We start from the raw sequence: 55,342 nt of genomic DNA on the forward strand, positions 1-55,342 counted from the left end.
GGCTGAGGCACGACGGGCATTCGCGGCATTCGGGCGTATAGAGCGGGATGACGTGATCGCCTTTCTTCACCGAGGTCACCCCCGGTCCGACATCGACGACGATACCCGCACCCTCATGGCCGAGGATGGCCGGGAACAGGCCTTCCGGATCGGCCCCCGACAGGGTGAAATCGTCGGTATGGCAGATGCCGGTCGCCTTGATCTCGATCAGCACTTCGCCGGCTCTCGGCCCCTCAAGCTGAACCGTCATCACCTCAAGCGGCTTGCCGGCCTGCACCGCTACGGCTGCTCTTACGTCCATGGTTTCATCCCTTCCTGCTATGATTTGGTTCGCGCGACATTGCCATGGGCGCGCGTTGCGGCTCAAGCCAAAATCAGACACTTAGCGTCGCAATCGTCGGGTTTCACCCGAACAGGCGCTGCGCACTTTTCCGGAAAAGTTCGGCCGCCCGTATTTTAATCAGGCAAATTCCATGATCACGGCATCGACGGCGAGGCTTTCACCGGGTTTCGCATTGATCTTGCCAACGATAAGATCGCGTTCGGCGCGCAGGACATTCTCCATCTTCATCGCCTCGACGATGGCCAGCGTCTCGCCTGCCTTGACCTCCTGGCCCTCGGCGACGGCGATCGACACGACGAGGCCGGGCATGGGGCAGAGCAGCAGCTTCGACGTGTCGGGCGGCAATTTGATCGGCATGAGCTTGTCGAGCTCCGCCTGGCGTGGCGTGAACACCTTGGCCCTGACGGAGAGCCCTTGCCAATCGATGCGCAGGCCGTTCAACACCGTGCGGATCTGGGCCGTCAGCTTGCGGCCGCCCACGGCGCCGACCCAGACGGCATCGCCGGGACGCCAGTCGGTTGCGACAGTCACGGTCTTGCCGCCCATCTGCATGTCCATCTCGAAAGGAATGGTCACCACGCCCTCGAGCAGCGTCACGGGCAGGTAATCCGTGCCGAGCTTGACGATCCAGTTTTCCCGTAGCGGCCCGGCTGCGGGACGCAATCGGTCACCATAGCGCTCGCGGCGATTGGCTTCGGCCAGGCTGCAAGAAAGGGCGACTGCGGCGAGCAGGGCAGTCTGTTCCTCATCCGGCGTGACGGGCGCAAAGCCTTCCGGATATTCCTCGGCGATGAAGCCGGTGGAGAGACGGCCTTCGCGCCAACGCGGATGCTTCATGAGCGCGGAGAGGAACGGCATGTTGTGCTCGATGCCGTCGACGACAAAGCCATCCAAGGCTTCCCCCATCGCTTCGATCGCCGCTAGCCGGTTCGGTGCCCAGGTGCAGAGTTTGGCGATCATAGGATCGTAATACATCGAGATCTCGGCGCCTTCGAAGACGCCGGTGTCATTGCGGACGACCGATTTTTCCGTCTTGCCTTCGCGCGGCGGACGATAGCGCGTCAGACGGCCGATCGAGGGCAGGAAGTTGCGGTAGGGGTCTTCCGCATAGAGACGGCTTTCGATTGCCCAGCCATTGAGCTTGATATCCGCCTGCTTGAACGGCAGCTTTTCGCCGGCGGCGATGCGGATCATCTGCTCGACGAGATCGATGCCGGTGACGAGCTCCGTCACCGGATGCTCGACCTGCAGGCGGGTGTTCATTTCAAGGAAATAGAAATTCCTATCGCGATCGACGATGAATTCGACCGTGCCGGCGCTTTGGTAATCCACGGCTTTCGCCAGCGCCACCGACTGCTCGCCCATGGCCTTGCGCGTTGCTTCATCGAGGAAGGGCGAGGGCGCCTCTTCCACGACCTTCTGGTTCCGCCGCTGAATGGAGCATTCGCGCTCGCCGAGATAGACGACGTTGCCATGCGCATCGGCCAGCACCTGGATTTCGATATGCCTGGGATCGACGACGAATTTCTCGATGAAGACGCGGTCGTCACCGAAGGAGCTTTTCGCTTCCGAGCGGGCACGCTCGAATCCGTCGCGCACCTCGTCCTTGCTCCAGGCGATACGCATACCCTTGCCGCCGCCGCCCGCAGACGCCTTGATCATGACGGGATAACCGATCTCGCCCGCGATCCTTTCGGCGTGATCGGCGTCATCGATGATGCCGAGGTAGCCGGGAACGGTGGAAACCTTGGCGGCATTGGCGAACTTCTTCGATTCGATCTTGTCGCCCATGGCTTCGATCGCCTTCGGCTTCGGGCCGATGAAGACGATACCTTCCTTCTCCAGCGCGGCGCAGAAGGAGGCGCGCTCGGAGAGGAAGCCATAGCCCGGATGAACCGCTTCCGCGCCCGTCTGCTTGCAGGCGGCGATGATCTTGTCGGCGACGAGATAGCTCTCAGCAGCAGGAGCCGGGCCGATATGCACGGCCTCGTCGGCCATTTCGACGTGCAATGCATCCCGATCGGCATCGGAATAGACGGCGACCGTCAGGATACCCATCCGGCGCGCGGTCTTGATCACGCGGCAGGCGATCTCGCCGCGATTGGCGATCAGGATTTTCTTGAACATGCAATCTCCGCCCAAATACCCTATTCAGTCAGTGTTTTAGCCACAAATTGCGCTGTCGGTCCATGCGCAAGATGTCTGCGCTTACGCCGTTTTCTGCAATCTTGACTGAACGCGCTCCCGCCAGATGATGAAGAGGCCGGAGCTGACGATGATGGCGATGCCGATCCATTTGGAAAGATTGGGAAAATCGCCGAAGATCGCATAGCCGAGAACGGTGGCGGAAATGATCTCGAAATATTGGAACGGGGCAAGCAGCGAGAGCGGCGCCAGGCGGAAGGCTCTGACGACAAGCATATGCGCGTAGCCCGATATCGAGCCCAGAATCAGCAAAAGGACGAGCCCGAGCATAGAGGCGGGCAGGGAAGGCTCGAAATCCGCGATGCCTGCGGATGCTCCCGCCAAAAGGGTAATCGACATGAACAGTGTGCCGCCTACGCCGGCCATCACCTGCATTGTCATCGGCGAATCCGCCTCGCCGACGGCGCGGTTCATGAACAGATAGAGTGCAAAGAGGAAGGCGCAGGCAACGGGCAGCAGCGCCTTTAGCCCGAAAATCTCGAAACTCGGCTGGATGACGATCATTGCGCCGACGAAGCCGATGACGATCGCCAGCCAGCGCCTCCAGCCGACCTTGTCGCCGAGAAACAGAGCTGAAAGTGCCGTCAGCATGAATGGTTCGACGAAATAGATCGCGAAGACATCGGCGAGGGGCATGTATTTGACCGCTGCGAAGAAGAGCAGACTGGCAGCGCCATGCAGCGCGCCGCGCAGCAGGTTCATCCAGGGACGCTTTGCGGAAAATGCCGCACGACCCGTGACGGTCGCCAGCAGCGGCAGCATGCAGACGAGCTGAAAGAAGAAGCGGTAGAACGTAACCTGGCCGGGCGACATGCCTTCGAAGCTCGCCATGTATTTGGCGATGGCATCCATCGTCGGCAGCAGGATCATGGCGCTTGCCATGATCGTCATGCCTCTGAGCGGATTCTGCTGTGTGGAAACGGCGGAAGATACGGACATGAAGAGACATCAAACACAGGAGCAGCATGCAATCAAGAAGCGATCGGATGCGGCACCAAAAGCCGCGGGCTGACGGTGCAAGATGTCGCACTTTTCCATTTGGGACAGATCGTGGTGGCGAGATGACGCCCCTAGACCTATCTCTACTTTCGGAAACGGCTAAAACATACATGCGCCGCATAAATTGCCGGCGCAGCCAAGAAAAGGATCGCACCGATGTTCAAGCTCGAACAAGAGACGACCGTTTTTTCGGACGAGGGCGGCGATACCCTGGGCGGACGTCTGTCGATGGCTCGCGACGCCGCCGGCATCAGCTTGGAAACGCTGGCGAGCGAGCTGGGCGTCAGCGAGGAAACGATGCTCGCGTGGGAATCGGACCGCTCCGAGCCCAAGCCATCCGCTCTGGTGACGATGTCGGCTCTCTTCGGCGTATCTCCTGTTTGGCTGATGACCGGGGCGGGCGATGGTCCGGACGAGGATAGCGACCAGCGCGCGCTGGATGCCGTCAGGAACGAGTTCCTACGACTGCAGACGGCGCATCAGGAGATCGGCCGGCTGATCGAAGCAACGACTCGCCAGATCGAACGGCTCGACCATCAGATTCGGCTGCGCAATGTCAGCAAGGACATCGCTCATTGAGCGCGGCACCCTTCGATGTTCATAGCGAACAGGGGTTTTAATCGATCCGTTCCGTAGGGCACGTCTAGCTTAGGCGGGCAATCGTGTCGTCCAGATTGTCGATCGCGAGTTGTTCGCGGGCGATCATGCCGTCAAGATCGATAGCCTCGCTAACCCCTTTTGCGCTTGCGCCCTGTATTTTCATCGCCAGCAGTTCGTTGCGATGGGCGATCTTTTCGCCTCTAATTTTGATAAGCTTCAAGCGAAAATCATCATTCATCTCAAATCCCTCCGTTTGGAGTGAATTATCCGCCGTTTCCGGACCGCCACTCGTTTTTCAGGCTCACCTCAGTCGATCTCACTCGTGCCCACGTCCTCGATAGGTGGTTGGAACGCCGGCCTCCTCATGGCATTGCGCGAGAGTTTCCAGCCACGTCGCCAATCCAGCCGGTACTTCGGCATTTCCAGCTTCCAACGCCTCCACCCATGACAGGTCGCATTGCAGGGCGCTCGCCAGATTGATCGGAGTCCAGCGTATATGCAAAAGGCATTCTGAAAAGCGTTCTGGCGTCATGCATCCTCCCACTTCCGAAGAAACTTCACGGTGCCAGAGGGGCGCGCGAAGTCAAGTGATCATGGAGATCCAATGGCTCTTGATGATCAAGGCGAAGTGGCAATATGAGCGCCGTATATGATGTAGAGGTGAGTGAGGCTGGGGACCGCCGGCTTGAACCTAGCCGCTATAGGGCATTAAAACGCTGCTCCGCTGTCATCCTCCGCGAGGAATCAGCTTGGTGGTCTCTATCGGGTGAATTAACCGATGTCCGGGGGAGCTGAAGGTGTCGGGGGTAGCCGGTATCGATAGAAGCTGATTTCAGCAGATCAAGCGATCAACCGCCGGTGAGATATCCATAGTGTCCCACGCTATTCTTCATCGTGAAATCCAGTAGCACCTAATGCCCTGTTCTAAAAACAAAAAACCCGGCCTAGGCCGGGTTCTTGGTGCGGTCGAGAAGACTCGAACTTCCACGGGTTGCCCCACAGCGACCTCAACGCTGCGCGTCTACCAATTCCGCCACGACCGCATCGTGGTAGGCGCCGAATTGCTCCGGCGCGGCTGCATGTAGCAAAAGCATTCGGGGGGCACAAGAGCGATGTGTCAGTTTTTTTAAATTCCTTCACAGCTCCTCCGATCGCGCCCGTCCGATTGCCGGGGAAGTGCCGTAGATGTTTGAATTTCCGCCGGAATAGCGCCATATGTGGATAACCCGTCGGCGCGCAGGATTTCCACAAATGCGGCCTGCGGCGCGCAAAGGACTGCCAAATGCTTCGCACAGAACTTTCTCATCAAATGTTTCCCGCTCATGGCACGCCGCCTGTTCGCTGGCGGATCAGCGATGGTCTTGTGCCTTATGAAGAGGCCGTTGCCACGATGGAGGCGGAGGCTGCGGCGATCGCCGAAGGCCGGGCGCCGGAGCTGGTCTGGCTGGTCGAGCATCCGCCGCTCTATACGGCAGGCACCAGCGCCGATGCAGCCGATCTCATCGAGCCGGAGCGATTTCCGGTATTCGCGACCGGACGCGGCGGCGAATATACCTATCACGGACCTGGCCAGCGCGTGGCCTATGTTATGCTGGACCTCAAGTGTCGTCGGCAGGATATCCGCGCCTTTGTCGGCGCGCTTGAAGAAGTCATCATCCACACGCTCGATTCGATGAATGTGCGCGGCGAACGGCGCGAGGACCGGGTGGGCGTCTGGGTGAGGCGTCCCGAAAAGCCGGTACTGCCGGACGGAACCGTCGCCGAAGACAAAATTGCGGCCCTCGGTATCCGCGTGCGCAAATGGGTGACGTTTCACGGTCTGTCGCTGAACGTCGATCCCGATCTCGGCCATTTCACCGGCATCGTTCCCTGCGGAATCTCGGCCTATGGTGTCACCAGCCTCGTGGATCTCGGCCTGCCGGTCATGATGGCGGATGTCGATATCCGCCTCCGCGACGCTTTCGAGCAGGTCTTCGGACAAACCGTCAACGACGGTTAGAGTATTTCCGTTTTCAACGGAGTCACGGAAATGCTCCATCTCTTTGTTTTCACACAATTCCGGACGCAAAACCGCTTCGCACTTTTGCTGGAATTGCTCTGATACTTCGGCTTGCATGGCAACGACCGAACGGTCGCGAATGCTATCTCGCAACCGCGATCGATTGCCACGACACACCGTGCGTTCACAGGAGCGATTCGTCTGCGTTTTCTTCGGGAAGCAAACCGGTCTCGGCCGGCTTGTCGCGCTTCCTTCTCAGCAAGCGCTCGAACTCGTCTTCCGACTTGAGAAGATCGTGCAGCTTCTGGTCGCTGAGAATATTGTCTCGATTGTCGTGCGAAGTCATGCAGGTAGCTCCTTGACCTCTGCAGGCGAGAGTGCGTTGCCTCTCTCAGCCGTTGGCGCCTACGGGTTCGGGTAGCCGACGATAGCCTCTGCCTACGCCCATCGAGGGGCTGTGGCGAATCATTTCGGACAGCCGGCAGTCGATGGCAAGGAATCGCACGCTGTGATTGCTTTTCCTCCAAGAAAAATGCCCTGGAAGGGAGAGCATCCAGGGCATAGAGAGGGGAACTGCCTCAAAAAGAATAGGGCGGTGCCCCTACACTTCAAGGGCCGGTTCTCACGATAGGTTGCATTGCGCTTACAATTGCTCCTTTGTCTCGCGAAACGGTGATCTGCGGGCAGCAAGATGAAGGCGGCCATTGTGCCGTATCGGCACGACAATCCTCTTCATTTTCGGCTGAATCAGTGGCTGTAATGAACTGCCATCAGTGATTGATATCAAGGTTGAACTACGCTTTCTGATAGTTGTTTTCGTACAGTCTACGTTCATATTCGTCCGCATATGGTGTCATCCGTCGCCCCGAAATCGCGTCTCGATTGACAAGGACTAGGGACGACACGATTAATAGTTTCGACATTCGTCATAGAGCGGAGGAAATGCCAATGACTAGTCGTGCCATTCTGTTGATGTCCCTTGCGTCTCTCACAGTTGTAGGCTCGATGGGCCTCGCTTCTTCGGCTTCTGCGCTAACCATGAAAGAGTGCAGCGCCAAATATCAGGCAGCGAAAACCGCTGGCACTCTGAACGGCCAGAAGTGGAATGACTTCCGCGCCACGCAGTGCGCTGCCGATGCAGGCGCTGCGACAACTGCACCAGCAGCAGCTGCCCCTGCAGCGACTGCACCGGCAGCGACCGCACCGGCTGCCACAACGCCTTCCAAAACGGCGAAGACAACTGCAGCTGCCAAGGTTGATGCCAGCGAGCCCGACGCCACCAAGCCGCCGGCAGCCGAACCGGCAAAGCCGACGACGGTCGCTCCGGCCGGCGTGACCTTCCCGGCTAAGGTCGATGCCAAGTATGCCAGCGAGACCCCGGGCAAGAGCCGCTTCCACACCTGCGTCGATGCCTACAATGCCAACAAGGCCAAGAATTCGCTCGGCGGGCTGAAGTGGATCCAGAAGGGCGGCGGCTACTACAGCCTCTGCAACTCTAAGCTCAAGGGCTGATTTCAGTCTGATTGGATGAACGAACGGGCGCCTTCATGGCGCCCGTTTCGTTTTGAAAGGATCAGCGCCGGATCTTTTCCCATTTCTTCGTCAGGCGATCGCGCTTGAGCTTCGAAATGCGCTGTAGCCAGAATATGCCGTCGAGCTGGTCGATCTCATGCTGAATGCAGATCGCGAGAAAGTCTTCGGCTTGTTCCTCGTGCATTGCGCCATGAATATCCTGATAGGAAAAGCGAATGGCTTTCGGCCTGACGATCTCTTCGGTGATGCCTGGCATGGAAACGCTGCCTTCCATATGCCGCATGGTTTCTCCAGACGACCACAGGATCTGCGGATTAATGTAGGTGCGTACGTCGTCTTCCCGGCTGAGCTCGATCACGACGACGCGCTTGAGCACGCCGATGTGCGGACCAGTGATGCCGACACCGGGCGCCGCGCGCATCGTATCCAGCAGATCAGCCACTAATCCATGCAAGTCGTCGTCGAAGCTGGTGACTTGGGTGCAGGCCGTTTGCAGCAATGGATTGGGGAAGCGGATAATGGGGCGGACCGGCACGGGATTCTCCGTTGATAAAGCGGTATGAGTTGAAGGCGCGAGAATAGGGCCGGACGGATTGTGACGCCATCGCCCGATGAAAAGATAGGAAATATGAGGAATTCCGCCTATCTATTTGTTAATAAATATTTTTCAATTGATGTTGAAGAGAGCTGTATCCGCTTCGAAGCATTGCTTGAAATGGACCATATCGCGTTTCGAGGTTTCGCGACGCGATGATCTGCGCGCGGCAAGAGCGATCGCGTACCGTGCAGAAATTGACTATTACGTAAAAGTCAATATTATAGTCCGCGACAGATAGGGGCGGATTCTTGGTAGACGGATACTATAGCATAACGGAGCTCACGCGGGAATTCGGCGTTTCGACCCGGACCTTGAGGTTCTATGAGGACGAGGGCCTCATTCAACCCGAGCGCAGGGGGCGTACGCGCCTGTTCCGGCCGGCCGACCGGCGCCTCATTTCAGAAATCCTCCGCGGCCGCCGCATTGGCTTCACTATAGCCGAAATCCGCGAGATCATTCAGGTCTACAAGGAGCCCCCGGGCGAAATTGGTCAGCTGAAACTGCTAATGAAGCGCGTCGACGAAAAGCGAGACGAACTGCGCCAGAAGCGCAAGGACATCGACGACACATTGAGCGAACTCGACAATGTCGAGGAAGCCTGCCTCGGACGCCTCGCCGATATCGGCGTCGGGACCTGATCGCTCCCGTTGCGGTTTGAGCAGACAATTTTGCTGCCATAGTTCCGGCAAGAACGCTTTCTAAAAGCAAAGCGTTCTTGGGGAGTTGGTGGCGTGGTATCAAAAATCTCGTTCGCCCTTGCTATGCTCGCCGCCGTTATTGTCGAGAACTCGGACCGCAGCCATGCGGCCGAAGTCGCACGGTCGGATATTCCGGTCGCTTATGGCCTTTTGCTTGACGGCAAGGATGCGGTCTATGGCCAGCTTGTTTGCCACATTCATGCTCCTTGTCAGCTTATCGACAATCAGGATACTCACGTTCAGCTGAGCGTGACGATCGAGTCCACGCAACGTCTATCGGGCGAAGTCAGCACTCAGTGCGGCGAACTCGATTGCTCCTTCTCAAGTGGGAGCGCATCTGCCAAGCTGGAGGGAGCAGCAGGCGGAGAAAGATCTCGTCAATTCAAGCTCTATGCTGGCAAAGATGCTGCAATCACGAAGGATCTGGTCTATCGCACGAGGATGGGGATCGGTCAGATTCTTTTTCTCTTCGGAAACCAGTAGGAAATGACTGCATCATTTCGTTGACCGATCTTTCACGCTCCTTCGGTCTCAAATCCAGCGGCGCGTGTGTTTGCAGTAGAATTCGAATTCACAGCCGAAGCGCGAGAGGAGATGCATCTCCTCGCAGCGGATGACCAGCGGCGTGGTCAGCGCGGCTGCCAAGGCTGCCATCGCCACGAACCAGAGATTGCCGATCAGCAGGCCGAGCCCGGCCGTTAGCAGCGTATAGCCGAGATAGGTGGGGTTGCGGGTGAAACGAAAGGGGCCCGTGGTCACCAGATAGGCGGTGCAGCGCTGTGTCAGCACCGTCGTTCGGCTCTCTATCAATGTCTTGACGGCCCAGACGTTCAGTGTCACCGCAAATGCGGTCAGAACGGACCCGACGGCCCATGCGACGATCGACCAGAGAAGCGGTAGTGGCAATGGATAGTACCGCTGTAGAGAGAGCGCGATAACGACGGCGATGCTATAGAGTAGCGGCGGCCACGGAAAACTCAGCGACTTCGAACGATAGGCATTCATGGAATAACCCTGTCATTGCGCTTCATCCGTGCATTGTATCGCGATTCGGCTCACACGTTCATCGCTATCTGCTTTGATCGCGCCTGATTCCAGGGCTTTAAAGAGATTTTGTGCCTGCAACTTGTCGAGAGTGCACTGGCAGAAGCTGCGACACATGGCTTCGCTGCCCGAGCGCGTGCAGGACGCTACGCATTGCTTGATGTAGCCGACCGCCGGATCCTGTTGTGGCGCCGGAGCGACCAGCGACAGAAGATAGACAAGACTGAACAGCACCGGCTGATGAACGAGGTAGAAGGCGAGGCTGTGACGGCCGGCACGAGCGATCAGATTGCGGCCCGGACCGAATTTCGCCAGCCGCTCCAGCCAGCCGAAGGACATTGCCAGTCGCGCCGTGCCGAGGCCGAACAGAAAAGGTGTCAGCCAGGGAAAGAGCGGCACATAGTCGTTCGATTGCTGCGGCGTCTCCGACAGGCCGACCCACCAAAGCCACGGCGTGTCGAAAGCGGCAGAATGCAGGGAGAAGGGCGCAATAACGTTGTCGACGACAATGCCGGCCGCCAGCAAGGCAGCAATGAGCAAGGTGGCGAAAGCCGGCAATCGCAGGAAAAGCAGGCCTATGATGCTGGAGGCCGCGATTGCATGGAGGATTCCGAAATAGATCCATCCAGGGCCGATAAACAATTTCGTCACGATGGAGATCGCCAGCGCGGCGACCACGATCATCCCGAGACGGCGCCCATAGGAGCGCCAGCGAATCTCCGGCGTGTTGGCGAGTACGAGGCTGAAGCCGGCCAGAAACAGGAAGGTGCTGGCGATGAGGCGGGCATAGACTTTCAACCAGCCCGTTTCCGCCGTACCCGCATCGAGATAACCGAAAAACTCGAAATCCCAGGTGCAGTGGTAGCTTGCCATCGCCAGAAGCGCGACGCCGCGCGCCGTATCAAGAAAGCCGATGCGGGGCGTCTTTCGCGGTGCATCGGCGCTCTCGGCGATAGCGACCATTAAGGGGTCCTTCCAGGCATGGACTCAAACATGTGCGCTCGGTTCGAGCGAACGCGAGCCTCTCATGGCACATCGCTATCCATAATGGCCAGACGGGCATCGGAAAAAAACTGTCGGCGGATCAGCACGATGATGATGAACATCGTCGTGCCCATGAAGACATAGGGGCTGAGGAACCAGCCGAGATAGCCGATGGACAGGAAGATGGCGCGGAGGCCAGCGTTGAAATTGCGGGCGGCGATGATGTTCATGCGAATAACCCGCTCGGCGGCGCGTTCGGCGCGCACCGGATCGCGGATGGCATCTTCGAGCATCGGCAAGGAACCGAAGAGAATGGTGCAATAGTTGAACAGGCGGTAGGCCCAGCCGAATTTGAAGAAGGCATAGCCGAACAGGCAAGCCAGCCCCGCCACCTTGATCTCGAAAGCGGCACGGCCGCCATTGAGTATGAACGGCAGATCGGAGAAAAACGCATTGACCTTGTCGGTGGCGCCGAGCAGCGCAAAGCAGCTGCCGATGGCGAAAATCGAGGTGGAGGCAAAAAAGCCCGTGCCGTTCTGCAGGCCGGAGAGGATTTGCGTATCGATCATCTTCAGATCGCGGCGCAGCGAGTTATAGATCCATTCGCGCCGGCGCTCGTTCATCGCCAGCGTCAGGCTGGTGCGATTGAAGAAGCGGGCGCTGCTGGTGATCCAGTTCAGCGCAACCCAGAGAAAGATGAACAGGGCGAGGGCGACATAGTCGGCAGTCGTCATAAAAGCAGATTCCCCAGGAATATTCCGATGTGGACTGTAGCTCAGCTCCGGCCGGGCGCAATGCCCTTCTGTTTGCCTCGTCGAATGCCTACATGTAATGTCGCTGCCATGAAATCCGATGTCGGTCGATCGCCGTGCAAGCTTGCCCCGATAGCGTAGCCTTGCCCACAGTCGATTTGCCGAGGAGGCAATAAAGGTCCATGTTTCTTTCAGTTTTCGATGTTTTCAAGATCGGTGTGGGACCGTCCAGCTCGCACACCATGGGGCCAATGTCCGCTGCGAATCGCTTCCTGGACTTGTTGCTTTCAAACGAATGGCCACGCCCGTCTTCGAACGTGCATGTAGCCTCGATCAAGGTCAGCCTGCATGGCTCTCTCGCCCATACCGGCATCGGCCATGGCACGGGCAGGGCCGTCATTCTCGGCCTGATGGGCGAGCGGCCTGATACGGTCGATCCGGACCGGATGGACGCCATCATCGACGAGGTCGAGCGCAGCGGGCGCGTCACGCCCCCCGGCCATCCGGGCTATCAGTTCCAGCCCAAGACCGATCTCATCTTCGACAAGAAGGTTCCGCTGCCGGGCCATGCCAATGGCATGAGCTTCTCCGCCTTCGACAAGGATGATCGCCTGCTGGTGAAGCGCATCTATTATTCGGTCGGTGGCGGCTTCGTCGTTACCGATACTGAGCTGGAACAAATGCGGGCCGACAAGAAGAAGCCGGCTGCGGCTGGCGAACGTGTTCCGTTCCCCTTTGCCAGCGCCAAGCAGATGCTCGAAATGTCCGAGCGCTCCGGTCTCACGATCGCGCAGATGAAGCGCGCCAATGAAGAGACGCGGATGAGCGCCGAAGAGCTGGATGCCGGCCTCGACCGCATCTGGGCTGCCATGAGCAGCTGTATCGATCGCGGCCTCAAGGTCGACGGCATCATGCCCGGCGGGCTGAAGGTGCGCCGGCGTGCCCGCGCCATTCACGACAAACTGCAGGAGGAATGGCGCAGCAACCGTATCAATCCGCTGCTCGCCAATGATTGGCTCAGCGTCTACGCCATGGCCGTCAATGAAGAGAATGCGGCCGGCGGACGTGTGGTGACCGCACCGACCAATGGCGCAGCCGGCGTCATTCCGGCGACAATCCGTTACTACCAGCACTTCCACGAGGATTGGGATCGGGAAGGTATTCACAATTACCTGCTGACCGCGGCCGCAGTCGGCGGCATCATCAAGCATAACGCTTCGATTTCCGGCGCCGAAGTCGGCTGTCAGGGCGAGGTGGGTTCGGCAGCCGCGATGGCAGCTGCAGGACTTGCCGCCGTCATGGGTGCGACGCCGGAGCAGATCGAGAATGCCGCGGAAATCGCGCTGGAACATCATCTCGGCATGACCTGCGATCCGATCGCCGGCCTCGTTCAGGTGCCGTGCATCGAGCGAAACGCCCTCGGTGCCGTCAAGGCGGTCACCGCCGCCTCGCTCGCCATCAAGGGCGATGGCCAGCATTTCGTGCCGCTCGACGCCTGCATCGAAACCATGCGCCAGACGGGCTACGACATGAGCGAGAAGTACAAGGAAACCTCGACAGGTGGCCTTGCTGTGAATGTGGTCGAATGCTGAGTGTGGATGCCTGATCTAAAAGCTTGACGCCTTTCGCCAAAAGGACTTCAACGGCATCTATGGCTTTGCATCTCATCAAATTGTGCGTGGGCGCGGATTCGCTCGATGATCTGCGTGAGTGGGTTTCTGAGCGGGCGATGAATGCCATCGCAGCCGAGCTGGAGCCGCATACGACCCATACGACACGGATGGTGCCGAAACGGATCGAGGAGCTGCTGGATGGCGGCTCGCTTTACTGGGTGATTAAGGGGCAGGTGCAGGCAAGGCAGAAGCTGCTTGGCATCGAGACCTTCACCGATGCGGAAGGTATTCAGCGTTGCCGGCTTATCCTCGACCCGAGCGTCGTTGAAACGACCGGGCAGCCGCGGCGGCCGTTTCAAGGCTGGCGCTATCTGCCGCAGGACGATGTGCCACGCGATCTCGACAGTCTCGGCGATGCGGCCGAATTGCCCGCCGATCTACGGCGGGAACTTTCCGAACTCGGACTGCTTTAGAGCAGCCTTCGAGAGCAGTTCAGATCTTCACGGAATCTCCGAGCCGCTCCATTTCATGGTTTTAGCGCAACCGCATCATGACCGGCGCTCGGCCGCTCGGGGCTGTGATATGCAGGTGGATATGCGCGTCCGGCTGCGAATAGCGCCAGGCGCGGGCGCCATGGCAAAGCAGAACGCCGATCAGATCTTTCGTCTTGCTGCGCGAGCGCGAACGGCTGAGACCCAGATCCGCGAGCCGCATCGCTGCCTCATGTAGCGGATGAAGAGCAAAGCTCTTCTGTTTCACCTTGCCCCCGCCATCGAGCGAGAATCCGGGAAAGTTCTCGTTCATTGCCATTTCAAATCCCCGTACACGTTACCAACTCAGGGCCGGTCCGACAGACATCCGGAACCGGAGGGCTAGGCATCAACAAGAGAAGCCCGACCGTTCTTCAAACTAAGCGGCACGAAAGACATTGTGCCGCCATTCTATTCCATGCTCGCCCAGCACTTCACGCCGGCACGCTTGAGAGCCTTGCAGGCATTGAGTGCTTCGCCTTGATCTTCGAAGCCGCCGAAACGGGCGCGATAGCCGCCGTCGAAGGCGACGGTATAAGACTTGGCCGAGCGCAATGCCTTGCCGCCCTTGCTCCTAGCCGCGTCGAGGAGGTCGCTAGCGCCGTCCTTGCTGGAGGACACTCCGATTTGAACGACCCAGCCGGCAGGATCACGTTCGGTCTTGCTTGCCTTTGCGACCTTCTCCGTCTTTTCAGCCTTTTCAGCCCGCTGCAGCTTAACGATCTTCGTATCGGCTTTGGAGGTCGAGGCCGTGGTGACGGTATCGATCTCGTCTTCGTCACGGTCATCGGAAGGATCAGTAGCCGCGACATCTTCCGAAACAGAGCGCTGCTGAGCGGGCTTGACCGCAAGCAAAGGATTGGCGGATTTCGGCGCTACGGCCGCAAAAGCTGCAGCGCTGGACGGTTGCCGGACCTCGGCCGCTTCCGCCGTCTCATCGTTCTTGATCTTTCCGTGGCTGACGTCGGCAAAGCGGGCGCTGGCTGCCTGAACGTCCGGCGTTGCGGCCGGCGCGTGGGCGATGACATCGGAAGCAATATGGCGTGTCGACGCCTGCGGCAGATAGGCCGCGATCAGCTTGCGCATCTGATTGTCGCGGGCAGGGGTCGAAGCGCCCCCGAGAACGACGCCGACGATGGAGCGTCCTTCGACCTTCACCGATGTCGCAAGGTTATATCCCGCAGCGCGTGTATAGCCGGTCTTGATGCCGTCCACACCGCGCACGGAGCCAATGAGACGGTTGTGACCGAAGATGACCCTGCTGCCGAGCCGGAAGCTCGTCTCAGAAAAGAAGCCGTAATATTGCGGGAAATGCTCGCGAAGGGCGATGCCGAGGCGCGCCTGATCGCGCGCCGTCGTCATCTGTGCCGTATTCGGCAGGCCGTTCGGATTGCGATAGGTCGTCCGTGTCATGCCGAGCGCGCGCGCCTTGTCGTTCATCATGCGCGCAAAGCCTTCCTCGGAGCCGCCGAGCGTTTCGCCAAGCGCCATGGCGGCATCGTTGGCCGACTTGGTGACAATACCAAGGATCGCCTCGCGAACCGTGACGGAGTGGCCGGTACCGATGCCAAGCTTCGTCGGCGCCTGCATGGCGGCATTCCTGGAGAAGACGACTGGCGTGTCGAGAGTGATGCGTCCGGCCTCAAGCGCTTCGAAGGTCAGGTAAACCGTCATCATCTTGGTCAGCGAGGCGGGATAGTGAAGCGTGTCGGCGTTTTCGCTATAGAGAACGTTGCCCGTATTGGCATCGATGACGATGCCGGCATATTTCGGGCCGGCGGCAGAAGCATCCACGGCAACCACCGTGATCGAAGCCGTCGCGACCGAGAAACCAAAAAACATTTTCGCCAGAATCTTACCGGATTGAGACGACGATACGGGAAGGGTTGATCTGGACACTAAATCACTCTCTGCTTGCATTTACATTCTCGATGATCCGGTCGCCGCCTTCCACGAACGCCCGTTGCGCTCGAGACTAAAGGCTTAGCGTTACCAATCGGTTTATGATGAACGGTTGGTTTCAGGTTTCCGTGCCATTTTAGCGACCTCCGGCTATCGGTGTTGCAGCGCCTGAGACATTCACGAGGTGCGCGCCGATAAAACCTTGGACGGCGGCATCCATGGTTTGCCAGTCCCTAAGCTGATTGCTGGAAAAGCGGTAGAGGACGCTCAAATCCTTGCCGACTTTGACATCCCTCTGACAGTCGCCGCTGGTGGCCGAAGCCGATGAGGCAGGCAGGATGCAGCGCACAACGTAGTCAGGCTCACCCGAGCGCGGCGCGGTCAGAAGAATCTCATTGTTGTAGCCGGCATCGGCGCGCAAGCGATGTGCCGTCAGACCATAGGGGCCGGCATAGGGAGCACCATCCATGATATGAGAATAGATGGGCTCCAGCCTGCCCGACATGTCGCGCGACATCGTGCTTTGGCTGAGCTGCAGGAAAATCAGCGAGGAAGACTGCGAGACATCGTCAAAGCGCAGGCGATCGGCTTCGCTGAACCCCTGCATCTGCGGCCATGTGAGATAGAGATCGACACGCTCGGCCGCACTATCGACGCGTTCGCTCGGAAAGCGGATGGTATTTGCTGCCAGGTGCAGCGTGTCTTCGCCGATCGTCACGGAAACGGGCTTGGTATCCGTCGTATGGCCGCCCAGTGAAATCCGTTCGCCGAGCCAATGGCCGCCGACGGAGATAGCGACGGTGAGGGCGGCCAGAACGCCTATGCCTGATGTGATCCGATAGACGAGACCACTCGATATCAGCGGCCGTTCGTCGATCATTGAGGCGGATAACGGAGGAGAAACCATGCCCTTGCCTTCATTTCCTTCCGCCCTGGACGCCATCGTGATGAAGATCGACGGTGGATCGGCAGAGGCGTCAGACTTTCGATGAGTCTTGTCAAAAAAATGATTGGCGCCATGATGGTTAATGAAGCTTTAAAAATGCGTCGGCAGCCATTCTATTGCCGTTTCGTTCCCGAAACTTCCGCCTGCTCGCTTCGGAATGGATCCGGTAACAACGAAAAGAGCCGTTCCCGGGACAGTGGGAACGGCTCAGAGGCACCGGCCTGGACAGAAATCAGGGGACTAGACCGGGCCTCTGATCTTGATCGCCGGCGCTAGGCCACCGACGATCCTGTATTGCGTGTCTACTTCAAGCTTCCGACTGCGACGGCACGGCCGTCCTGTATCTTGACCCAGCGGGCCGGGTGCTCGACGGACTGACGCTTGAGGAAGGTATATTCGGTCTCGGACCAGAGCTTCACCTTGTCGCGCATGTTGTCGAGGACGAAATCGCCGCGGTCGGTGCGAACCGTGAGAACCGCGTGGCCATCACCGTTCGGCTGCAGGACGACGGTCATAAGGAGGTCGGAGGGCGAAAAGCCCGCATCGATCAATTCCTTGCGCTTCAGCAGCGCGAAATCTTCGCAGTCGCCGGCAGTGGTCGGGATCGCCCACTTCTCCTCGACGCCGTAAAGCTCCATGTCGGTCATCGACTTGATCGTCGTGTTGACCGTGTAGTTGATCTTCAGGATCGTCTTCCAGCTATCCTGAGTCAGGATGATCGGACCGGCATCGCCACCGGCAAAAGCGCACTCGCGCGGATTTTCCTTGCAGAACTCGTAGTGACCGATGGGAGGAGCGGCGTCGCCGGTGATCGTCATGTTGGCAGGTGCGGCCTGAGCGGGGCCGAAGAAGCCGAGAGTGAAGAGTGCCAGCGCGGCGCAGCCGCGAAGTACGAATTGAAAGTTCATGTCCCTGTCCCTGCTTATTTTGTTGGGATCAGAATGACACGCATGCTTTTATCTGGCGCAAAATTGCACAGTCAAATTAATGGCTTAGTTGAATCAAATCTGGATCAAACTTTCATCAAACACGCAGAAAACTTGACTCAATTTTTCGGCGAATTCGATTAAAATTTGAATGTTTCCGGTATGAGTTCCTGGGCGCGAAAACAGAGAGAACTACTGCTTTTAAATGGCTTCCCGCCAATCGGATTCTTAACGGCGAAGCAGCGCTTGCGGCCAAAAATCGTCCCATAGTGAAACAGAGAAGCTGCGCCGGCGCATGGCGGAGCCGGCGAAATCGGCAGATCCGCTCCATCCTGTGCCATTCTGGGAAAAACGGCCGAAAAATATTTTTTGATTTTTATTGCAGGTCGAGCGTGCGCAATGCGTCCGCGGCGCGGACGATGCAAGCGGCCATTTCCGATAGCGCGGGCGAATGGGCTGCGTTGGGAACGACGATCAGCGTCGCGTTCCCGCGGAACTCCCAGATCCGGGACCGCCATGCAGGATGAGGACCGGTATGCCTGCGGGATTGCCGGATTGCATCCAGAATATCCGCTGGCTGTCGCCGACATCCAGCAGGCCCTCGTCGAAAGGAGTTATATCGGGATAAAGCATCTCGCGGCCACGCATCGAAGACAAGGACAAACGTCGCTATTTCCAGACGTTGCGTGACAGACGAATGACGGGTCAAAGAAATTCGCGCAAGGTCTCGCGCGACTGCAGGGAAAGGAACTCGATCGCTACGCCTTCCATGAAATGGCGCACGACGCGACCGCGCATATTGCCGAGGCGCACGGGAGTGCCGAGAGGCGGACGTACTTCGACGTCGACGGCAGCTCCTGAAAGCGAAAGGTCCATGATGCGGCAGCTATATACCGTGCCGTCGTCAAGGGTGAGGTCGCTACGGGTGTTGCGCGGCGTCAGGCGATCGTGGCGACGATCTTCCGGCAGGCCGAGCTCATGCTTGTTGGCAAGCCAGGTGAGCTGTGCCGCAAGCTTTTCGCGCTTCCGTTCGGTCGCGTTGATCGACATGCTGAAACCGCGTCCGTCAACGGCAACGACATGGCCCTCGACGCGGCCAAGATGGTCGATATAGGCGATGACGCGCTCATCGGCACGGGGACGTCCCACGCAGATGACATACATGTCGCCAGGCGACATTTCCGTTACCAGGCACTCGAACTCTTCATAATTTGCCAGCATCAGACGGCCCTGCATGTTGATCGGGACCCGCTGAAAGGTCCTCTGATCGCCGCGAAGGGCATTACCTGCGAATTGATTTGACCGCATCGCTTGCGCCGGTTGGAATGAATGCATGGAAGAGCTTCTTTACCGATTGCGTCCGCTGCAATAACTAGCCGAAACTTCTTAAGGTATTGTTGTCTTTCCTCAAGGTGTAACCTAGAAGTGCCGGCCGGTTTTGTCCCGCAGTGGTTCACTCTCAAGGGCACCCCGACCACCCATCGCAAGATTTAACTTCCTGCGCATCCACTCACCCAAGCGGATGTTTTCCTGAGGCGGCAGAAGATCGGTCGGATCCGGATGGGGCGGTGAATCGAGGAGGCGGACAGGTCGGTCGTAAAGCAGGCGGCTGCAGTCGAACGCAAGGAACTCCAGGCACTCGTTGCCGAGCCACGGGGCCGGAGCTGCGGGCGTCAGACAGCCCAGCAATCTGTCGCAGATATCGCCAGAGCTGCGCAAAGGCATCAGCATCATTTCGAAAGCCACGCTGCGGCCGCTGATGCAATAGCCGGTTGCCCTGATCACGGCGGGAACGACATGCTTCATTACACCGGCGGCGATGCGTACCGGGTCTTCCTGTTGGCTGCCGGCCCAGAGGACTGCAAAATCTTCGCCGCGGATCTCCCGCCCCATGAGATTGCAGACCGTCGTGCCTGCCAGGCGGAAGCGCGGATTGCTGTCGGCGGTATTTTCCAGGATGAACAGCTCCGGGAGAATATGGCTGACCGCCGACGGTTGTATCAAACTGCGCAAGGGCGCATCCGCATTGCCTCGGATCTGCTCCCAGTAAGTAAATATTTCGGCGCTCGTTTTCTGGTACATGGTACGTCGGTGTCCCAATACAGTTCAATTCCGGGGGCGTCCCTTGCCCTCACATCAAGCCCTGCCAGTTTCATGCCAGAACCCGTGCATTAGGGTTAACGAATGGTTTCGATTGCCTTTCGTGGCGGCAAATGAAAGAAATTGCCCATCACTTCACCAAGTGACCTTCGGCACGAACTTATAGGGCGCGGGACCGGCTCCGCAGGCCAATCCCATACAGAATCGCCCGATACGCCGCCCGGCATCCGGGCGGCTTTTTTTTTGAGTTTCGCTGCGCTATGTGTCGATCACATCTAAAGAAAAGCAGAGCAAGACATGGACGATGAACAGCTGCCGCGCCAAGAGCCGGAAGATCCGCGGCCGCAGCGCGTTCCGGCCTTCAATCTGCCACCGGTGATCCTTGTCAGCCTCGCGGTGCTGGTTGCCGTCTTTGCGCTTATGAACGTGCCATCATGGTCGGACGATACGCTGAACTGGATTTACTTCACCTTCAGCTTCATGCCTGCCCGTTACGCATTTCCGCTGTCGCAGCAGGGCCTCGAATGGCTCTGGACGCCCGTCACCTATTCGCTGCTGCATGGCGGCGTCCAGCATATCGTCTTCAACAGCCTTTGGTTGATGGTGTTTGCAGCGCCAGTGGCGCGACGCATCGGGTCCGCACGCTATGTGATCTTCTGGATTCTCTCGTCCGCCGCCTCCGCTTTCATGCATGCGGCGCTCTTCTGGGGCGATCAAACCTTGTTGATCGGCGCGTCCGGGGTCGTCTCGGCGCTGATGGGTGCTGCTTGCCGCTTCGCCTTTCCCGTCACCGACGGACGCCGGGTTTCCATGCGGGAGGCGCATCTCAATCCGCGCCTTGGCATTCTCGGCGCGCTGCGCAGCCGCACGGTCGTTGCCTATATCGTCATGTGGATTGCCGGTAATGCGCTCGTCGCGTTCGGCATCACACTTGCCGGCGACAGCTCACAGCCCGTCGCGTGGGATGCCCATATCGGCGGCTTTCTCTTCGGCTTTCTGCTCTTTGCGCTGTTTGATCGGCATCCGCGCATGGAAGAGCAAGAAGCTGCTCCATTGGACGAATGAAGCTGTTGCTTTCTCGCTGACACAAGTGCACGATCGCTATCCGTCGGTCGCGGAACAGAGGAGATCGACTCGACCGACGGGCAAAGCGCCGCTTTGAGCTCCGGGGGTAATTTCGGAACATATCGGATGCTTCAAGTGTTCACATGCTTTCGAGATGGGAGGATCGAATGTCAGTTTCCGTGAAGGCCATACTTGATGCCAAGGGCCGTGATGTGGTTACCGCCGGAGGTAACACGACGGTCGCAGAGGCCGCCAAGATACTCAATCAGAAACGCATCGGCGCGATTGTCGTCGTCGGCATGAACGGCAAGATTTCCGGCATCTTCACCGAACGGGATATCGTCAATGCCGTTGCCAAGCATGGCTCGGAATCCCTCGATAAGCCGATCGCGTCGCTCATGACCGCGAAGGTGCAGCGCTGCAAGGAAGACACCACGACAGATGAGCTGATGGGGCTGATGACGTCGGGTCGCTTCCGTCACGTCCCCGTCGAAGAAAAAGGCAAACTGACCGGCATCATCTCGATCGGCGACGTCGTCAAATGGCGCATCCGCGAGATCGAGCTCGAGACCGAGCAGATCAAGGCCTATATTGCCGGGTGAGGAACGAGCGGGCGGAGTTCAAGCAATCGATCCAGTGGGTCGATTGCAACGATGACGGCCTGAACTCAAAGCGAAGGACGGGACTGTCCCACTTCCATAGCGCCTCTCGCATCCCGGGCGGAGAGGGGCTCAGTTCGATTGCAGGCTTTTTCGAACCCGCGTCTTAGCGCGCATAGGCTTCCTGCATGCGCCGGATTTCGGTCAATCTTGCCGATGCCTCCTCGTAGCCGCGCTCTATCGCTTCGCCGGCACGATGAAATTCCGAAAGGCCGACATCGCTTAGGCGCGGATGCAGCGCCAGATCGGGCGGATCGCCGGCAAGTCGGGCGCGCGCAATTCTATCCTGTATGATGTTGAAAGCCTGTACCATGACGCCGGTCATGCCGAGTTTCGTGGCGGGCGTGTCGTCGCGACGCTGATGATCGCCGTTGGGAGGACTGACATTGTGCTTGATCACAGCAGATCTTCCGTAGAGGTCGTAGTGCAGATTTACTGCAACTACCAACGGCTGCTCATACGTGCGGCACACGGAAACCGGAACGGGATTGACCAGCGCGCCATCGACCAGCGTTCGTCCGTTGGAGCGCACCGGCTCGAAGATGCCGGGCAAGGCGTAGGAAGCGCGCAGTGCCGTGATCAGGGATCCGTTGGCGATCCACACTTCATGACCGGTGTTGAGTTCCGAAGCGACGGCGACGAACGGGTGGCCAAGATCCTCGATCGACAGACCCTCGAGATGTTCCTGCATGCGCTTGGTCAGCCGCATGCCGCCGAACAGGCCGCTGCCGCCGATGGTCAGATCGAGAAGGCTTGCGATGCGGCGCATGGTCAGCGAGCGGGCGAAGGCCTCCAGTTCGTCTAGCTTGCCGGCAAAATAGCAGCCGCCCACCAGGGCGCCGATCGACGTGCCGGCGATCATGCCGACGGCTATGCCCGCCTCGTCCAGGGCGCGCAACACGCCTATATGCGCCCAGCCGCGCGCCGCGCCGCCGCCAAGCGCCAGCGCGATCTTGACCCTCTTGGGAGGAGCTGGAGCGAGAAGCGGTGTGGATGTATCTTGCGAGGTGCTCAAACCGGTCGAGTTCTGGCCGCCGTTAAGACGATTCAACCCCCAATTCAGCATTTAAAGCCTCCTCCGAGGCCATATGTGCCTCTTGCTAAAATACTGTCCCTTTTTCGTTTCCAAATCGTATACTGGTTGCAGCTTGTTGGCGTGTTTCGCCGTCAGGTCTACTGTTTGTAGACTTCTTCCGGATCAAAATGCAGGTGTTCGTCGACCACGCTCAACACCGGCTTTCCGTCTTCCAGCTGAACGGTGCGATAGAAGCAGGAACGGCGCCCAGTGTGACACGTTGCGTCGTGTCCCGCGACCTCTACTTTGAGCCAGATTGCATCCTGATCGCAATCGGTACGGATCTCCTTCACCGCCTGCAGGTTTCCGGAGGTTTCGCCCTTCTTCCAGAGTTTTCCCCGAGAGCGGCTGAAATAATGCGCCGTGCCGGTCTTGATCGTCAAAGCCAGGGCTTCCGCATTCATGTGCGCGACCATCAGGAGTTCGCCGTCATGCGCATCGGTCACAATCGCGGTGATCAGGCCGCGATCGTCGAAGCGCGGCGTGAAATCGCCGGCGTCTTCAAGCTCGGATTTGTTCTCCGAAGGCGCATTGAAAATCAGATTCATCTCAGGCTCTTTCGTTGAACCCCGGTCAGCGACCCCGGACCAAAGACATGAAACGGGCCTGTTCGGCAGCATCGGCCTTGAAGGCACCCGTGAAGGTCATCGTCAGCGTCGAGGAGCCCTGCTTCTGCACGCCGCGCATGGCCATGCACATATGCTCTGCCTCGATCATAACGGCCACGCCGCGCGGGCGCAGCGTATCGTCGATCGCGTTCGCAATCTGCGCCGTCATGGCTTCCTGCGTCTGCAGGCGGCGGCCGAAGATATCGACGACGCGGGCGATCTTGGAGAGGCCGAGTACGCGGCCGTTCGGCAGATAGCCGACATGAGCCTTGCCGATGATCGGCACCATGTGGTGTTCGCAATGAGAGAAAAACGGAATGTCGCGCACGAGGACGATGTCATCATAGCCGGACACCTCTTCGAAGGTGCGGCCAAGGACATCCTCGGGGTTCAAATCGTAACCGCCGAAAAGCTCGCGATAGGCCTTGGCGACGCGCGCCGGCGTATCGAGCAGGCCCTCGCGCTGCGGATCGTCGCCGGCCCAGCGAAGCAGAACGCGGACGGCGTCCTCAGCTTCCTTCTGCGACGGACGATCGGAATCAACGACTTGCGGAAAGTTCTTTACAATGGCGTCCATTACCTGTGGATCTCCTGACCCGCTACGCGGATATCATTCTGTCGGACTCGCCACTGGCATTCCCCGAGGCACGGAGATTTTGCACCTTTGGCGGGCTCCGGGGCGTTCTGGCTGGCGGACAAGCCTGCCGTCCTGCACGGTTTCCCATCAAACTTACACGAGACCATTGCATTTCTATGGTCTTCGAACGACATACATATAGTATGGCATTGTCCCTGTGAAAGTGTCCTAAACGGACACGCTGTGTTTTTTGTTACGAAACACTGACGGGTGCATCGGAGCAAAATCTGAGATGGACGACATCTACAACAGCAAAATTCTGGAGTTTGCCGGCAATATCGGCCGTATCGGCAGTCTTCCTGACGCCGATGCCAGTGCCCAGGCCCATTCCAGACTGTGCGGTTCTCGCGTAAAAATCTGGCTAAAAATGGACGGCGATGTCGTGACCGATTTTGCCCATGACGTCAAGGCCTGCGCGCTTGGTCAGGCCTCATCGTCGATTATGGCCCGCCATGTCGTCGGCGCTTCGGCGGATGAAGTGCGCAAGGCGCGCGAAGACATGCTCGCCATGCTCAAGGCGGACGGCGAGGGGCCGGATGGCCGCTTCGAGGACATGCGCTATCTGAAGCCCGTCCGGGACTACAAGGCGCGCCACGCGTCGACCATGCTCACATTCGATGCCGTCGTGGATGCGATCGGGCAGATCGAGGCGGCGCGTCAAGGCGGAAATGCCAAAACGGCTGAAGCCGTCTGAGTGGGCGTTGATCATGTGCCAATTCTGTCTCATGCAGGATGACAATGAAGATGAGGGCGGTGCTGCTCCCTCCAAGCGAGTGTGGCGCGATACATCACCGGCTGGAGACAAGGCAGTAAAATCGCGCAACTATTCCGGTCCTTTCCGTAAGACGCCGGATCGGCTTTTCGGCATGGGCCTCATTCGGCTCTATCAACTCACGCTTTCCGGCTTTGTCGGCAATTCCTGCCGCCATATCCCGACCTGCTCGGAATACGGCTATGAGGCTGTTGCCCGCCACGGGCTTTGGGCCGGAGGCTGGATGACGCTGTTTCGCGTCGCACGCTGCGGGCCTGGCGGCACGAGCGGGCTCGATCCGGTGCCTGGCGAGCTGGAACAGCACTATCATTGGTGGACGCCCTGGCGCTACTTCCGCCTCGGACAGAAGGCAGCCTGATCCGCATGACTGTCTACGTGGCGCTGCTTTACAGCATCGTGCTCGGTGCCGGGCGCAGGGTCGTTATGGCCGATCTCAAGGCAATGGCGGAGAGTTTGGGCTTTCGGAACGTGCGGACGCTTGTCGCCACCGGCAATCTGGTTTTCGAAGCGGATGCTCAGCCGATCGCATTGATCGAGGCGCAGCTCGAAGCCGGATTTGCGACAGTTTTCGGCAGGCACGTCGATATCATCGCACGCGATGCGGAGACATGGCTGAGACTTGCCGATGGCAATCCCTTTCTCGACGGTATCGGCAGCGAAGTCATCATTCGCGTCATGCGGCAGCCGCTTGAACCTGAAGTCCTCGATACACTTGCGAAGTATCGGCAGAACGGCGAACGCATGGCCGTTGTCGACGGCGATCTCTGGGTCGATTTCGGCCTAAAGGCCAGTGAGACGAAATTGCTGCCTGCACTGACGACAAAGCGGCTCGGCATCGGAACGATGCGGAATTGGAACACGGTACGCAGTTTGGCCGAGATGATCGGCCGCTAGCGCCGCTTTTCCTTTACTAAATAGCCAAATACGGCTATCAGGCGCCCGGACATAAGTAAGCATTTACTTAGTCCGCATTTACGAAACCACCCGCATTCGTTGGCGGGACTGGACAAGGAGAATATAGATGTCCCAATCCGTTTCCCTGGCATTTCCCGACGGCTCCGTGCGCAGCTTTGCTGCCGGCACGACCGGTCGCGATGTCGCCGAATCCATTTCCAAGTCGCTTGCCAAGAAGGCTGTCGCCATTGCCATCGATGGTACCGTGCGCGATCTTTCCGATCCGGTGGCCGACGGCAAGATCGAGATCATTACCCGCACGGACGACCGTGCACTGGAGCTGATCCGCCACGACACGGCACACGTTCTAGCCGAAGCCGTGCAGGAACTTTGGCCCGGAACGCAGGTGACGATCGGCCCGGTCATCGAAAACGGATTCTACTACGACTTCGCCAAGAACGAGCCGTTCACGCCTGATGATCTGCCTGTGATCGAGAAGCGGATGCGCGAGATCATTCAGCGCAACAAGCCGTTCACTAGGGAAATCTGGTCGCGCGAGAAGGCGAAGGAAGTCTTTGCCGCCAAGGGCGAGAGCTACAAGGTGGAACTGGTCGATGCTATCCCCGAAGGTCAGGATCTGAAGATCTATTACCAGGGCGACTGGTTCGACCTTTGCCGCGGTCCGCACATGGCTTCAACCGGCCAGATCGGCAATGCCTTCAAGCTGATGAAGGTTGCCGGCGCCTATTGGCGTGGCGACAGCAACAATCCGATGCTGACGCGCATCTACGGCACGGCATTTGCCGAGCAGGCGGATCTCGACAACTATCTGCATATTCTTGCCGAAGCCGAGAAGCGTGATCATCGCCGTCTCGGCCGCGAAATGGACCTGTTCCATTTCCAGGAAGAAGGTCCAGGCGTCGTCTTCTGGCATGGCAAGGGCTGGCGCATGTTCCAGACGCTGGTGTCCTATATGCGCCGGCGGCTGCAGGGCGATTATCAGGAAGTCAACGCACCGCAGGTGCTCGACAAGTCGCTTTGGGAGACTTCGGGTCACTGGGGCTGGTATCGCGACAATATGTTCAAGGTCACCGTCGCGGGCGACGATACCGATGACGATCGCGTCTTCGCGCTAAAGCCAATGAACTGCCCCGGTCATATCCAGATCTTCAAGCATGGCTTGAAGTCCTACCGCGAACTGCCGATCCGCCTTGCGGAATTCGGTAACGTGCATCGTTACGAGCCCTCGGGCGCGCTGCATGGATTGATGCGCGTGCGCGGCTTCACGCAGGACGACGCCCATATCTTCTGCACCGATGAGCAGATGGCCGCCGAGTGCCTGAAGATCAACGATCTCATCCTGTCGGTCTATGAGGACTTCGGCTTCAAGGAGATCGTCGTCAAGCTCTCGACCCGCCCCGACAAGCGTGTCGGCTCGGATGAACTCTGGGATCGCGCCGAAAGCGTGATGATGGACGTGCTGAAGACCATCGAGGCCCAGTCCGAAGGACGCATCAAGACCGGCATTCTGCCGGGCGAGGGCGCGTTCTACGGGCCGAAGTTCGAATATACGCTCAAGGATGCCATCGGCCGTGAATGGCAGTGCGGCACGACGCAGGTCGACTTCAATCTGCCGGAGCGCTTCGGTGCGTTCTACATCGACCAGCACTCCGAAAAGACGCAGCCGGTGATGATCCACCGCGCCATCTGCGGCTCGATGGAACGCTTCCTTGGCATCCTGATCGAGAACTTCGCCGGGCACATGCCGCTGTGGGTCTCGCCACTGCAGGTGGTCGTGGCGACGATTACGTCCGAGGCTGATGCCTATGGCGAAGAAGTAGCCGAAGCGCTGCGCGATGCCGGCCTCGACGTCGAGACCGACTTCCGCAACGAGAAGATCAACTACAAGATCCGCGAGCATTCGGTAACGAAGGTTCCGGTGATCATTGTGTGCGGCAAGAAGGAAGCCGAAGAGCGTTCGGTCAACATCCGCCGCCTCGGCAGCCAGTCGCAGACCTCCATGTCGCTCGACGAGGCGATCGCATCGCTTTCGCTCGAGGCGACCGCGCCCGATATTCTGCGCAAGCAGGACGCACGTCGCTCCAAGGCCGCCTGAATGTGAAATTATCTCTGACGGCACCTTCAGGGTGTCGTCAGAGAACTGACATAGAACTTTCATATACTTGATAAATCAAAGCGTTGCTGCGGCCGTCAGATGCGGCGCAGCGAAACGATAGGAGCGGGGCAGCCCGTCGCGCATTTGGATTTCAAAGAACTATCCTACGCCAATGAACGGGATCCGCGCATCAAACGCTGGTTCATCCGCTCCATCGAAGGCCTGTCCGGCCGCGACCGTTATGCCAGGCTCTATGACATCTGGCGCAGCGATATTATCGGCAAGAGCGATCGCGTCTTCGGCAAGATGCTCGACCTCATCGATGTACGCCTGCTTGCCAAGGGCGAATGGCCCTTACGGCAAGTTCCCGACGCGCCGATCGTCATCGTCGCCAATCACCCCTATGGCATTGGTGACGGGATCGCGGTGCTCGCGCTTGCCGAACAGCTCGGCCGCCCTTTCAAGGTGCTGATCAACAACGAGTTGTTGAAGGTGCCGGAGATGAACGACTATTCGCTGCCCGTTTCCTTCGAGGAAACCAAGGAAGCTATGGCGATCAACATGAAGACGCGCCATGAGGCCGTTCGCCTGCTCAAGGAAGGCACGACCATCATCGTCTTTCCTGCTGGCGGCGTGGCAACCGCCAAGAAGGGTTTCGGCCGGGCCGAAGACCTTCCATGGAAGATATTTCCGGCCAAGCTCATCCAGGCGGCGCGCGCGAGCGTCATTCCGATCTATTTCGAGGGGCAGAACGGCCGCTTGTTCCATCTGGCGAGCCGCATCTCGATGACGCTGCGGATATCGCTGCTGATCCGCGAGTTCCGACGCCTCTCAGGGAGCACGATCACGGCACATATCGGCGCACTAATGAGCTGGGAATCGCTGAGCGAAGGTAACGACCGCAAAGACTTGCTCTCGAAACTCTATGGTGCCGTCTTTTCGATGGCGCCGCCGCGGAAAATGCTGCGCCGAAGGGCAGGGTGACGGACCGGAACCGTCAATCCATGCTGTCGCCTTCGCCGCCGCTGGCGGGCGCCAGCTGCTCGTAGGTCGGAAGCGGCTGCTGATTGGTTGTCGCCGGCGGCGTCTGCGGATTTTGCGTTTGCCGCATCTGCGGCATCTGGAGCGGAATCTGCTGGGCCGGTTGCCGGTTATCGACATCCAACGGCTGCTGCTGTTTCATCAGTACTTCCACATCGGTATTCATGCCCGCCGCCACAGTGAAATCGCGCTGATAGATCTTGTCCTTGTTGCGGGCGACGGCGGTATAGCGGCCTTCTGCAAGTACCATGGTCGGAAAGGCGCTGACACTTTCCCCGACGATATCGCCGGCGGAGGTCAGGATCGACCACGCAGTATCGGCGATCGCCTCGCTGCCGGCGTCGGATACCAGCTTGAACGTGATTTTTGCCGCCCTGTGCTGGATAGTCGCTTCCGTCACCTTGCCGGCTTCCACCTGGATATCGGCTCGGATGACGGCGTTGACCTCGCCATATTCGGAAACAACATGGTAGGTGCCGGCGCTAAGGCCGACCAGCGTGTTTGGCTTGACATCTTCCATGACAAGACCGCGTTCGCCGTCTTCCTTGGTTTCGCTCGAATAGATCGAAAAGCTCAACTCATCGGGCGGGATTCGGACATCGGGCCCGGATACGGCATTCAAAACCATACCGCCGGCATCAAGCACCATCGTCTGCTTCTGAGGATCGGCCGTTGCCGACACGCTCAGCTTCTTCGTCACGCCGGCGCGGCCGAAGGAGACGTTGACGAAATAATCGCCGGGCAGGAGATGGAAGGAGGCGGAGCCGCCCTTCGAGCTTGCCACCAGCGGCAGTTTGCCGTCGGCACCGGCAATCGGGCTGAACACATACCAGGACAGGCCCTGTTGCTGGGGCCCGCTTTGGGGGGACAGTTTGGCTTCGAGCGAAACGTCACGCAAGTTGCGAGAGGCGGAGTTTTCGCCGTCGGGTGCCACGAAGGCATTGAGCTTCGGCATCTTCACGCTGCCGTCGAGCTGCTTGAACTCCTTGAACGCTTCCTGCGCCGAGGCCGTCGTACCGAGGCAGCCGAGAACAGCGAAAACCACGCTCAACCGGCGAGCGGATGAAATGCCAGACATGGGTTCCGAACCGATTGACTTCCGATAAGACACAAGCCACTTCAAAACCAATGCCGTGACAAATTCAAGACCAACGTCTCCCAATCCATAAAATGAAAGCAATCACTCAATGAAAACCGATATCAAGCTCATCGATTATCTCGCGGTACGCCGATCCATTCCCGCATTTCAGATGGCGGAGCCGGGACCGGAAAGGGCAGAGATCGAGGAGATTATCCGATTGGCCTCGCGCGTGCCCGATCACGGCAAGCTCGCCCCCTGGCGTTTCATCGTCTACCGCGGGGAGGAGCGTGCGCGCCTCGGCGAGGAATTGCTGAAGCTCGCATTGGAGGCGAAGCCGGATCTTTCGGAAGAGATGATCCAGGTGGAGCGCACTCGTTTCACGCGCGCGCCGGTCGTAATCGCCGTGGTCAGCAAGGCGGCGCCACACTTCAAGATTCCCGAATGGGAGCAATTGATGTCGGCAGGCGCGCTTTGCCTCAACCTCCTGATCGCTGCGAACGCCCATGGCTGGGTATCCAATTGGCTGACCGAATGGTTTGCCTATGACGAGCGTGCTTATCCGTTGCTCGGCGTTGCGCCGGGCGAGAAGGTTGCCGGCTTCATCCATATCGGCTCTTCGAGCTTTCCGCCCGTCGAGCGCCCGCGTCCGGAGCTGGCCGAAACGGTGACCTGGGTCGGTGGCGGGGACGCATAATGTTCTATTCGACGGATACCAATGCTCATGGCCTGGCGCACGATCCGTTCAAGGCGATCGTCGCGCCGAGGCCGATTGGCTGGATCGGCAGCAAGGGCAGAGACGCTTCGCTGAACCTGTCTCCCTATTCCTTCTTCAATGCGATCAGCGACCGGCCGAAGCTGGTGATGTTTTCGTCTGCGGGCCGCAAAGACAGCGTGCGCAATGTCGAGGAGACCGGCGTATTCACCACCAACCTCGTGAGCCGCAATCTCGTTGACAAGATGAACCATTCATCGATTGCTGCACCGTACGGCGTCAACGAATTCGATCTGGCCGGATTGACGGCAGCGCCGGCCAAGCTGATCGATGCGCCTTATGTCGGCGAGGCCTTTGCAGTACTCGAGTGCCGTGTGACCGATATTCTCCAGCCCAAGGGTCTCGATGGCCAGGCTTCCGAGAATATCATGGTCATCGGCCAGGTCGTCGGCATCCATATCGATGAGACGATCATTCGCGAGGGAAGGCTCGATATGGCGCTTGCAAGGCCGGTCGCGCGCATGGGCTATATGGACTACAGTGAAGGCAGCGACGTCTTCGAAATGATGCGGCCCAAAGCCCCCTGACAATCATCTTTGTTTTTCAGGGGTTAACGAACACGGTAAACGACCCGTAAACCTTTGCCCGATAACGTTGGCAGCATGAGTTCGCGGGGCGGGAATCGCCCCGCCGATATCGGGGCGTTACGTGATCATAGAAGCATTCCTCCGCTGGGCCGAGACCGCAAAGGCAGAGAACCGAGCCAGGGCGGCCAATGCGCTTGGCCGGGCCTATCTGCAGTCGGATATGCCGAAGGAGGAGCGCGTGGCCGCCGAGATGGCGATGACCTACCTGCTCGACGATCCGTCGCCCCGCGTGCGGCTTTCTCTAGCTGAAGCGGTTGCTCGTTCGCCAGGGGCCCCGCGCAATGTGATTCTGTCCCTTGCCGAGGACCAGCCGGAAATTGCGGGACAGATCATCCTGCTTTCACCTGTCTTCAACGATGCCGATCTCGTCGACCTTGTATTGCATGGCAGCGAGGTGACGCGGATTTTGATTGCGTCGCGCGGGCAGGTTCCGCGCGTGGTTTGTGCAGCGCTCGCCGAGATCGGTGGGGAAACCGAGATATCGTGCCTTCTCGAAAATGATGGGGCATTGCTTTCGCAGGCCTCATTGAAGCGCATCACCGAGCGCCTTGGCGATTGTGCCGACATACGCGGCCTTCTCCTGTCCCGCGATGCCTTGTCTTCCGACACTCGGCAGCTATTGATGCACCGGGTCAGCGAAGCGTTGTCGGGATCGGACCTCATCCAGAACGTGATCGGCGCGGGCAGGCTTAAGCAGGTGACGCGCGAGGCCACGGAATCTGCGACCGTCGCCATCGCCGGTTCGGCGCCGCACGAGCAGCTGCCGGAGCTGGTGGAACATTTACGGCAGTGCGGCTCGCTGACCCCCGCCTTCCTGATGCAGGCGCTATGCTCCGGCAAGGTCGATTTCTTTGCCTGCGCAGTCACCAATCTTTCCGGCTGCGACGAACGGCGCGTGCGCTCCATCATCTCCAGGGGCCGCATCTATGCCATTCGTGCCCTTTATGAGAGCGCCGGTCTGACGAGAGACATCAGCACCGTGTTCGTGGACGCCACGCTGGTCTGGCGCGATGCGTCACGCGCCAACAGCGAAGCCATGCTGGAGAATGTCTGCTCCCGTTTGATGCGCAAATTCCGCCTGAAAGAGCCGCCTGCCGCTGCCGCCCAGCTGCTTGACATGGTGGAGAAGCTCGCAAACACTGAACGGAGGCACGCGGCGCGGAATTTTGCGGCACTGGCGACCCTTGCTGCCGCGTGATATCCAGCGATAGACCCATGTCCGAGGTGCATCTTGTCGCTGCGTATCGCCGTTGAATCTCCCCGCCAGGATGGCGTCATCCGTCTTCTCGAAATGTCGGACGCCTATGCGGAATCGCTTTATCCGCCGCAAAGTAATCACATGCTCGATCTGGCTTCGCTGGAGAAGCCGGGGGTAACCTTTTGGGTTGCCAGGATCGAGGGCGATATCATCGGATGTTGCGCTCTGGTCGAAGCGGGCGATGGCACTGCCGAGATCAAGCGCATGTTCGTCGATCCCGCCGCCAGAGGGCGCAGCGTCGCGCGCAAGCTGATGGAAACGATCGAAGCGGCGGCATTCGAAAAGCGGCTTGCAGCGATCCGGCTGGAAACGGGCATATACCAGCCCGAAGCAATCGGCCTCTACAAACGGTTCGGCTACGTCGAAATCCCCGCCTTCGGCAGCTATTTGCCGGATCCGCTCAGCCTGTTCATGGAAAAACGACTGACGCAGGCATAGGCGGAAGATTATTGCTTGGCGTTATCCTGGAGCTGTAGCTGCAGCTCCGGTTCCTGCGCAGGCTGCTCTTCGGTCAGCTCGGCTTCGCGAATCCATTCGCGCCAGATAGCGACGATGATTGCCATCAGTACCGGTCCGATAAAGAGGCCGAGGAATCCCATGGTTTTCACGCCGCCGACCAAACCAAAGAAGGTCGGCAGGAACGGTAGCTTGATGGGGCCGCCTACGAGTTTGGGACGAAGTGTCTTGTCGACAATGAACAGTTCGATCGTGCCCCAGAGGAAGAGCGCGATACCGGCCCAAAGCGAGCCGCTGGCGATGAGATAGATCGAGACCAGCGACATGGACAGCGGAGCGCCACCTGGCACCAGAGCCATGACACCCGTGAGGACACCAAGCGTAATGGCAGACGGAGCGCCTGCGATCCAATAGGCGACGCCGAGCACGATACCTTCGCCGATGGCGATCAGTGTCATACCCATGACCGTCGAGCTGATCGTCGCCGGCACTACGCGGGAAATCCGCTCCCAGCGGTTCGGAAGGATGCGCTCGCCGAGCAGGTCGACCTGACGAACGAATGTTGAGCCGTCGCGATAAATGAAGAACAGGGCGATCAGCATGAACAGCAGGGTCAGCACGACGTGGAACGCATTGCCGCCGGCGGCAAGCACCGCCCTGTAGATATTGCCGATATGAGCGCCGCTCACGATCTGGGCCAACTCGCCAAGAGAGCCGGGGCTACCGACATACTGCACCCACTGTTCGCCAAGCCATGAGCCGACGACGGGCAAAGCCAAAATCCACGGCGGCGGCGCCGCGCCATCTCGATTGACATGCACGGCCCAGGCGAACCAATCGCGCACTTCGCCGGCCATATAAAGCGCCGAAAGGACGATTGGCAGGACGAGGAAAGTGACGATGAACGCAATGGCTATGCTGGCTGCAAGCGTCGTGTTTCCGCCGGTACGGCGGACGAGATCGCTAAAAAGCGGCCAGGTGGCGAAGCCGATCACCGCGGCGGCCAGAACCGGAACGAGGAAGCCGTAGAAGAAATAGATGCCGGCAACGGCTATCAGAATAAGGAGCCAGCGGGCGGCGGAGATAGATGGAATAAGCGGCATGCGCGCATGCGCGCTCGGCCCGAGCCAACGATGCTCCTTCAGTTTTTGACGTTCAAAAACACCCACCAGACTTATTTCGCCCCACATTACTAGATCACCCGGTTATGGGGTATGATCCAGGCTCTTTCAAGGGCATCGCCCCGAAAGCTTCTCTATTCCGCCGCTATGACAGTAACACGACTGCTTTACGAATAAGAACAAGGTCTCAAGCAGGTCGACGGATTACCTTGAATGCGAAGAATTGAGTCTTTTGCGTCGGATTGAAATTGTTGTCGGCGACCAGGATCAATACGTCCGTACCGTCTTTTGCCTTGCCGAAAGTAATGCCTTCGATGTTGTCTGGTTCGAGACCGAGAGCCCGCAGGTCCATGACCTGCGTCTTGCGCACCGGCACGATCCGCTGATCCGTCTTGGCCAGGGAAAGGATGTTGGAGACATCGGTGGCACCATCGAGGTCGAACATGTTGATGACGACCGAAGTGCCGACACCCTGCGCATAGCCGCGTTCGAGCGACAGCAGACGTCGATCGTCAAGTGCCATGATTTCCGACAGGCCGAAATCGTTCCAGCCGGTTGCCGTGGACGGCGCCTGCGGGATGGGCGAGATCGGGTAGACATATTGCGCCTTTTGCTCGCCGGTCGCCACGTCATAGCGGATGAGGCGGGCAAGCGCACCACCGGTCAGCGTCGTAATGGGTCCATCCTGATAGAGCGCGGATTCCGTGCCGACGATCAGATCGCCGCCGGGGAGAAAGGCCAGGCCCTCGAAAGCGAGATTGTCGCGAATACCGGTGCTCTTATCTGCGGTGGGAGCAAATCCCGCCGGCAACGAGAGCTCGCGCATGAAACCACCGTCGCGACTGGCGATCCGCACGAACGGCGGCAACAGTGCCTTGCCGTCGCCTTCGCTGGTCCAATAGATGCCATCCTTGCCCAGACGGATGGATTCGCCATCGACTTTCTTGATCGCAAAAGGCTGACCGTCCTTATCCTTCAGCGTGACATGGTCGAGAACCGTCACGCCCTTCAAGCCACTGGCGCTGACGTCGATATCGAGATTGTAGAAGCGGGCCGGCGCTTTTTCGGAGCGATCGTCGCTGATGGAAACATAGCGGCCAGTGGACGGATCAAATTCGATGCCCGAGAGGCCGCCGACCTCCACTCCATTCTCCGTGAAACCCGTGGGAATATCGTAGCTGCCCAGATAGGAAAGGCTGATACCCGCTTTGCAATCGCCGAAGGGGCAGGGAACGTCGATGGTCGTCCCGATATCCATCGCATGGGCGGCATGGCCAAAAAGGAGAACGGCGGCAGTCGTCAGAAATGGTTTCAACATGGCGAAATCGTCAACCCAGATAGTGAAATGGCGGCATTGAAAGCAATGCCGCCATCTACACATCCATTCATGACGTCTTCGTAACGGATATCGGACAATCCGGTAAAATATCGCGAATCCCGTCGGTCGCAGCAATCGACGGTTGGTCTGCCGTCAGATATCCAGATCGTCGGCGAAGGCGGCCCGTTCCTGAATGAAACGGAAGCGAGCCTCTGCCTTGGTGCCCATCAGGTTGTCGACGGCATCGCGCGTGCCCTCGAAATCCACCTCGTCGATCTCGACCCGCAGCAGGGTGCGCTTAGCCGGATCCATCGTCGTTTCCTTGAGCTGGGCGGGCAGCATTTCGCCGAGACCTTTGAAGCGGCTGATCTCGACCTTGCCTTTGCCCTTGAACTCCGTCTGCATCAGCTCCTGCCGGTGGGCGTCATCGCGGGCATAGATGGATTTCGAGCCCTGGGTGATCTTGTAGAGCGGTGGCACGGCCAGGAACAGATGACCCTGGCGGATCAGCTCCGGCATCTCCTGATAGAAGAAGGTGATAAGGAGCGAGGCGATGTGGGCGCCGTCGACGTCGGCATCGGTCATGACGACGATGCGCTGATAGCGAAGATCTTCTTCCCGATATTTCGAGCGCGTGCCGCAGCCGAGCGCCTGAACGAGGTCGGTAATCTGCTGGTTGGCGGAAAGCTTTTCGCGGCCCGCGCTGGCGACGTTGAGGATCTTGCCGCGCAGCGGCAGGATTGCCTGGTTGGTGCGGTTTCGCGCCTGCTTGGCCGAGCCACCTGCCGAATCGCCCTCCACGAGGAAGAGTTCGGCGCCTGCGGCGGCGCTCTGCGAGCAATCCGCGAGCTTACCCGGCAGTCGCAGTTTGCGCACGGCGGTCTTGCGGTTGACTTCCTTTTCCTTGCGGCGCCGCATGCGCTCATCTGAGCGCTCGATCACCCATTCCAGCAGTTTTTCGGCTTCGGCCGGATTGTCGGTAAGATAGTGATCAAAGGGATCACGCAGCGCGTTTTCGACGATGCGCTGCGCTTCGACCGTCGCAAGCTTGTCCTTGGTTTGGCCAACGAATTCAGGCTCGCGTATGAAGATCGACAACATGCCGACGCCCGAAATCATCACGTCGTCGGTGGTGATATTGGCCGCACGCTTGTTCTGGGTGAGGTCTGCGTAGTTCTTCAGGCCCTTGGTGAGAGCAATGCGGAAACCGGCCTCATGCGTGCCGCCCTCCGGCGTCGGAATCGTGTTGCAATAGGAGTGGACCTGCGGGTCGCCGCCATACCAGGTGATCGCCCATTCGAGTGAGCCGTGGCCGCTTTCCTTTTCCGACTTGCCGGCAAAGATTTCGCGGGTGACGGTGAACTCGTTGCCCATCGTCGCCTTGAGGTAATCCCTCAGGCCGCCGGGGAAATGGAAAACAGCCTTTTCAGGAACATCGGCACCCTGGGGTGCCAGCTCCGGATCGCAGCTCCAGCGGATCTCGACGCCGCCGAACAGATAGGCCTTGGAACGGGCCATGCGGAAGACGCGGGCCGGCTCGAAGCGAGCATGGTCGCCGAAGATCTGCGGATCTGGATGGAAGCGGACACGCGTGCCACGGCGGTTATGGACGTCGCCCAGTTCTTCGATGCCACCGACCGGCAGACCACGCGAGAAACGCTGGCGATAGAGCTTGCGGTTGCGGGCGACCTCGACTTCCAGATCATCCGACAGAGCGTTGACGACGGACACGCCGACGCCGTGCAGACCGCCCGACGTCTCGTAGGCCTTACCGTCGAATTTACCGCCGGCATGCAGCTTGGTCATGATGACTTCGAGCGTGGACTTGCCAGGCACCTGCGGATGGTTTTCCACAGGAATGCCACGGCCGTTATCCGTGACGGTCAGATAGCCCTGCCGGTCAAGATAGACCTCGATGAAATTGGCATGGCCGGCCACAGCTTCGTCCATGGCGTTGTCGATGACTTCGGCGAAAAGGTGATGCAGCGCCTTTTCGTCGGTGCCGCCGATATACATGCCGGGACGCATGCGCACCGGCTCGAGCCCTTCCAGAACGCGGATCGAGCTTGCGCCATATTCCTCCGCAGAAGATGTCGCCGGTGCGGCGCGCTGTGCCGGTGCAGGCTTTTCAACCTTCACATCAGGCTTTTCCGCTGCCTCCGGTTTCGGCGGGCGAGGTAGTCCGGAGAAGAGATCGTTGCTGTTATCCATAGAATTTCAAGCTGCTCAGATTTGTTCTGGTGGGGCCAGACCCCTTTATTATCGCATTTGTCGCCGGTATTCGCGAATCACCGTGATTCTGCCAGAAACAACACACAAGAGCGATGGCGCCCCACGACGGCGCGAATTTATAAAGAGATTTGCGTTGCCGGGTGAAGAATGGCAAGCCCGATGGCCGATCGGAGGAAGTGTCCGCATGCGAATGTCCACAGCTCATTTGCCCATCCTGTCCGCAATCTCGGGCATTTTGCTTCTGGCGACCGCCCAAGGCGCGTCTGCCGAGATGCTGAAGCCCTTCAAGGACGAGCTGTTTTCCAATCAGACCGTCATCGAGAGTCACGACAACGGTGCGTTCCAGACGATCGATTACCAGGAAATGCGGGATATCAACGGCCGCGACCAGATTCCGGAAAAGCGCGTCAAGCCTGCCTATGTCGATACGGGCGTGCGCTGGAAGTCGCAGGAAGATGAAACCCTGCAGCTCGGCGACCGCAAAGTGGATGTCACCCGCATAGGTCCGGCATCGAAGCAGGCCTTCACCGTCATCTTCATTCACGGTCGTGGCGGCGACCGCCGCCTCGGCTCCAACGACTATACGTTCGGCGGCAATTTCAACCGGCTGAAGAACCTGGCTTACAAAAACGGCGGCACCTATTACGCGCCGAGCGTAAGAGGTTTCGATAGCAATGGAGTCGCCGATGTCGCCGCGCTGATCCGCTATTCCTACGAGCAGTCGGGCGGCAAGCCCGTGATTCTCACCTGCGCCTCCATGGGCAGCTTCGTCTGCTGGGGCATCACCCGCGATGCCGAAAGCGTCAAGCGCCTGAAGGGCATGGCGATCCTGAGCGGCGTTACCGATCCGGATTTCACGAAGAGTGCCTTCTACGGGGCAAAGCTGCCGCTCTGGTTCACGCATGGCAGCAAAGACCCAGTCTATGCAGCGGCGGGCCAACAGGCCTTGTTCGAGAAACTCTACAAGGCGCACTATCCGACGCGCTTCACGCTTTTCGAAACCGGAAATCATGGAACGCCGGTCCGCATGACCGATTGGCGCAAGGTGCTCAACTGGATCGTCGATCCGCAAGCATCCTAAAATGCTCCGGCATCGGATTATTTTCCGGATAAGCATTTTTTCAAACGATTTTAACCGGTTCTGGCCCCATTCGATAACTTTCCTTTCCTCCTCCTTTTTGTTAGTCCGACTGATGGAATAAGGGGGAGACACTCGGAATGACGAAGACCGTACGGCCACTCCTGGCCGGAAACTGGAAGATGAACGGCACGCGTGCGAGCCTGGACCAGATCAAGGCGATCGCGGATGGCGTCAAAGCGCCGCTGTCGGAAAAAATCGATACGCTGCTCTGCCCCCCTGCCACATTGCTCTACGTCGCGACTGCGCTTTGCGACGACAGCCCGCTGGCCATCGGCGCGCAAGATTGCCATCAGCAGGTCAGCGGCGCCCATACCGGCGATATATCAGCGGAGATGATCGCCGACTGCTTCGGCACCCACGTCATCGTCGGCCATTCCGAGCGCCGCAGGAATCACGCGGAAAGCGACATGCTGGTGCGTGCCAAGGCACAGGCTGCGCATGATGCGGGGCTTATCGCCATCATCTGCATCGGCGAGACTGCCTATGAGCGCAACAGCGGCCAAACGCTCGACGTGCTGAAGCGGGAGCTGATCGGCTCCATTCCGGACGGCTCGACGGCGCAGACCACGGTGGTTGCTTACGAACCGGTCTGGGCGATCGGCACCGGCGTGGTCCCGACCCAGGAAAACGTCGAGGAGGCGCATGCCTTCATCCGTGCCGAGCTCATCCAGCGTTTCGGCAAGGAAGGCGCAAACATGCGAATCCTCTATGGCGGATCGGTCAGCGGCGCAAATGCGCGCGACCTTCTGGAGGTTCCTCACGTCAACGGCGTGCTTGTCGGAGGCCAGAGCTTGAAAGCCGCGGACTTCCTTGCCATTTATGCCGCATTCGAACGGCAGTTCGCCTGAAGCAACAACTTGCCCGGAGTTCCGGTCTTAAAAGGACTTGGAATAGGCGAGAGCCTCATGTAAAGAGCCGCGAGCTTTTATTTTTGATGCCCGCCAACGGGCAGGACTGGACCTATGCAAACCGTACTGCTTGTCATCTATCTCATGGTTGTCGTCGCCCTTATCGGTGTGGTGCTGATTCAGCGCTCCGAAGGTGGCGGCCTCGGCATCGGCGGCGGCTCGGGCTTCATGTCTGCGCGCGGTACGGCCAATGCGCTGACGCGCACCACGGCCATTCTGGCCGCGCTGTTCTTCGTACTCGCGCTCGGCATGAACGTGCTGTCGCGCTTCGAAGCTCGCCCGACCGATATTCTCAACCGTATCCCGAGCACCTCCGGCCAGGGTAACGGCATCCTTGATTCGCTCGGTGGCCAGAAGGGTTCCGCTCCGGCAACGACCCCGCCGAAGCCGGCCGACAATAGCGGCGTTCCGAACAGCGGTGCCGTCGCTCCGCAGTCGCAGGCGACGCCTCCCGCAGCAACGGCAACCCAGCCTGCCGCCACGGCACCTGCCCAGCAGGCTCCGGCCGCAACCGGTCAGCAGACCGCTCCTGCGGCGACTACGCCCGCGCCCGCCCAAAGCGGCGGCGACGTTCCGACCGGCAAGTAAGCCTGGTCGTAAAGATCATCCCCGGCAGGTCCTCGGATCTGCCGGTTTTGTTTTGTCTATATTCCGTCTTATGCGTCCAAAGTTCCGGAAACGAATTTTAGGGCTAGCGGAATCATTTGTGAAAAGGTATCCGGTGACTCCCATGGCGCGATATGTATTCATCACAGGCGGCGTGGTTTCTTCCCTCGGAAAAGGAATTGCGGCTGCGGCTCTCGGAGCGTTGTTGCAGGCTCGTGGTTATCGAGTCCGACTGCGCAAACTCGACCCCTATTTGAACGTGGATCCGGGCACCATGAGCCCGACCCAGCACGGCGAAGTCTTCGTCACCGACGATGGTGCGGAAACCGACCTCGATCTTGGCCACTATGAGCGCTTCACCGGTCGCTCGGCCACGAAGACCGACAACATCACCACCGGTCGCATCTACAAGAACATCATCGACAAGGAACGCCGCGGCGACTATCTCGGCGCAACCGTCCAGGTCATTCCGCACGTCACCAACGAGATCAAGGATTTCGTCACCGAAGGCAATGACGATTATGATTTCGTCATCTGCGAGATCGGCGGCACCGTCGGCGACATCGAAGCCATGCCCTTCATGGAAGCGATCCGCCAGCTCGGCAACGATCTGCCGCGCGGCACGGCGATCTATGTTCACCTGACGCTGATGCCGTACATCCCGGCTGCAGGCGAGCTGAAGACCAAGCCGACGCAGCACTCCGTCAAGGAACTGCAGGCTCTCGGTATTCACCCGGATATTCTGCTCGTGCGCGCGGATCGCGAGATCCCGGAAGCGGAGCGCCGCAAGCTTTCGCTGTTCTGCAATGTCCGTCCTTCGGCGGTTATCCAGGCGCTCGACGTCGCCAACATCTACGACGTGCCGATGGCCTACCACAAGGAAGGCCTCGACGACGAAGTGCTGGCTGCTTTCGGCATCGAGCCGGCTCCGAAGCCGCGTCTCGACCAGTGGGAAGAGGTCTGCAACCGCATCCGCACGCCGGAAGGCGAGGTGACCATTGCCATCGTTGGCAAGTATACCGGCCTGAAGGATGCCTATAAGTCGCTGATCGAAGCCCTGCATCACGGCGGTATCGCCAACCGGGTCAAGGTCAATCTCGAGTGGATTGAATCCGAAGTCTTCGAAAAGGAAGATCCGGCGCCTTATCTCGAGAAGGTTCACGGCATTCTCGTGCCCGGCGGCTTCGGCGAGCGCGGTTCGGAAGGCAAGATCCTCGCGGCCCGTTTCGCACGTGAACGCAAGGTGCCGTATTTCGGCATCTGCTTCGGCATGCAGATGGCTGTCATCGAGGCGGCGCGCAATCTTGCCGGTGTCGAACATGCATCGTCGACCGAATTCGGACCGACCAAGGAGCCAGTCGTTGGCCTGATGACCGAATGGCTCAAGGGCAACGAGTTGCAGAAGCGCACGGCATCCGGCGATCTCGGCGGCACCATGCGGCTCGGCGCCTACAAGGCGGCCCTGAAGAAGGGCACGAAGATTTCGGAGATCTATAGCTCGACCGACATCTCGGAGCGTCATCGCCACCGTTACGAAGTCAACATCGACTACAAGGACAGGCTGGAAGGCTGCGGGCTCGTTTTCTCCGGCATGTCACCGGATGGTATTCTGCCAGAAACGGTCGAATATCCCGACCATCCCTGGTTCATCGGCGTCCAGTATCATCCGGAACTGAAGTCCCGGCCGCTGGAACCGCATCCGCTGTTCTCCAGCTTCATCGAAGCTGCGACGGAACAGAGCCGGCTGGTCTAAGAGCCGAAAATCGCTTGCGGTAGTCACTCGGGCTCACCGCAAGCCTTTCCCGAAAATGATGGCGCATGGTGGCGAGCGATCCAAATCCGCTCGCCACGGCCACATCGTCAAGCGAAATGGCGGTCTGCTTTTCGAGCAGGTCCTTTGCGCGCCGCAGCCGCTCGCTCAGCAGCCATTCGCCCGGCGCCATGCCGGTGGTCGCCTCGAAACGGCGCTGAAAGGTTCGCACGCTCATGCCGGCTCGCGCTGCAAGTGCTGCAATCGGCTGCTCCTCCTGCAAACGTTCGCGCATCCATTCGAGCAAGGGACCTAAACGGGCTCCTTCGCGCTGTCTCAGAACCGGTGTCTCGATATATTGCGCCTGACCACCTTCGCGATGCGGTGGCACCACGAGACGACGCGCGACGCTGTTGGCGATGTCCGGCCCGAAATCCCGGCGTACGACATGCAGGCAGAGATCGATCGCAGCAGCACTGCCGGCGGCGGTCAGCACGCTGTTTTCATCGACATAAAGAACATCGGCATCGACGGTGATGTCCGGATAGCGCGCAGCAATGGAATCGACGTACCGCCAATGCGTCGTCGCCTTGCGGCCGGCGAGCAATCCTGCCGCGGCAAGGACCGCGACGCCCGAGCAGAGCGACATGATGCGCACACCGCGGCGGCTAGCCGCCTGCAGTTCGACAATCAGCGGGTTAGGGACAGGCGTCCCGATGCCGCGCCATCCGGGCACGACGATCAGATCGGCATCGGCTATGACTTCCAGCCCGTGATCGACCTGAACCGTGAGCCCGCCGGCGGCACGCAGAGGACCGTCCTCAATCGCGCAGGCGGAAAAGCGATACCAATCGTCGCCCATTTCCGGGCGCGGCAGGCCGAAGATTTCGTAGGCAACGCCGAATTCGAAGGTGCAGAGCCCATCATAGACGAGGGCGACGACATGCGGGCCGCGAAGATTGGAGCTATCAGAGTTTGGCATGATATTAACGTTATATGGCATTTCGGCCAATTTCAACAGCGAGATCACTCAGGCATGAATGCACCGAACCAACAAGGAGCGTTCCATGTCCCTAGTCAGTGAAATCGCCGCAGCAGCCCCGAACCTCGTCGCTGAGCACTATGCCCGGAGGCTTAGCCTCGAGACCGATTGCTCCGACGTGCGCCAGGCCATGACATCAGGTAATGTGGATTTCGTCCTGCTCGATGTTCGCGGCCCAGCCATGTTCCAGGAGCGGCATATTCCCGGCGCAACCAATCTGCCGCATGGCAAGATGACTGCCCGGAAGATGGCGGAATGGCCTGAAGACACGCTGTTCGTCGTCTATTGCGCCGGGCCGCATTGCAACGGCACCGACAAGGCAGCTTGGCGCCTGGGCACGCTCGGCAAGCGCGTCAAGGTCATGATCGGCGGCATGACCGGTTGGGCGGATGAAGGCCACCCCTTCGAAATTGGCTAGCAAACGACAAGGCAAACCCGATACGCGCCGGGTTTGCCCGTCATGACGACATGCGAAAAGCTTCGGCATCTACGTCGTTTGGCTGTCGCGCCGCCTCCGTTTCCATGGCACGCTAAGAATAAGCATGATGGGAACAGAAGTATGATCCTCAATCCATTTGACGATCGCGCGGTCAGATCGAGGGCCAAGATCGCCATCACCTTCGCGTTGCTGATCGCCTCCAATATTGGCGCGTGGATCTGGGCCTGGCTCGCCTTCGGCGACAGGCCATCGCTTATGGGCATTGCGCTGCTTGCCTATATGTTCGGGCTTCGTCACGCTTTCGATGCCGATCATATCGCCGCGATCGACAATGTCGTGCGCAAGCTCATTCAGGAAAGGAAGCAACCTTATGCCGTCGGCTTCTTCTTCTCGCTCGGCCATTCCTCGGTCGTCGTGATCGCCTCGATCTTGATTGCGGCGACCGCGGCGGCCATGCAAGGTCAGCTCGATTCCTTCCACGATATCGGCGGCGTTATCGGCACGACGGTTTCGGCGATCTTCCTGCTGCTGATCGGGATTGCCAACCTCTTCGTCCTCAGAAGCGTGTGGTCCGCCTTCAGCCGGGCACAGAGAGGCGAAAGGATCGCGGACGAGGATCTCGATGCGCTGCTTGCCGGCGGCGGCTTTCTGGCCCGTATCTTCCGGCCCATGTTCAAGGTCGTCACCCGCTCTTGGCACATGTATCCGATCGGCTTCCTGTTCGGCCTCGGTTTCGACACAGCAACGGAAATCGGGATCCTCGGTATTTCCGCCGCTCAAGCTGCGCAGGGCATGTCCTTCTGGACCATCCTCGTTTTCCCGGCGCTGTTCACCGCCGGCATGTCGCTGATGGATACGCTCGACAGCACTCTGATGACCGGCGCCTATGGCTGGGCCTTCGTAAAGCCTGTGCGCAAGCTCTGGTACAATCTGACGATCACCGCCGCTTCAGTCTTGGTTGCAATCTTCATCGGCGGCATCGAGGCGCTGGGGTTGATCTCCGACAAGCTCGGCCTCGAAGGCGGATTCTGGCGCTTCATCGGCGAACTTAACGACAATCTCGCCAATTTCGGTTTCGCCGTCGTCGGCATCTTCCTGCTGAGCTGGCTGATTTCGGCCGTGCTTTACAAAGCCAAAGGCTACGACAACTTGCAGATCAACCGCTCATGACGCATCATCGCGGCCAGGGATCGAGCATGCTGTCGCTGGAAATCGTCGTTCGCGGCTCCAGTTACGTGCGATGAGGGGCCAAAGTCATGATCCACACAAGCAATATTCGGAGTCTGGTGCTGACGGCAGGCATCCTGTGTGTCATCAGCGCCAGCACAGCCTCCGCGCAAACCGTCGCGAGTTGCCCGCTGCAGCCGACCGTCAGTACCAAACGCCAGACATTGAATTGCCAACCCGGGCTTAGCATCACCGTCGAGCGCGGCGCGCATTTCCACTTTGCTGACCGAAATCGGGATGGCCGGGTCGATGCTATCGTGCTCGATAGCAAGGCAGCCCTAGTCGATGTGGACAGCAGCCGAGTTCGGGGCGGATTCGAAGTGGTAACGCCACAGGCGATTGCTGCCGTCCGCGGCACGCGATGGGCAGTCGACGTGACGGGCGGCTCGACGTCGGTGCTCGTGTTGCGCGGCCGTGTTGCGGTAAACAAGGTATCGACCGGGCAGGGTGTTACGCTCGGGCGACGGCAAGGTGTCGATGTGGATAGCAGCCGCTCCACTTTGCATGTCAACGCATGGGGACAGTCGCGCATAAACGCCTTGATGGCACGCCTCGGCCAGTGAGATCCTGACGCCTATGCGCAGACCATCGCTGCAAACGTTGATTGCGCTTCTTTTGACTGCCGCCTGGGGCCTGGGTCTCGGTATTGCGCATCTGCGCGGTGACATTCCCTTTATCGACGGCGCGGAGGCGACGCTTACGAACCTCCGCAATGCGCTCGGCGGCAGCCGCCAACCGCCCGATTTCGTCACGATCGTCGCCATTGACGATGAGACGTCGCGTGTGGCGGGGCACTATCCCTTGCCGCGCGCTACGCTTGCCAGGATTGTCGATGCCATCGCCGCTCTGGGACCCAAAGCCATCGCACTCGACATGCTTCTGATCGATCCCGGTGACGAAGCCGGCGATGCGGCATTGGAACAATCGCTCAAGCGGACCAAGGTTGTGCTGGCCGCCGCCGGCATTTTTCCCGAAAGCCGTCAGCGCGTTGTTGACAACAGCAACGAGCCTCTCGCCCGAGTGCCCAACGCGCTGCAATTCCTCGAACCGCAGCAGCGGTTCGCTGATGCCGCAAGCTATGGCATTGTCAATGTGCAGACCGACAAGGCGGGCACGCCGCGTTTCGCTCCGATGCTGTTTCGCAGTGGTGAGCGGATCGAACCATCCTTTTCGCTGCGCGTCGTTTCCGCCGCAAGCGGCGAGCAGACGACCGTCATTTCCGATCATATCAAGATCGGCGACCGCTCCGTCCATACTGATACCGGCTATCTCATGCCGCTCACGTTCTACGGCCCGCGCGGAACGATCCGCACCATCAGCGCCAGCGCAGCGCTGAATGGCCAGCTACCGGAAGCCGCGATCAGGGATCATGTCGTCGTTGTTGGCGCCACCGTTACCGGCGGCGGCGATGTCTTTCAGACGCCCTTCGATCCTGTTTTACCAGGTGTCGAGGTCATCTCCACCTCGATCACGAATCTGATCGCAGGGGATAGCCTGATACGCGACCGCAACGTCCGTTTCATCGACCTCTATTTTGCCATCGGGCTACCGATTGCCGTTGTCGGCCTTGTTTCATGGCGGCGCAGCACCATAGGCCTGATCATGGTGCTCGGCGTCGTCCTCCTTTGGCTTGCTGTCAACGTCAGCGCCTTCAAGCACGGAATTTGGCTAAGCGCCGCCCTCCCGATTGCGGCAACCGTGCCGCCGGCGCTGCTGTTTGGCGCAATCCAGCTCTGGCTCGACCGCAGACGGGCCTCCCGTTTCGCCGAACAAAGCCAGCTTCTGCAGCGTATCCAGGCGCCCGGTCTTGCCGAACATCTTGCCCGCGATCCCGGCCTTCTCGCAGAACCGGTGCATCAGGAGGCAGCCGTCGTCTTCATCGATATCAACGGCTTCACAGGCCTTAGCGAATCGATCGGCCCAACCGCCGTGCGCGAACTGCTGAACGGCTTCTACAATCTCGTCGACGAAGAGGTGACCGCATCCGGCGGCGCCATTACCAGCTTCATGGGCGATGGCGCCATGATCCTTTTCGGCCTGCCGCACCCCAAGCCTACCGATCCCGCCAATGCAGCGCATTGTTGCGTTCGCCTGGCTCACCGGATGAGAGACTGGCTCTCGGCATTGCCGCAGGGAATAACCTCGCGCATCGGTTTCAAGATCGGCGCTCATTTCGGCACCATCGTCGCCTCCAGGCTCGGCGGTGGCGATCGTCAACAGATCACTGCGACCGGTGACACGGTCAACGTTGCCAGTCGTCTGATGGAGGTTGCCGCGGGTAATCACGTGGAGGTTGCCTTCAGCGCCGACCTCTTGCTTTCGGCGGGTCGCGACAGCGCTCCCTTCAAAGAGGGGCACCTCGATGGCCCGATCGAAACAAGCCTGCGTGGCCGCGCCGGTTCCTTGGCCGTATGGCTCTGGCGCAGCCGGCCGTGATCCGGAGTGATCTCAACGCAGCAGATTTCATTCGTACCACATCGGAGCGATTGAAATCACGAGGAGGCAGGCGAGGGAGATATTGATCGCTCGCCATTGCCATGCCGTTTTCAAGAGATGTCCGAGCATCTGTCCAAGAACGCACCAAACCGCCAAAGAGAAAGCGGCGATAAGGCAGAAGGTCACGCCGAGTAGGATTGCAAGTCTGGCCGGGCTATCCGCCAGCGCGGCAAAGGAGGCGGCCGCGCCCATCGTCATCGCCCAGCCCTTGGGATTGTGCCAGAGCATCCAGACGCCGGCAAAAAAGCCCGTCGGCTTTGCCATTTGCCTGGCCTCATGCGGCCGGCCGCTTCTGCCGATCCGAACGGCGAGCCAGATCAGATAGAGGGAGCCCACCGTCTTCATGGCGATCTGCAGCATCGGCAAGGCCATCAAAACGCCGCCAAGCCCTGCCGCCGCCGCACCGGCCATGGAACCCAAGCCGAAGGCAAAGCCGGCCATCACCGGTATGGACCGGCCGAAGCCGAAATGAGCGCCAGATGCGGTCGCAAGCGTGGTCGCACCACCCGGTGTAATCGTCGAAACCAGGGCGAATAGGATTAGCGGCAGCAGGGATTCGATCGTCATATCGAGCTTTTCTCCATATCGAGAAAAGGCATAGACGGCGCTTTGGCATCATGAAATCGAATATTGAAGGATCGAGGCATTAGCATTTATAATGCCGATATGATCCGAAATTTCGACATAGCTTTGATCCGAACCTTCGTCGCCGTTGCCGACCAGGGCAGCATGACGATTGCCGCCAATATGCTGCATATGACCCAAGGCGCCATCAGCCAGCAGATCAAGCGGCTGGAGGACATGCTCGGCTGCGCCCTGTTCGAGCGTGACAGACGCGGATTGCGGCTGACCGAGGCAGGCGAACGGTTGCTCGGCAATGCCCGCCGCTTGCTGGTGTTGAATGATGAGATCTGGAACGACATGACGGAAAGAACCGTTCGCGGCGGCGTCCGGCTTGGCGTTCCCTACGATCTTGTCGGCGCAACGCTGGCGCCGGTACTCAAATCCTATGCCGAACGCCATCCGCAGGTGGAGATTTCGCTGATCTGCGCCTCATCGCCGGAGCTGCTTGAAGAGCTAGGGAAGGGAACCATCGACCTCTGCGTGGTGGAGGAACCGTACGGCACATCGCAGGGCGAATGCTTGAGTGTCGAACGGCTTGTCTGGGTGGGTGCGAAGGCGGGCAACGCCCATCGCAAGGTACCGCTGCCGATCTCGATGGTGGCCGATACCTGTGCCTTCCGCACATCGGTCTTTGCGGCACTCAGCAAGGACGGTTTGCGCTGGCGGACGGTCTTCGAGAACGGCAATATCGAAGCAACTACGGCGACGGTACGCACGGATCTGGCTATCACCGCCTGGCTCGCCTCCACCGTTCCATCCGATCTCGATATCCTCACCGTCGAGCAGGGCCTGCCCGAACTGCCGGTCTTTGCGATCAACCTGCATTTGCCGAAGGGAAATGCGACGCCGCAGGCATTGGAACTTGCACGTCACATCCGCGAGGGCATGATGCGGCCGCGCCAGTCCGCCGCCGCTTGAGTTCCATCAGTTGATAGGCCTGCCTATGCCGCCTTTGGCAGCGGGCCGACATAACGCGACTGCGGGCGGATCAGGCGCCCGTCGAGCGTCTGCTCGCGTGCATGGGCGATCCAGCCGACTGTGCGGCCGATCGCGAAGACGCCAGTAAAGGAGTTGCGCGGGAAGCCGAGGGCGTCGAGCAACAGGGCGGTGTAGTATTCGACATTGACGTCCAAGGGCCGATCCGGCTTGCGCTCCTTCAGCAAGGCCAGCGCTGCCGCCTCGATGGCTTCCGCCAGCGCGATGCGTCCGGCATCCGCCTGTCCGCTCGCGAAGATCGGCTTCAATGCCGTTTTCAGGGCATCGGCGCGCGGATCGCGGACGCGATAGATGCGATGACCGAAGCCCATCAACCGTTCGCCGTGGTCGAGCGCCTGTGACAGCCATGCGCGGGCGTTTTCGGGACTGCCAACAGCGTCAAGCATATCGAGGACCGGGCCGGGGGCGCCGCCATGGAGAGGACCTTTGAGGGCGCTGATTGCCGCGAGCACCGAGGAGGTCAGGCCGGCATGGGTCGAGGCGATGACGCGTGAGGCGAATGTCGATGCGTTGAGGCCGTGATCGGAAATTGTCACCAGATAGGCGTCGAGACCTGCCGTCTGCTCGGCCGTCGGCACGCGGCCCGTCAACATGCGCAGGATGTCAGCCGATTGAGAGAGGGACGCATCCGGCCTGATCGGCGCTTCATCTTTCTGCAATCGCAACACGGCCGGCAGGAAGACGGCAGGTGCCGCCATCAGGCGGATCGCCGTAGCAAAATCCTCGCCGTCTGCGACGCGCGCCAGCAAGGCACGCACGGCATCCACCGGCGGCAGAGTGAGCAGGGCGGCATCGGCCGCTTCCACATGCGCGAAGAGCGCTGCGCGGGCCACACCGAGCTGCTCACGGATTGAGGCGGCATCGACATGTTCGTCGAACAGGCCATCGAGCAGCAGTGCGGCAACATCCTCGAAGCGGCTGGTCGCGACCAGATCATCCAACGACACGCCGCGGATGATCAGACGACCGGCTGCGCCATCGACGTCGGACAGCTTTGTTTCTGCGGCGATGACATCTTCAAGACCACTTTTCATCATTGTTCTCCTTTGACTATGCAAATAGATCGTGCCTATTTCTATTGACGTCAATCTTGATGCAATTGATCAATATGAGGGGCGATGAGCTGGCTAACGGCAGAGCAGGCGCTGGACCTGCTGGGAACGAAATCACAGACGCTCTATGCCAATGTCAGCCGAGGACGCATTCGCGCTAAGGCCGATCCAGCGGATACGCGACGCAGCCTTTATTTTGCCGATGACGTGAAACGGCTGGCCACCCGCCATGCCGGCCGGCGCAAGACCGAGGCGGTGGCCGCCGAAGCCATTCAATGGGGCGATCCCGTATTGCCGTCGGCGCTATCGACGGTTTCGAACGGCAGGCTTTTCTATCGCGGCAAGGATGCGGCAATGCTTGCCGAAAACGCTGCGCTCGAGGATGTCGCGCTGCTGCTCTGGGACATGAAGAGGCCGCTACGGTTCGAGCAAAGCGAGGCTCAGCAAGGACTTCCATCCTTGAATGCCGCTTTCTCAGCTCTGGCAGCGCGCATAACGAACGATCTGCCATCGCTCGGGCGCTCGCTTCCGGCCTTGCAGAACGAAGCCGAAAGCGTGTTCGCCACGGTGGCTGAAGCCTTGGCCCCTGGCGCATGGGACCTGTCGCTGCATCAACGCCTTGCCGCTGCCTGGAAGCGCCCCGATGCGGGCGACCTCATACGCCGCAGCCTTGTATTGCTTGCAGACCACGAGCTGAATGCCTCGACCTTTACTGCGCGGATCACGGCATCAGCTGGAGCAACATTGTCAGCAGCCACCTTGTCCGGCCTTTCCACGCTGACGGGTCCGCTGCATGGCGGCGCATGGCAGAGCGTGCGCTCGCTGATCGCGCGGGCAGCTACGATCGGGGTGGATGAGGCGGTCCGCAGTTATCTCGCGGAAGGACGGCCATTGCCCGCTTTCGGTCACCAGCTCTATCCCGATGTCGATATCCGCGGCGAGGCGTTGCTTGGCTGCTTCACGCTGCCCCCGCTCTTCGCCAGGGTTCGCGATGTCGGCGAGCAGCTGGTTGGGGAACGCGTCAATGTTGATTTCGCCTTGACGGCCATGACCCATGCCTATCATCTGCCGGAGGATGCGCCGCTGATCATCTTCGCGCTGGCGCGCACGGTGGGCTGGCTTGCGCATGCCATGGAGCAAGCGACCAGCGGCAGGCTCATTCGGCCGCGCGCTCGCTATATCGGCCCGCCGGTACAGTGATGTCATTACGCCGGAATGCGGCGATTCCCGCTCAATTCACTTTGAGGTGACAAACGGCTTCGATATTGTGGCCATCCGGATCGAGAATGAAGGCGCCGTAGTAGTTCGGATGATAATGCGGACGAAGGCCGGGAGCGCCGTTATCGGTGCCGCCAGCCAGGATAGCGACTCGATGGAATTCATCGACGAATTCCCTATTTTCGGCGCTGAAGGCGACATGCGCGCCTGTTTGCGGGACATCACGCTCTCCGATCCAGAAGAATGCCTTCCCTCCAATGCCATACCCCGCAAAGGTTTCGCCCTCGGCATAAAGGCGTTCGATGCCGAGAGGGCGTAATATCGCGTCGTAAAAGATCTTCGAACGCTCCAGGTTGCGAACGCCGATTGTTACATGATCGAGCACATGGCCCTCCAATTCGCGAGTTCTCGTTCCATCAGCCCTGACCAAGGGCGCCGGCAAGCGTTACAAAGGTCAGCACTTCGCCGAGCAGTGCCGGCAGTCATCGGATGCGCGCACCGACCCGCCAGGCATTGGAGAGGCCGGAAAGCCCGAGCACCATGCCGAAAAATGAAGCTGGAACCAGCGGCAGTTTCAGAGACGCAGCCATATGCCCCCTTTGACGCTTCATTTCAGCGCCGACCTATAGAGAATTGGGAAAAGAACTCAGGATCGATGCTAAATTTATCCATGTGAATGGAGGCGCAAAATACAGCTTTCCCCGAGAGCGGCAAAGCGCGATCATGGCAAAGGCGGGCAGTTTTCGCCAGCGTTATCACAGATGCGTGAACGTACGGATTTTTCCACGCTGCTTGGCTTGTGCATAGCTCGCCCGTCATTTGTTCATTGGAAAATGCTGCGAAATGTCTCTATTGAATATTCAAACGATTAAAACCGTCCTAGGAGACTGACATATGCAAATCGGAATGATTGGCCTTGGCCGTATGGGCAACAACATGGTGCAGCGCCTCATGAGGGCCGGTCACAGCGCGGTTGTTTTCGATGCGCGTCCGGAGAGCGTCGCAGGGCTTGAGCAGCTCGGCGCCACCGGCAGCAAGTCTCTCGCAGATTTCGTATCGAAGCTCGCGAAGCCGCGCGTCGTCTGGATGATGCTGCCGGCTGCAATCGTCGATCAGGAACTGGCAGCGATCGTTCCGCTTCTCGAAGAGGGCGACATCGTCATCGACGGCGGCAACTCCTATTACCACGATGACATCCGCCGCGCCGAAGAGCTGAAGCCGAAGGGCATCCACTATGTCGACGTCGGCACCAGCGGCGGCGTTTTCGGTCTCGAGCGCGGCTATTGCCTGATGATCGGCGGCGAGAAGGAAACCGTCCAGCATCTCTCGCCGATCTTCGCGACGCTTGCTCCTGGCGTCGGTGACGTCGCTCCGTCGGCGATGCGCTCGGAAGAAGCTGCCAGGAACAGCACGGCAGAGCAGGGCTACCTGCATTGCGGCCCATCCGGCGCCGGCCATTTCGTCAAGATGGTCCATAACGGCATCGAATACGGCCTGATGGCCGCCTATGCCGAAGGCCTGAACGTTCTGCGCCACGCCAATATCGGCAAGCTGAGCGCCGAGAAGGATGCCGAAACCGCTCCGCTCTCACATCCGCAGTATTATCAGTATGATCTCGACATCGCTGAAATCAGCGAAGTATGGCGCCGCGGCAGCGTGATCACCTCCTGGCTGCTCGATCTCACCGCCGACGCCCTGCACGGCGATGCGGCGCTTTCGCAATATGCCGGCCGCGTTTCCGACTCGGGCGAAGGCCGCTGGACGATCTCGGCTGCGATCGACGAAGGCGTTCCGACGCCGGTGCTCAGCGCGGCGCTTTACGGCCGTTTCGCTTCACGCGGCAACGACGATTACGCCAACAAGGTTCTCTCCGCCATGCGCGCCGGATTCGGCGGTCATCACGAGAAGCCGGCCACGTAATCGGCCCATCGATTTGCAGAATTATGAGCCGGGTGGGTCAAACCTCCCGGCTTTTGCTTGCCCGTTATGATCGCGTAATTCCCGACGGAAAACCGCTGTGGACGTTTGCGGGAATAGTGTCAGCCCAGCAGATCTGGCCGCAGGAATATGACCTGAGTGGGCGAGCCCGCTTCAAGCTCCGGCGCATGCGGCGGACGGACAACCAGGCAGTCGGCGCGCGAAAAGACCTTCATCATCGAGGAATCCTGCTTGGAGAAGGGCTCGGCGAGCCAGCCATCGTCATCGGCCCGCGTCAGCGTTGCGCGCACATAATCCTGTCGCTGATCGTTCGCTGCAAAGGTCACGGCGGTGCGTGCAACGCCCTCACGCTTGATAGGCGGTAGGGAGGCGAGCTTTCTTATCAGCGGCTCAAGAAACAGCAGGCCGCAAACAAGGCTGGAAACGGGATTGCCGGGAAGGCCAAGGACGTGCGTATCGCCGAGGCTGCCAACCATCAGCGGCTTGCCGGGACGCATGGCGATGCGCCAGAAATCCAGCTGCATGCCGGCCGCAACCATGGTCGCCTGCACCAGATCGTGATCGCCGACCGAGGCGCCGCCCAGCGTGACGATGACATCGGCCTTCGCCACCTGCGCACGGCCAATGGCAGCGGTGATCGCATCGCTGTCATCGGCAACGATTCCGAGATCGAGGACATGAGCTCCGGCACTGCGTGCCAGTGCTGCGATGCCGAAGGTGTTCGACGCGATGATCTGCGATGGCCCTGGTTCGGTGCCCGGCGCAACAAGCTCGTCACCCGTCGCCAGAATCGCCACCAGCGGCCGGCGGTACACATCCAAGGCTGGGTGGTTCATGGCTGCGGCAACGGTGAGCCGCGAGAAATCCATGACCGTGCCGGCGGGAAGCACGGTTTCGTCCTCGAGGAAATCCTGGCCGCTCGGGCGTATGTGCTGCCCCTTGCGTAGAGGATAGGTGGTGCGGATGCGATCGCCTTCCAGTCGTCCGGCGTCTTCCTGCAGGAGCACCGAATCGGCACCCGCGGGAACCGGTGCTCCGGTGAAGATTCGGACCGTCTCGCCCTTGCCCACGGTTCCCTCAAAGGCATGGCCTGCGGCGGAGGCGCCGATGACCTGCAATTCTGAACCCGGCGTCGCCGCGTCCTCGAAGCGCAGCGCATAGCCGTCCATGGCCGAGGCGTCGAAGGGCGGTTGAGTGAGACGGGCAGTCAAATCCCTGGCCAGGACCCGGCCCTCGGCCATATCGAGCGAAACGCTTTCAAAGCGATGAATGGGCGCAGCACTATCGAGCAGGCGCGCTTGTGCTTCGGCGACGGGCAATAGACTCATGGATCAGGCCCCCGGATGGCGGAAATCTCCCGATTTGCCGCCGGATTTCTCCAATAGAGTGATGCCGCCGATCTCCATACCCCGATCGGCAGCCTTGGCCATGTCGTAGATCGTCAGGCATGCAACGGAAACTGCCGTCAGCGCCTCCATCTCGACACCGGTGCGGCCGGTCAGCTTTGCCGTTGCGGTGACACGCAGGCCAGGGAGGGCGGCATCCTCTTCGATATCGACGGCAACCTTGGTTAGCATCAGCGGATGGCATAGCGGAATGAGATTGCTCGTCTGCTTCGCCGCCATGATGCCGGCGAGCCGCGCCGTGCCGATGACATCGCCCTTCTTGGCATTGCCTTCACGGATCAGCGCCAATGTCTCCGGCTTCATCTTAACGTAGCCCGTGGCCGTCGCGCTGCGCGCCGTCTCGGCCTTGTCGCCGACATCGACCATACGCGCCTCGCCCGAAGCGTCGATATGCGTGAGACCGGCCTTCGTCGTGGTCATGTTACTCGGCCGCCAGAATGCCGGCTTCGCCGTTCAGCAACAGTCGCGTCGCCGCCGTCACGTCATCCTTGCGCATCAGGCTTTCGCCCACCAGGAAGGTGGTGATGCCGGCAGCCTCCAGACGCTTGCAATCCTCATGAGTGAAGACGCCGCTCTCGCCGACCAGCAGACGCCCCTTCGGCACCATGGGAGACAAGGTCTCGCTGACCGTGAGGCTGACTTCGAAGGTGCGGAGATTGCGGTTGTTGATGCCGATCAGCGGGGAGGACAGTTTTAATGCCCGTTCCATCTCTTCCGCATCGTGAACCTCGACCAACACGTCCATGCCGAGGCCGAAGGCTTCGTCCTGCAGACGTTGCGCATCGTCATCGGACAGAGAGGCCATGATCAGCAGGATGCAGTCGGCACCCCAGGCGCGGGCTTCCTGCACCTGATAGGTGTCGAACATGAAATCCTTGCGCAGCGCGGGCAAGGAGCAGGCTGCGCGGGCAGCCGTCAGGAATTCGGGAGCACCCTGGAAGCTCGGCGTATCCGTCAGCACCGAAAGGCAGGCCGCACCGCCGGCCTCATAAGCCTTGGCGAGGGCAGGCGGGTCGAAATCGGGGCGAATAAGCC

Annotated in this window: 59 protein-coding genes, 1 tRNA gene and 1 pseudogene (1 of these 61 cut by a window edge); 29 read left to right on the plus strand and 32 right to left on the minus strand. The window is 59.6% G+C overall.

The window, feature by feature from the left end:
• From QD409_RS24490 to QD409_RS24500, 3 genes are all read right to left on the minus strand, one after another.
• Window positions 1-301, minus strand: a 301-nt coding sequence (locus QD409_RS24490; protein ID WP_430763915.1) for an alcohol dehydrogenase catalytic domain-containing protein, incomplete at its 3' end; no start/stop codon positions are given.
• A 159-nt stretch (window positions 302-460) separates the two neighbouring features.
• Complete coding sequence (locus tag QD409_RS24495; RefSeq protein WP_430763916.1) at window positions 461-2,470, minus strand: acetyl-CoA carboxylase biotin carboxylase subunit; 2,010 nt, start codon at window positions 2,468-2,470, stop codon at window positions 461-463.
• An 81-nt stretch (window positions 2,471-2,551) separates the two neighbouring features.
• Window positions 2,552-3,487, minus strand: coding sequence for a DMT family transporter (locus tag QD409_RS24500; RefSeq protein WP_430763917.1), 936 nt, complete (start codon window positions 3,485-3,487; stop codon window positions 2,552-2,554).
• A 216-nt stretch (window positions 3,488-3,703) separates the two neighbouring features.
• Here QD409_RS24500 and QD409_RS24505 point away from each other — a divergent pair, with 216 nt between their 5' ends.
• Window positions 3,704-4,126, plus strand: coding sequence for a helix-turn-helix domain-containing protein (locus QD409_RS24505; RefSeq protein ID WP_430763918.1), 423 nt, complete (start codon window positions 3,704-3,706; stop codon window positions 4,124-4,126).
• 64 nt (window positions 4,127-4,190) lie between these two features.
• Here the strand turns inward: QD409_RS24505 and QD409_RS24510 are convergent, their stop codons facing one another.
• The 3 genes from QD409_RS24510 to QD409_RS24520 form a co-directional block, all read right to left on the minus strand.
• Window positions 4,191-4,385: a hypothetical protein gene (locus tag QD409_RS24510; protein ID WP_092854933.1), complete on the minus strand. Its 195-nt coding sequence runs from the start codon at window positions 4,383-4,385 to the stop codon at window positions 4,191-4,193.
• A 78-nt stretch (window positions 4,386-4,463) separates the two neighbouring features.
• Window positions 4,464-4,679 (minus strand): hypothetical protein, encoded by a 216-nt coding sequence (locus QD409_RS24515; RefSeq protein WP_092854935.1) that lies wholly within the window; start codon window positions 4,677-4,679, stop codon window positions 4,464-4,466.
• Between the two features lie 426 nt (window positions 4,680-5,105).
• A tRNA-Leu gene (locus QD409_RS24520) sits at window positions 5,106-5,190 on the minus strand.
• A gap of 239 nt (window positions 5,191-5,429) precedes the next feature.
• Here QD409_RS24520 and lipB point away from each other — a divergent pair.
• Window positions 5,430-6,146: a lipoyl(octanoyl) transferase LipB gene (gene lipB, locus QD409_RS24525; RefSeq protein ID WP_430763919.1), complete on the plus strand. Its 717-nt coding sequence runs from the start codon at window positions 5,430-5,432 to the stop codon at window positions 6,144-6,146.
• A 184-nt stretch (window positions 6,147-6,330) separates the two neighbouring features.
• Here the strand turns inward: lipB and QD409_RS24530 are convergent, their stop codons facing one another.
• Entirely contained in the window at window positions 6,331-6,492 is a 162-nt protein-coding gene (locus QD409_RS24530) for a hypothetical protein (RefSeq protein WP_159432213.1), read from the minus strand.
• Window positions 6,493-7,094: 602 nt separating this feature from the next.
• Between QD409_RS24530 and QD409_RS24535 the strand changes: the two genes are divergently transcribed.
• The gene (locus QD409_RS24535; protein ID WP_430763920.1) at window positions 7,095-7,658 is read left to right on the plus strand and encodes a hypothetical protein; all 564 of its coding nucleotides are present in this window, start codon (window positions 7,095-7,097) and stop codon (window positions 7,656-7,658) included.
• A 61-nt stretch (window positions 7,659-7,719) separates the two neighbouring features.
• Here the strand turns inward: QD409_RS24535 and QD409_RS24540 are convergent, their stop codons facing one another.
• A complete protein-coding gene (locus QD409_RS24540) occupies window positions 7,720-8,214 on the minus strand; it encodes a peptide deformylase (RefSeq protein ID WP_430763921.1) in 495 nt (164 codons plus the stop codon).
• Window positions 8,215-8,525: 311 nt separating this feature from the next.
• Here QD409_RS24540 and QD409_RS24545 point away from each other — a divergent pair, with 311 nt between their 5' ends.
• Window positions 8,526-8,915, plus strand: coding sequence for a MerR family transcriptional regulator (locus QD409_RS24545; protein ID WP_092854943.1), 390 nt, complete (start codon window positions 8,526-8,528; stop codon window positions 8,913-8,915).
• A 93-nt stretch (window positions 8,916-9,008) separates the two neighbouring features.
• Complete coding sequence (locus QD409_RS24550; RefSeq protein WP_430763922.1) at window positions 9,009-9,458, plus strand: hypothetical protein; 450 nt, start codon at window positions 9,009-9,011, stop codon at window positions 9,456-9,458.
• Window positions 9,459-9,506: 48 nt separating this feature from the next.
• On the opposite strand, the gene QD409_RS24555 is transcribed toward QD409_RS24550, so the two are convergent.
• The 3 genes from QD409_RS24555 to QD409_RS24565 form a co-directional block, all read right to left on the minus strand.
• The gene (locus QD409_RS24555) at window positions 9,507-9,980 is read right to left on the minus strand and encodes a methyltransferase family protein (protein ID WP_430763923.1); all 474 of its coding nucleotides are present in this window, start codon (window positions 9,978-9,980) and stop codon (window positions 9,507-9,509) included.
• A gap of 12 nt (window positions 9,981-9,992) precedes the next feature.
• Window positions 9,993-10,982: a DUF1624 domain-containing protein gene (locus tag QD409_RS24560; protein ID WP_430763924.1), complete on the minus strand. Its 990-nt coding sequence runs from the start codon at window positions 10,980-10,982 to the stop codon at window positions 9,993-9,995.
• A 62-nt stretch (window positions 10,983-11,044) separates the two neighbouring features.
• Window positions 11,045-11,737 (minus strand): DUF599 domain-containing protein, encoded by a 693-nt coding sequence (locus tag QD409_RS24565; RefSeq protein WP_092854951.1) that lies wholly within the window; start codon window positions 11,735-11,737, stop codon window positions 11,045-11,047.
• A 200-nt stretch (window positions 11,738-11,937) separates the two neighbouring features.
• Here QD409_RS24565 and QD409_RS24570 point away from each other — a divergent pair, with 200 nt between their 5' ends.
• A complete protein-coding gene (locus QD409_RS24570) occupies window positions 11,938-13,347 on the plus strand; it encodes an L-serine ammonia-lyase (RefSeq protein ID WP_430763925.1) in 1,410 nt (469 codons plus the stop codon).
• A gap of 59 nt (window positions 13,348-13,406) precedes the next feature.
• On the plus strand, window positions 13,407-13,841 hold the full coding sequence (locus QD409_RS24575; protein WP_430763926.1) for a DUF1489 family protein: 435 nt from the start codon (window positions 13,407-13,409) through the stop codon (window positions 13,839-13,841).
• Between the two features lie 61 nt (window positions 13,842-13,902).
• Here the strand turns inward: QD409_RS24575 and QD409_RS24580 are convergent, their stop codons facing one another.
• The 7 genes and pseudogenes from QD409_RS24580 to QD409_RS24610 all read right to left on the minus strand — a co-directional run bounded on the left by QD409_RS24580 (window position 13,903) and on the right by QD409_RS24610 (window position 19,754).
• The gene (locus QD409_RS24580; protein ID WP_092854955.1) at window positions 13,903-14,178 is read right to left on the minus strand and encodes a hypothetical protein; all 276 of its coding nucleotides are present in this window, start codon (window positions 14,176-14,178) and stop codon (window positions 13,903-13,905) included.
• A 131-nt stretch (window positions 14,179-14,309) separates the two neighbouring features.
• Window positions 14,310-15,818 (minus strand): D-alanyl-D-alanine carboxypeptidase, encoded by a 1,509-nt coding sequence (locus QD409_RS24585; RefSeq protein WP_430763927.1) that lies wholly within the window; start codon window positions 15,816-15,818, stop codon window positions 14,310-14,312.
• Between the two features lie 118 nt (window positions 15,819-15,936).
• Window positions 15,937-16,707: a hypothetical protein gene (locus QD409_RS24590; protein WP_430763928.1), complete on the minus strand. Its 771-nt coding sequence runs from the start codon at window positions 16,705-16,707 to the stop codon at window positions 15,937-15,939.
• Window positions 16,708-17,048: 341 nt separating this feature from the next.
• Window positions 17,049-17,654: a transglutaminase-like cysteine peptidase gene (locus tag QD409_RS24595; RefSeq protein WP_430763929.1), complete on the minus strand. Its 606-nt coding sequence runs from the start codon at window positions 17,652-17,654 to the stop codon at window positions 17,049-17,051.
• A gap of 495 nt (window positions 17,655-18,149) precedes the next feature.
• Window positions 18,150-18,305 (minus strand): annotated as a pseudogene (locus tag QD409_RS24600) (prolyl aminopeptidase); the annotation flags it as partial.
• A gap of 72 nt (window positions 18,306-18,377) precedes the next feature.
• Window positions 18,378-19,007, minus strand: a complete 630-nt coding sequence (locus QD409_RS24605; RefSeq protein ID WP_430763930.1) for a PilZ domain-containing protein — start codon at window positions 19,005-19,007, stop codon at window positions 18,378-18,380.
• An 84-nt stretch (window positions 19,008-19,091) separates the two neighbouring features.
• Window positions 19,092-19,754, minus strand: coding sequence for a PAS domain-containing protein (locus QD409_RS24610; RefSeq protein WP_430763931.1), 663 nt, complete (start codon window positions 19,752-19,754; stop codon window positions 19,092-19,094).
• 315 nt (window positions 19,755-20,069) lie between these two features.
• Between QD409_RS24610 and QD409_RS24615 the strand changes: the two genes are divergently transcribed.
• Together QD409_RS24615 and QD409_RS24620 are read left to right on the plus strand one after the other, a co-directional pair.
• Window positions 20,070-20,837, plus strand: coding sequence for a rhomboid family intramembrane serine protease (locus tag QD409_RS24615; protein ID WP_430763932.1), 768 nt, complete (start codon window positions 20,070-20,072; stop codon window positions 20,835-20,837).
• A 167-nt stretch (window positions 20,838-21,004) separates the two neighbouring features.
• Window positions 21,005-21,439, plus strand: a complete 435-nt coding sequence (locus QD409_RS24620; protein ID WP_004123286.1) for a CBS domain-containing protein — start codon at window positions 21,005-21,007, stop codon at window positions 21,437-21,439.
• A gap of 163 nt (window positions 21,440-21,602) precedes the next feature.
• Here QD409_RS24620 and QD409_RS24625 read toward each other — a convergent pair whose 3' ends face one another.
• The 3 genes from QD409_RS24625 to folE all read right to left on the minus strand — a co-directional run bounded on the left by QD409_RS24625 (window position 21,603) and on the right by folE (window position 23,756).
• Window positions 21,603-22,562 carry a patatin-like phospholipase family protein gene (locus tag QD409_RS24625; RefSeq protein WP_092853922.1) on the minus strand — a complete coding sequence of 320 codons (960 nt, stop codon included), beginning with the start codon at window positions 22,560-22,562 and terminating at the stop codon, window positions 21,603-21,605.
• Between the two features lie 107 nt (window positions 22,563-22,669).
• Window positions 22,670-23,119, minus strand: a complete 450-nt coding sequence (hisI, locus tag QD409_RS24630) for a phosphoribosyl-AMP cyclohydrolase (protein WP_092853920.1) — start codon at window positions 23,117-23,119, stop codon at window positions 22,670-22,672.
• Window positions 23,120-23,144: 25 nt separating this feature from the next.
• On the minus strand, window positions 23,145-23,756 hold the full coding sequence (folE, locus tag QD409_RS24635) for a GTP cyclohydrolase I FolE (protein ID WP_092853919.1): 612 nt from the start codon (window positions 23,754-23,756) through the stop codon (window positions 23,145-23,147).
• A 292-nt stretch (window positions 23,757-24,048) separates the two neighbouring features.
• Between folE and QD409_RS24640 the strand changes: the two genes are divergently transcribed.
• The 5 genes from QD409_RS24640 (at window position 24,049) to QD409_RS24660 (ending at window position 28,582) form a co-directional block, all read left to right on the plus strand.
• Entirely contained in the window at window positions 24,049-24,510 is a 462-nt protein-coding gene (locus tag QD409_RS24640) for an iron-sulfur cluster assembly scaffold protein (RefSeq protein WP_430763933.1), read from the plus strand.
• Between the two features lie 13 nt (window positions 24,511-24,523).
• Complete coding sequence (yidD, locus tag QD409_RS24645) at window positions 24,524-24,946, plus strand: membrane protein insertion efficiency factor YidD (protein ID WP_430763934.1); 423 nt, start codon at window positions 24,524-24,526, stop codon at window positions 24,944-24,946.
• Window positions 24,947-24,951: 5 nt separating this feature from the next.
• Window positions 24,952-25,482 (plus strand): DUF1697 domain-containing protein, encoded by a 531-nt coding sequence (locus QD409_RS24650; RefSeq protein WP_430763935.1) that lies wholly within the window; start codon window positions 24,952-24,954, stop codon window positions 25,480-25,482.
• Window positions 25,483-25,609: 127 nt separating this feature from the next.
• Window positions 25,610-27,598 (plus strand): threonine--tRNA ligase, encoded by a 1,989-nt coding sequence (gene thrS / locus QD409_RS24655; RefSeq protein ID WP_092853912.1) that lies wholly within the window; start codon window positions 25,610-25,612, stop codon window positions 27,596-27,598.
• Window positions 27,599-27,742: 144 nt separating this feature from the next.
• Entirely contained in the window at window positions 27,743-28,582 is an 840-nt protein-coding gene (locus tag QD409_RS24660; protein WP_430763936.1) for a lysophospholipid acyltransferase family protein, read from the plus strand.
• A 13-nt stretch (window positions 28,583-28,595) separates the two neighbouring features.
• Here QD409_RS24660 and QD409_RS24665 read toward each other — a convergent pair whose 3' ends face one another.
• Window positions 28,596-29,717, minus strand: a complete 1,122-nt coding sequence (locus QD409_RS24665; RefSeq protein ID WP_092853910.1) for a hypothetical protein — start codon at window positions 29,715-29,717, stop codon at window positions 28,596-28,598.
• A gap of 109 nt (window positions 29,718-29,826) precedes the next feature.
• Between QD409_RS24665 and QD409_RS24670 the strand changes: the two genes are divergently transcribed.
• The 4 genes from QD409_RS24670 to QD409_RS24685 all read left to right on the plus strand — a co-directional run bounded on the left by QD409_RS24670 (window position 29,827) and on the right by QD409_RS24685 (window position 32,775).
• A complete protein-coding gene (locus QD409_RS24670; protein ID WP_092853908.1) occupies window positions 29,827-30,414 on the plus strand; it encodes a nitroreductase family protein in 588 nt (195 codons plus the stop codon).
• Window positions 30,414-31,019, plus strand: coding sequence for a flavin reductase family protein (locus tag QD409_RS24675; protein ID WP_430763937.1), 606 nt, complete (start codon window positions 30,414-30,416; stop codon window positions 31,017-31,019). The genes QD409_RS24670 and QD409_RS24675 overlap by 1 nt, the downstream gene beginning before the upstream one ends.
• Window positions 31,020-31,125: 106 nt before the next feature.
• Complete coding sequence (locus QD409_RS24680; RefSeq protein WP_430763956.1) at window positions 31,126-32,277, plus strand: DUF2336 domain-containing protein; 1,152 nt, start codon at window positions 31,126-31,128, stop codon at window positions 32,275-32,277.
• Window positions 32,278-32,310: 33 nt separating this feature from the next.
• A complete protein-coding gene (locus QD409_RS24685) occupies window positions 32,311-32,775 on the plus strand; it encodes a GNAT family N-acetyltransferase (RefSeq protein WP_430763938.1) in 465 nt (154 codons plus the stop codon).
• Window positions 32,776-32,783: 8 nt separating this feature from the next.
• Here QD409_RS24685 and QD409_RS24690 read toward each other — a convergent pair whose 3' ends face one another.
• The 3 genes from QD409_RS24690 to parE form a co-directional block, all read right to left on the minus strand.
• Window positions 32,784-33,962, minus strand: coding sequence for an AI-2E family transporter (locus QD409_RS24690; protein ID WP_208858701.1), 1,179 nt, complete (start codon window positions 33,960-33,962; stop codon window positions 32,784-32,786).
• A 139-nt stretch (window positions 33,963-34,101) separates the two neighbouring features.
• Window positions 34,102-35,232: an esterase-like activity of phytase family protein gene (locus QD409_RS24695; protein WP_430763939.1), complete on the minus strand. Its 1,131-nt coding sequence runs from the start codon at window positions 35,230-35,232 to the stop codon at window positions 34,102-34,104.
• A gap of 153 nt (window positions 35,233-35,385) precedes the next feature.
• The gene (parE, locus tag QD409_RS24700) at window positions 35,386-37,443 is read right to left on the minus strand and encodes a DNA topoisomerase IV subunit B (protein WP_092853896.1); all 2,058 of its coding nucleotides are present in this window, start codon (window positions 37,441-37,443) and stop codon (window positions 35,386-35,388) included.
• Window positions 37,444-37,648: 205 nt separating this feature from the next.
• Between parE and QD409_RS24705 the strand changes: the two genes are divergently transcribed.
• From QD409_RS24705 to QD409_RS24720, 4 genes are all read left to right on the plus strand, one after another.
• Window positions 37,649-38,545: an alpha/beta fold hydrolase gene (locus QD409_RS24705; protein WP_092853894.1), complete on the plus strand. Its 897-nt coding sequence runs from the start codon at window positions 37,649-37,651 to the stop codon at window positions 38,543-38,545.
• A gap of 137 nt (window positions 38,546-38,682) precedes the next feature.
• Entirely contained in the window at window positions 38,683-39,453 is a 771-nt protein-coding gene (gene tpiA / locus QD409_RS24710; RefSeq protein WP_092853892.1) for a triose-phosphate isomerase, read from the plus strand.
• A 114-nt stretch (window positions 39,454-39,567) separates the two neighbouring features.
• On the plus strand, window positions 39,568-40,101 hold the full coding sequence (gene secG, locus QD409_RS24715; protein ID WP_092853890.1) for a preprotein translocase subunit SecG: 534 nt from the start codon (window positions 39,568-39,570) through the stop codon (window positions 40,099-40,101).
• Window positions 40,102-40,243: 142 nt separating this feature from the next.
• Window positions 40,244-41,872, plus strand: coding sequence for a CTP synthase (locus QD409_RS24720; protein WP_092853888.1), 1,629 nt, complete (start codon window positions 40,244-40,246; stop codon window positions 41,870-41,872).
• On the opposite strand, the gene ftrA is transcribed toward QD409_RS24720, so the two are convergent.
• On the minus strand, window positions 41,835-42,872 hold the full coding sequence (gene ftrA, locus QD409_RS24725; RefSeq protein ID WP_092853930.1) for a transcriptional regulator FtrA: 1,038 nt from the start codon (window positions 42,870-42,872) through the stop codon (window positions 41,835-41,837). The two genes, QD409_RS24720 and ftrA, sit on opposite strands and share 38 nt — an antisense overlap.
• A 64-nt stretch (window positions 42,873-42,936) precedes the next feature.
• Here ftrA and QD409_RS24730 point away from each other — a divergent pair, with 64 nt between their 5' ends.
• From QD409_RS24730 to QD409_RS24745, 4 genes are all read left to right on the plus strand, one after another.
• Window positions 42,937-43,329, plus strand: coding sequence for a rhodanese-like domain-containing protein (locus tag QD409_RS24730; protein ID WP_092853886.1), 393 nt, complete (start codon window positions 42,937-42,939; stop codon window positions 43,327-43,329).
• Window positions 43,330-43,470: 141 nt separating this feature from the next.
• Window positions 43,471-44,520 (plus strand): HoxN/HupN/NixA family nickel/cobalt transporter, encoded by a 1,050-nt coding sequence (locus QD409_RS24735; protein WP_430763940.1) that lies wholly within the window; start codon window positions 43,471-43,473, stop codon window positions 44,518-44,520.
• An 86-nt stretch (window positions 44,521-44,606) separates the two neighbouring features.
• A complete protein-coding gene (locus QD409_RS24740; RefSeq protein ID WP_092853882.1) occupies window positions 44,607-45,140 on the plus strand; it encodes a FecR domain-containing protein in 534 nt (177 codons plus the stop codon).
• A gap of 13 nt (window positions 45,141-45,153) precedes the next feature.
• Window positions 45,154-47,013 carry a CHASE2 domain-containing protein gene (locus QD409_RS24745; protein ID WP_430763941.1) on the plus strand — a complete coding sequence of 620 codons (1,860 nt, stop codon included), beginning with the start codon at window positions 45,154-45,156 and terminating at the stop codon, window positions 47,011-47,013.
• Between the two features lie 27 nt (window positions 47,014-47,040).
• On the opposite strand, the gene QD409_RS24750 is transcribed toward QD409_RS24745, so the two are convergent.
• Window positions 47,041-47,640 carry a LysE family translocator gene (locus QD409_RS24750; protein WP_430763942.1) on the minus strand — a complete coding sequence of 200 codons (600 nt, stop codon included), beginning with the start codon at window positions 47,638-47,640 and terminating at the stop codon, window positions 47,041-47,043.
• A 99-nt stretch (window positions 47,641-47,739) separates the two neighbouring features.
• Here QD409_RS24750 and QD409_RS24755 point away from each other — a divergent pair, with 99 nt between their 5' ends.
• Complete coding sequence (locus QD409_RS24755) at window positions 47,740-48,615, plus strand: LysR family transcriptional regulator (protein WP_430763943.1); 876 nt, start codon at window positions 47,740-47,742, stop codon at window positions 48,613-48,615.
• Between the two features lie 23 nt (window positions 48,616-48,638).
• Here the strand turns inward: QD409_RS24755 and QD409_RS24760 are convergent, their stop codons facing one another.
• Window positions 48,639-49,727, minus strand: a complete 1,089-nt coding sequence (locus tag QD409_RS24760; RefSeq protein WP_430763944.1) for a citrate synthase/methylcitrate synthase — start codon at window positions 49,725-49,727, stop codon at window positions 48,639-48,641.
• An 84-nt stretch (window positions 49,728-49,811) separates the two neighbouring features.
• Between QD409_RS24760 and QD409_RS24765 the strand changes: the two genes are divergently transcribed.
• Window positions 49,812-50,945, plus strand: a complete 1,134-nt coding sequence (locus QD409_RS24765) for a citrate synthase (protein ID WP_430763945.1) — start codon at window positions 49,812-49,814, stop codon at window positions 50,943-50,945.
• Between the two features lie 31 nt (window positions 50,946-50,976).
• On the opposite strand, the gene QD409_RS24770 is transcribed toward QD409_RS24765, so the two are convergent.
• Window positions 50,977-51,348 carry a VOC family protein gene (locus tag QD409_RS24770; RefSeq protein WP_430763946.1) on the minus strand — a complete coding sequence of 124 codons (372 nt, stop codon included), beginning with the start codon at window positions 51,346-51,348 and terminating at the stop codon, window positions 50,977-50,979.
• 509 nt (window positions 51,349-51,857) lie between these two features.
• On the opposite strand from QD409_RS24770, the gene gnd reads away from it, so the two are divergent.
• Window positions 51,858-52,883, plus strand: a complete 1,026-nt coding sequence (gene gnd / locus QD409_RS24775; protein ID WP_092853870.1) for a phosphogluconate dehydrogenase (NAD(+)-dependent, decarboxylating) — start codon at window positions 51,858-51,860, stop codon at window positions 52,881-52,883.
• A 119-nt stretch (window positions 52,884-53,002) separates the two neighbouring features.
• Here gnd and QD409_RS24780 read toward each other — a convergent pair whose 3' ends face one another.
• The 3 genes in view from QD409_RS24780 to trpC are tightly spaced (at most 3 nt apart) and all read right to left on the minus strand, a layout consistent with a single transcriptional unit that may run on beyond the window.
• Complete coding sequence (locus QD409_RS24780) at window positions 53,003-54,229, minus strand: molybdopterin molybdotransferase MoeA (protein ID WP_430763947.1); 1,227 nt, start codon at window positions 54,227-54,229, stop codon at window positions 53,003-53,005.
• Between the two features lie 3 nt (window positions 54,230-54,232).
• The gene (gene moaC / locus QD409_RS24785) at window positions 54,233-54,727 is read right to left on the minus strand and encodes a cyclic pyranopterin monophosphate synthase MoaC (RefSeq protein ID WP_430763948.1); all 495 of its coding nucleotides are present in this window, start codon (window positions 54,725-54,727) and stop codon (window positions 54,233-54,235) included.
• 1 nt (window position 54,728) lies between these two features.
• A protein-coding gene (trpC, locus tag QD409_RS24790; RefSeq protein WP_430763949.1) for an indole-3-glycerol phosphate synthase TrpC crosses the window boundary here: on the minus strand, window positions 54,729-55,342 show its 3' portion. It continues 202 nt past the right edge of the window; the window shows 614 of its 816 coding nt (coding positions 203-816); the start codon falls outside the window, past its right edge — the gene reads right to left on this strand; its stop codon occupies window positions 54,729-54,731.

This window comes from Rhizobium sp. BR 315 (assembly GCF_050577975.1).
GTDB classification, from domain to species: domain Bacteria; phylum Pseudomonadota; class Alphaproteobacteria; order Rhizobiales; family Rhizobiaceae; genus Rhizobium; species Rhizobium miluonense.

Bases quoted from the DNA above. Each gene is read 5' to 3' on its own strand.
- QD409_RS24560 (WP_430763924.1), bottom strand. From the start codon at position 10,982: ATGGTCGCTATCGCCGAGAGCGCCGATGCACCGCGAAAGACGCCCCGC.
- QD409_RS24665 (WP_092853910.1), bottom strand. From the start codon at position 29,717: ATGTCTGGCATTTCATCCGCTCGCCGGTTGAGCGTGGTTTTCGCTGTT.
- QD409_RS24575 (WP_430763926.1), top strand. From the start codon at position 13,407: ATGGCTTTGCATCTCATCAAATTGTGCGTGGGCGCGGATTCGCTCGAT.
- secG (WP_092853890.1), top strand. From the start codon at position 39,568: ATGCAAACCGTACTGCTTGTCATCTATCTCATGGTTGTCGTCGCCCTT.
- yidD (WP_430763934.1), top strand. From the start codon at position 24,524: ATGTGCCAATTCTGTCTCATGCAGGATGACAATGAAGATGAGGGCGGT.
- tpiA (WP_092853892.1), top strand. From the start codon at position 38,683: ATGACGAAGACCGTACGGCCACTCCTGGCCGGAAACTGGAAGATGAAC.
- QD409_RS24590 (WP_430763928.1), bottom strand. From the start codon at position 16,707: ATGGTTTCTCCTCCGTTATCCGCCTCAATGATCGACGAACGGCCGCTG.
- ftrA (WP_092853930.1), bottom strand. From the start codon at position 42,872: ATGCCATATAACGTTAATATCATGCCAAACTCTGATAGCTCCAATCTT.
- QD409_RS24555 (WP_430763923.1), bottom strand. From the start codon at position 9,980: ATGAATGCCTATCGTTCGAAGTCGCTGAGTTTTCCGTGGCCGCCGCTA.
- QD409_RS24605 (WP_430763930.1), bottom strand. From the start codon at position 19,007: ATGCATTCATTCCAACCGGCGCAAGCGATGCGGTCAAATCAATTCGCA.
- QD409_RS24500 (WP_430763917.1), bottom strand. From the start codon at position 3,487: ATGTCCGTATCTTCCGCCGTTTCCACACAGCAGAATCCGCTCAGAGGC.
- parE (WP_092853896.1), bottom strand. From the start codon at position 37,443: ATGGATAACAGCAACGATCTCTTCTCCGGACTACCTCGCCCGCCGAAA.
- QD409_RS24780 (WP_430763947.1), bottom strand. From the start codon at position 54,229: ATGAGTCTATTGCCCGTCGCCGAAGCACAAGCGCGCCTGCTCGATAGT.
- QD409_RS24595 (WP_430763929.1), bottom strand. From the start codon at position 17,654: ATGAACTTTCAATTCGTACTTCGCGGCTGCGCCGCGCTGGCACTCTTC.
- gnd (WP_092853870.1), top strand. From the start codon at position 51,858: ATGCAAATCGGAATGATTGGCCTTGGCCGTATGGGCAACAACATGGTG.
- moaC (WP_430763948.1), bottom strand. From the start codon at position 54,727: ATGACCACGACGAAGGCCGGTCTCACGCATATCGACGCTTCGGGCGAG.
- QD409_RS24580 (WP_092854955.1), bottom strand. From the start codon at position 14,178: ATGGCAATGAACGAGAACTTTCCCGGATTCTCGCTCGATGGCGGGGGC.
- QD409_RS24505 (WP_430763918.1), top strand. From the start codon at position 3,704: ATGTTCAAGCTCGAACAAGAGACGACCGTTTTTTCGGACGAGGGCGGC.
- QD409_RS24720 (WP_092853888.1), top strand. From the start codon at position 40,244: ATGGCGCGATATGTATTCATCACAGGCGGCGTGGTTTCTTCCCTCGGA.
- QD409_RS24640 (WP_430763933.1), top strand. From the start codon at position 24,049: ATGGACGACATCTACAACAGCAAAATTCTGGAGTTTGCCGGCAATATC.
- lipB (WP_430763919.1), top strand. From the start codon at position 5,430: ATGCTTCGCACAGAACTTTCTCATCAAATGTTTCCCGCTCATGGCACG.
- QD409_RS24650 (WP_430763935.1), top strand. From the start codon at position 24,952: ATGACTGTCTACGTGGCGCTGCTTTACAGCATCGTGCTCGGTGCCGGG.
- QD409_RS24735 (WP_430763940.1), top strand. From the start codon at position 43,471: ATGATCCTCAATCCATTTGACGATCGCGCGGTCAGATCGAGGGCCAAG.
- QD409_RS24705 (WP_092853894.1), top strand. From the start codon at position 37,649: ATGCGAATGTCCACAGCTCATTTGCCCATCCTGTCCGCAATCTCGGGC.
- QD409_RS24495 (WP_430763916.1), bottom strand. From the start codon at position 2,470: ATGTTCAAGAAAATCCTGATCGCCAATCGCGGCGAGATCGCCTGCCGC.
- QD409_RS24695 (WP_430763939.1), bottom strand. From the start codon at position 35,232: ATGTTGAAACCATTTCTGACGACTGCCGCCGTTCTCCTTTTTGGCCAT.
- QD409_RS24565 (WP_092854951.1), bottom strand. From the start codon at position 11,737: ATGACGACTGCCGACTATGTCGCCCTCGCCCTGTTCATCTTTCTCTGG.
- QD409_RS24760 (WP_430763944.1), bottom strand. From the start codon at position 49,727: ATGAAAAGTGGTCTTGAAGATGTCATCGCCGCAGAAACAAAGCTGTCC.
- QD409_RS24755 (WP_430763943.1), top strand. From the start codon at position 47,740: ATGATCCGAAATTTCGACATAGCTTTGATCCGAACCTTCGTCGCCGTT.
- QD409_RS24570 (WP_430763925.1), top strand. From the start codon at position 11,938: ATGTTTCTTTCAGTTTTCGATGTTTTCAAGATCGGTGTGGGACCGTCC.
- QD409_RS24740 (WP_092853882.1), top strand. From the start codon at position 44,607: ATGATCCACACAAGCAATATTCGGAGTCTGGTGCTGACGGCAGGCATC.
- QD409_RS24730 (WP_092853886.1), top strand. From the start codon at position 42,937: ATGTCCCTAGTCAGTGAAATCGCCGCAGCAGCCCCGAACCTCGTCGCT.
- QD409_RS24625 (WP_092853922.1), bottom strand. From the start codon at position 22,562: ATGCTGAATTGGGGGTTGAATCGTCTTAACGGCGGCCAGAACTCGACC.
- QD409_RS24765 (WP_430763945.1), top strand. From the start codon at position 49,812: ATGAGCTGGCTAACGGCAGAGCAGGCGCTGGACCTGCTGGGAACGAAA.
- hisI (WP_092853920.1), bottom strand. From the start codon at position 23,119: ATGAATCTGATTTTCAATGCGCCTTCGGAGAACAAATCCGAGCTTGAA.
- thrS (WP_092853912.1), top strand. From the start codon at position 25,610: ATGTCCCAATCCGTTTCCCTGGCATTTCCCGACGGCTCCGTGCGCAGC.
- QD409_RS24620 (WP_004123286.1), top strand. From the start codon at position 21,005: ATGTCAGTTTCCGTGAAGGCCATACTTGATGCCAAGGGCCGTGATGTG.
- QD409_RS24670 (WP_092853908.1), top strand. From the start codon at position 29,827: ATGAAAACCGATATCAAGCTCATCGATTATCTCGCGGTACGCCGATCC.
- QD409_RS24750 (WP_430763942.1), bottom strand. From the start codon at position 47,640: ATGACGATCGAATCCCTGCTGCCGCTAATCCTATTCGCCCTGGTTTCG.
- QD409_RS24675 (WP_430763937.1), top strand. From the start codon at position 30,414: ATGTTCTATTCGACGGATACCAATGCTCATGGCCTGGCGCACGATCCG.
- QD409_RS24615 (WP_430763932.1), top strand. From the start codon at position 20,070: ATGGACGATGAACAGCTGCCGCGCCAAGAGCCGGAAGATCCGCGGCCG.
- QD409_RS24535 (WP_430763920.1), top strand. From the start codon at position 7,095: ATGACTAGTCGTGCCATTCTGTTGATGTCCCTTGCGTCTCTCACAGTT.
- QD409_RS24610 (WP_430763931.1), bottom strand. From the start codon at position 19,754: ATGTACCAGAAAACGAGCGCCGAAATATTTACTTACTGGGAGCAGATC.
- QD409_RS24585 (WP_430763927.1), bottom strand. From the start codon at position 15,818: ATGCAAGCAGAGAGTGATTTAGTGTCCAGATCAACCCTTCCCGTATCG.
- QD409_RS24515 (WP_092854935.1), bottom strand. From the start codon at position 4,679: ATGACGCCAGAACGCTTTTCAGAATGCCTTTTGCATATACGCTGGACT.
- QD409_RS24530 (WP_159432213.1), bottom strand. From the start codon at position 6,492: ATGACTTCGCACGACAATCGAGACAATATTCTCAGCGACCAGAAGCTG.
- QD409_RS24745 (WP_430763941.1), top strand. From the start codon at position 45,154: ATGCGCAGACCATCGCTGCAAACGTTGATTGCGCTTCTTTTGACTGCC.
- folE (WP_092853919.1), bottom strand. From the start codon at position 23,756: ATGGACGCCATTGTAAAGAACTTTCCGCAAGTCGTTGATTCCGATCGT.
- QD409_RS24510 (WP_092854933.1), bottom strand. From the start codon at position 4,385: ATGAATGATGATTTTCGCTTGAAGCTTATCAAAATTAGAGGCGAAAAG.